This is a genomic window from Mesorhizobium sp. YC-39 (assembly GCF_025753795.1).
In the GTDB taxonomy this organism is placed as follows: domain Bacteria; phylum Pseudomonadota; class Alphaproteobacteria; order Rhizobiales; family Rhizobiaceae; genus Mesorhizobium.
On the sequence record NZ_JAOWPS010000003.1, the window covers coordinates 826995 to 883858 of the forward strand.

The following is a 56864-nucleotide window of genomic DNA, read 5'->3' on the forward strand; positions in this document are numbered from 1 at the left end:
CGAGGAAGCGGATCTGCGCCTCATTCGGATTTTCCTGACCCGTGGTCAGAAGGATCGGCTGCTCGGCGGGATAGGCTTCGCGGTCGGTTGCATGCGCCAGGAACGAATCGTCGCGGAACGTCCACAAATGCTGGTCCAGTACATCACGCCGCTCCTCGGTGCCGGTCTGCACCACGGCGCGCCAACCGCGATCGACGCTGCGCTCGAGCAGGCCGGGAAGCGCATCCTCCAGCGTCGATTCGGTCAGGTGATAGAACAGAACGTCAGACATGATCGCGCCCTGAAAGGCCTTGGAGACTGTTTGGAACCTCTACTCCGGCGGCCATCTGATGGCGTTTTCTGCGCTTCCGGTGCTCATGGACCCAAATGTCCGCTGCGTAGGCCGGTTCTCGTAACCACCACCATATGACTCGCTGGAGCGACTTTCCAAACAGTCTCTTACCCCTCGTAATTGTCGTGCACCAGCCGGTCGAGCAGCCTGACGCCAAAGCCGGAGCCCCATGACTGGTTGATTTCGCTGGAAGGCGCGCCCATCGCGGTGCCGGCGATGTCGAGATGTGCCCAGGGCGTGTCCTTGACGAAGCGCTGCAGGAACTGCGCCGCGATGATGGCGCCGCCGTAGCGGCCGCCGATATTCTTCATGTCGGCATTTTTCGAATCGATCAGCTTGTCGTATTCGGTGCCGAGCGGCATGCGCCACAGCCTTTCCTGCGTCGCCTGCCCGGCGCTGGTCAGCCTGTCGGCCAGTTCGTCATTGTTGGAGAACAGGCCGGCATAGTGCTGGCCGAGCGCGACCATGATGGCGCCGGTCAGCGTCGCCAGATTGACCATGAATTTCGGCTGGAAACGGTCGTTGCAGTACCAAAGCGCATCGGCCAGAACGAGCCGGCCCTCGGCGTCGGTGTTCAGCACCTCGATGGTCTGGCCGGACATCGAGGTGACGATGTCGCCGGGACGCTGGGCATGGCCGTCGACGGCATTTTCGACCAGTCCGATGACGCCGACGACATTGGCCTTGGCCTTGCGCGAAGCCAGCGCATGCATCAGCCCGGTCACGGCGGCAGCACCGCCCATGTCGCCCTTCATGTCCTCCATGCCGGAGGCCGGCTTCATCGAATTGCCGCCGGTGTCGAAGGTGACGCCCTTGCCGATAAAGGCGACCGGGCTGTCCTTGGCCTTGCCGCCGTTCCACTGCATGACGGCCATGCGGGCGCCGCGCGGCGAGCCTTGCGCAACACCGAGCAGCGAGCCCATGCCGAGCTTCTTCATCTCCTTCTCGGCCAGAATCTCGACTTTGACGCCGAGCGCTTCCAGTTCGCTGGCGCGGGCGGCGAATTCCACCGGGCCAAGCATATTGGCCGGTTCGTTGACCAGATCGCGAGCCAGGAGCACGCCGTCGATCACCGCTAGCTCATCGGCAAAGGCCTTTTTCGCCGCCGCCGGATCGGTGGTGTGGATGGTCACCTTGACCGGCTTTTTGGGCTCGACCTTCTTGCCGTCATGCTGGCCGTCGCCATTGTCCTTTTTCGTCTTGTATTTGTCGAAGGCATAGCTGCGCAGAAGAATACCAGCGGCAAGGTGCGCCGCCTGTCTGCCGCCGGCGGCTGCGCCCGGCAGATCGAGCACGACGGCCGCCTCCGTCGCCTTGCGCAGGGACGCGGCAATCGTGCCGCCAAGCTTCAGCCAACCATAATCGTCGAGCCCCGACACCTTGCCAACGCCGACCGCCACCAGCCGATCGAGCGATGTCCCCTCCGGCGCCAGCACTTCAACCAGGCTGGCGAATTTGCCGGAAAAATCGGCCACCGGAAACGCGCGCTCCAAGGTCTTTGCCGGATCGCACGCCTTTGCCGCCTCGCCGAGGCTGCTATCGTCGGCCACCAGCACGAAGACGCTGCCCTTTTTGGGCGCTGCGAATTTGGCGAAGGCGATCGAAGGTCTCGAAGTCATCATGTCCTGCTTTCGGCGAAAATGCGTTGGGTTTTTGGGAAATGTCCTGACGAAAACCGATATTTGGCCGTTTCCGGCCAGAAGCACCACTTATTTTTCAGATCGTGATCTTGCTGGGGCTATTTGCCGGTTTTTGTCGCGTCGCAGCTCATCTCGACAGGATAGTTCTGTCTTACAATCAGTGAGCGGCTGGTTGAAACAGTTCGATCACATTTCCGGATGGATCTTCGAGCAGGGTCTGAGAGCCGCCGACGCCGGTTATGATATCGTTGCGAAAGACCAGTCCCGCGCTCTTCAGCCGCGCTACCTCTTCCTGCAGATCCGGCACCAGCAACAGCAAGCGGTTCCACCCGCCCGGGACCGGCCGGCGGCCATCCGGCATCGCCCGCGCTCCGGAACTGGCGGGGCCGCTGAGGAGAAGGCGCAGCTGACCGCGCGTGACCGAGGCAAAGGCCGGCCGCGCATCCTGTTCGATGACGAAACCCAGATGTCCCGTGTAGAAGTCGACCGAGGCGGCGACATCATCGACAATATAGCGAATGCTGACTGGCGTCATGACCCAGACCTTTCAGTTCGAGGCGCGTTCTATCAAAGGGCATCCATTGTCGGCAACGCCTCGCACGCGAACCGGCGATCCCGCACGTCGCAAATCATCGTCCCTGGCCGACGATCTGCTGCGCGATCGCCTTGGCCTGGATGCTGGCATTGGCGAAACAACCGCGAATGCTTGGGCGCATGCCGGTGAACCACAGGCCAGGCAATTTCGGGTCAGCCTCGCCGCCATTGAAAAGCGGAACGCCCTTGCCATCGAGGACGCCGAGCCCGCCGACCATTTGTTCGAGCCCGGTGCGGTAGCCGGTCGCCGCGATGACAATATCGGGGGCGATCATCTTGCCATCGCCCAGGATCACGCCGTCGCGGATAAATTCCCGCACAGCCGGCACGACAGCGATCTTGCCGGCCTTGATGGCGCGGACCGCACCCTCGTCGGCGGCGATGGCCGTGTAGTCCGAGGTCAGACGGCTCGCGCCTCCCGAGGGCGCTTTCGGCATGCCGAATTTCGTCAGGTCACCGAAAACCAGGCGCTGCGTTGTGGCCATCACCGCATCGGCGAGCCACAACGGCAGGCGCGCCATGAACGGCGAAAGTCTATGGACGGCGATTTTACCGATGCGCTTGGGCAGGATCGAGGGACCGTTGCGGGCCGACAGCCACATATTCCTGGTCTCTATATTTGCCAGATGGTTGAGCACGTCGAAGCCCGAATTGCCAGCGCCGACCACCAGTACCTTTTTCCCGGCGTAATTTTTGGCTCTGCCAAAATCCGCCGAATGGATGATCCGGCCGGCAAAGTCGCCTGCCCCCTTCCACTCGGGAATGAATGGTTGCCGGTCACGCCCGGTGGCGACGACGACATGGCGCGCCAGCCGCGGCCCTGTATTGGTCTGAACAATCCAGTGGTCGCGCTTGAATGCGATCTCCTCGACAGCCACGCCGAATTCCACCGGCAGGCTGTGCGCCTGGCTGAAATCGTTCAGGTGCCGGATGACGGCGGTCCTGGCGGGGAAAGCAGGAGTGCCTGCGGGATAGCCGGCGCCAGGCAGCGCCGAGAGGTCGCGGTGCGTGTTAAGGTGCAACTGCTCGTGCCGCCGATGCCAGGGTTCGGCAAGCCGGCTTTCCTTTTCCAGGATAATCGTCGGCACACCGGCCTTGATCAGCGCATGGGCGGCTGCCAGGCCGGCAGCACCGGCGCCAATCACGATTGCACCATGCGAGGTCGATGCCTCTTCGGTTTGACCGCGCAATTCTCCAACGTCCATACTTGCACCTGTCGCAAACCACGGCGGCCGCAACCGTGGTCGGCGCGACATTTGGTCGTTTTCCTTTATTTGGCAAGACTTTGCCGGAATCACACCCCATATGGCACATGGAATCGATGGGCGATTCGTCGCGGCACGGCCCCGCTTTCCTGCCGCAACTTCTTGTTAACCATCGATGTTGGCCCTTTCTTATCCATTGCCGCCGACACTCCGCCCCGCTGAACGGGCGTGGGACAGAGCCGGATCGAACCGCTTGATGAAACCGTCCAATGGAGCCAGTTGTGCGGGCGTCGCCGGACGACTACCTTGTCTGGAGGCATGATGCCGTTCGGCAAAATCGAGAAAAGCGTGCATGAAGGTCGTTGAACGCTACATCATGCGTCGCGCGCTGGCGGTTTTCCTAGCAGCGCTCATCTGGACGCTGGCGATCGTGTGGACGACGCAGGTGCTCGCCCGCATCGATCTCGTCACCGACAGCGGCCAGTCGGCGCTGACCTTTTTCGAGGTCGCGGCGCTGATCATTCCATCGATCGTTCCGATCGTCGTGCCGTTCGCCCTGGTGGTGGCGGTCGCCCAGACGCTCAGCGTCATGAACACCGATTCTGAGCTAGTCGTCATCAACGCCGCCGGCGCCTCGCGCTGGACGATCGTCAGGCCGATCTTGCTTCTGGCGCTGGCAGCCAGCGTCTTTTCGTTCGCCGTCGACAACGGTGTCGACCCCTATGCCCGCCAGAAAAACCGCGAGCTGGTGGCGTCCTCGCGCGCCGACCTGTTGTCGCTGATCATCCAGGAAGGCACTTTCCGCAAGATCGACGATGGCCTGTTCCTGCAGATTGGCGAACGGCTTCCGGACAACCGGCTCGGCGGCATCTTCGTGGCGGATTCACGCGAGGAAGGCGTCAACCTCATCTACTACGCCAAGACCGGCAGCATCGTTGAGCGCGGCGACGAGAAGGTGCTGATGATGAATGACGGCGTCATCCATCGCGAAACGCTGACCGGCGATCTGTCGGTCATCCGCTTCACTTCCTATGCCTTCGATCTGTCCGCCTTCATGTCGGCTTCCTCGGACATACTGCTTCTGCCAAAGGACCGGACCACGCAGTACCTGCTCAATCCCAGTCCGAACGACAAGATGTACCAGCAAAGGCCGAACAGATATTGGGCCGAGCTCAATCAGCGCTTTTCCGAATGGTCCTATTCGCTCGTTTTCGCGCTGATCGCGCTTGCGGTCGCGGGAGACGCGCGCTCGCATCGCGAGGCGCGAGTCCATCCCCTGATCACGGCGATCGCGATTGCGCTTTTTGTGCGCTGGCTGGGTTTCTTTGCGGCGGGAAAGGCCGACAAAGTTCCGCAATACGCCTATATGGTCTACGGCGTTCCAATCGTCGCATCCGCCGTCGCAATATGGTTCATCGTCTCCAACCGGACCATGGAACTACCGGTCGCCTGGGCCGACTGGATGACGAATCTCGCCAGCCGCTTCACTGACGGCTGGAACTCTGTCAAGCTCCGCTTTGCCAGGCGCGGCACTTCCGGCCAGGAGGTTGGCTGATGGGCTGGACCCTGGGTCGGTACTTCTTCTTCCGCTACGTGACGATTACCGTATGGTTCTTCATCGGCTTGCTGGCGCTGGTGTTCCTGATCGATTTCACCGAGCTTTCTGGCCGCACGACCGGCCTGCCGGGCTTCACCTACGGGACTGCGCTCGCCATTTCAGGCCTGAGGATGCCGATGATCATGCTGCAGACGGTGCCATTCGTCGGCCTGTTCTCGGCGATGGCGACACTGGTTTCGCTCAATCGCAAATATGAGCTGGTCATCGCGCGTTCCGCTGGCGTTTCCGCATGGCAGTTCCTGCTGCCGTGCTGCATTGGGGCGCTGCTGTTCGGCGTGTTGTCGGTCGGCATCATCAATCCGATCGCCGCGCACGCCTTTTCCTGGTCCGAGCAGATCGAGACCCAGCTCCGTTCCGGCAAGTCAAACGCCGTGTCGGCCGACGCCGCACCGTGGATCCGGCAGAAAACCAGCGCGGGCGACACAATCATCGGTGCGCGCTCGATCCTCAACCAGGGCCTGGAGATGGCTGACGCCGTCTTCTTCATCCTCAGTCCGCAGGGCGACATCATTGAACGCAAGGACGCCGCGCACGCCTTTTTGCGGGATGGCTACTGGGAATTGCAGGACGTCAAGGTGTTTCGCGACGGCAACATTGAATCGCTGGCAAACGACCGGGTTGCGACCAACCTCAAGCCCGAATTCGTGCAAGAGCGGTTGGCGCGCCCGGAAACCATTCCTTTCTACGATCTGCCCGGCAAGATCGAGGTTGCCCGCTCCTTCGGCCTCAAGGCAAATGCCTTTGCCATGCAGTTCGATTCGCTGGTAGCACTGCCATTCCTGCTTGTCGCCATGACGCTGATTGCGGCAACAGTTTCAATGCGATTTGCGAGGATGGGGCAATCGGCGACGATGATTCTGGGTGGCGTCATGGCCGGGTTTCTGCTTTATGTCGTTTCGGTTCTGGTCAAGGCATTCGGCGTAGCGGGATTCGTACCCACAGCCGTGGCTGCATGGGTTCCGGTTGTCGTGGCTATGTTCTTCGGGGTGACGTTCCTGCTGTACAAGGAAGACGGCTAGTGAGGGAGTCGGTTTTGCGCAGCCATAGGCAGGCCGGTTTGGCACGTCTCTATGGGGCGAGCGCCTTGGCATGCCTGTTCGCCTGCGTCACCCTCATCCCGGCTTCCGCCCAGGATATCGGTGACATGTCGGCCAAGGTTCCCGCCGGCTCGCAAATGCTGCTGGCTGCGGATACGCTGGTCTATGACAACGACAACAACACTGTGACGGCCGTCGGCGGCGTCCAAATCGACTATGGCGGCAACCGCCTCGTCGCCCAGCGGGTCGAATACAACCGCAACACCAAGCGCCTGGTCGCCAGCGGCAATGTCGCGGTCGTCAACAGCGACGGCACCAAAATCTTTTCGCAGCATGTCGACATAACCGACGATTTCGCCGACGGTTTCGTCAATGCGCTGCGTGTCGAAACCATCGACAAGGCGTATTTCGCCGCCGAAAGCGCCGAACGCATGGGCGGCGTGCTGACGACGTTCCACAATGGCGTCTACACGGCCTGCGAGCCGTGCGAGGACAAGCCCGACAAGGCGCCGACCTGGCGCATCAAGGCCAGGAAGATCATCTGGAACGGCGAGAAGAAGACGGTTCGCTTCGAGAATTCGAATTTCGAGTTCTTCGGCTTTCCACTAGCCTATCTACCGGCTTTCGAGATCGCCGACCCGACCGTCAAGCGCAAGAGCGGCTTCCTGATCCCCGGCATCGCCTATAAGAGCGACCTCGGCGTCGGTGTCAAAGTCCCCTATTATTTCGCGCTCTCGCCGACCTACGACCTCACCGTCACCGGTACCGGCTACACCAAGCAGGGCTTCCTCGGCGAGGCCGAGTGGCGCCAGCGCTTCAACAATGGCCAGTACAGCCTGAAGATCGCCGGCATCCACCAGCAGGATCCCGACGAATTCATCGACAGCCACGGGCACAATGTCGATTCGGGCGCCGCCGGCGACCCCAACAAGTTCCGCGGCATGATGGGCACCAAGGGCCAATTCGCCATCAATCCGCGCTGGGACTTCGGCTGGGACGTGTTGTTGCAGACCGACAAGAACTTCTCGCGTACTTATGCCATCGAGGATTTCAACGACTACGTCCACCAGTCCTCGATCTACCTGACCGGCCTCGACGGCCGTAACTATTTCGACGTGCGCGCCATGCGCTTCGAGGTTCAGGAAACCACGCTCGCCAGCGATCCGACCGCACGCTCCGCCAAGCAACCCTGGGTGCTGCCCTCGCTCGACTATGCCTACATTCCCGACATGGCCGTGGCCGGCGGACAATTGTCGTTCAATGTCAATGCGCGGGCCCTCAGCCGCGACAGGCTGGATGTGGCTCTAGCCAACTCGGCGGACCCCAGTTCCATAAACAATGTCCGCGGCATCGAGGGGCAATCCGGCCGCCTCACCGCAGAGGCAGAATGGAAGCGCACCTTCACCACCGACGGCGGACTGCTTCTGACGCCGCTCCTGGCGCTGCGCGGCGACGCCGGCTATGTCAATGCCTCCTCGGCTTCGCTCACCGCCATCAATCAGATGGCGACGAATCTCGGCGTCAGCGACGACATGCGTTCCTCGCTCGCCCGATACATGGCGACCGCCGGACTTGAAATGCGCTGGCCGGTGCTGTTCTCGATGCCCAGTTCGAGCCACATCCTCGAGCCGATGGCGCAGGTCTTCGTGCGCCCGAACGAGCAATATGTCGGTGGCCTCGCGGTCCCCAACGAAGACGCCCAGAGTTTCGTCTTCGACGCCACGACATTGTTCGAACGCGACAAGTTCTCCGGTTACGACCGCATGGAAGGTGGCAGCCGCGCCAATGTCGGCCTGCGTTATTCCGGTGCCTATGACAATGGCTGGAGCACCAACGCGCTGTTCGGCCAATCCTACCAGCTTGGCGGGCAGAACTCCTTCGCCGCGCCGGACCTGGTCAATGTCGGCGCCTATTCCGGCCTCGAGACCTCGACCTCCGATTATGTCGGCCTCGTCGGATTCAATAGCCCCAGCGGCTTCTCCGGCTCGATCAGCGGCCGTTTGGACGAGCAGACCTTCGAGATCCGCCGCGCGGAGGTGAAGGCCGCCTATTCCGGCCTGCCGATTTCGCTCAGCGCCAAATATGCCTTCATCCAGGCGCAGCCGCTCTACGGTTTCGAAACCGATCGCCACGAAGTCACGCTCGGCGCGTCGACGCATCTTGCCGAGAACTGGCGCGTCTTCGGCACCGGCACCTACGATCTGGAGCAGAGCGTCCTGGTCAAGGACGGCGTCGGCTTTGCCTATAATGATTCTTGCTTCACCTATTTGATGACGTTCTCCGAATCGCGCGACACGGTCACCAAGGAGGTGTCGCAGAACATCGGCTTCAACCTGTCGTTCCGCACGCTCGGCGATTTCGGTTCGTCGCAAAGCTCCATCGACACCATCCAGTAGCAGCGACTGGCCAGTAGCAGCGACTGGCCAGCAGCAGCGACTGGACGGACAGCGCCCACGCGTCCTTTCGGACGCGCAAAGGAAGCTGTAGAACTTTGGTTTGGCGTATGATCCCCAGCGAAATCGATTCCGATTTCGGGGTCATGCGCTGACGACATCGTTTCGCCGCATAGAGTAGGCACGGCTTTCGGCTCCCTTGATTGGAATAGAATGAGCCAAACCGGGATAGAATTGGGATGCTTTCGATGAGGAATTACCTCTTTTCGGCAGGGTTGGCGCTGCTGGTGGCGGCGGCCTCTGTCTCGATTACCGCAACGGCGTCGCCAGCTTTCGCCAGCGAGATCAAGTATGTCGTCAACAACATACCGATCACCACCGGCGACATCGCGCACCGGGCCGCGTTCCTGAAACTGCAGCGCAAGAAGGGCAGCGCCGCCGACGAAATGATCAATCAGACGCTGCGCGTCGCCGAAGCCAAGCGTCTCGGCATCCGCATCAGCGACGCCCAGGTCAATGCCGCTTACCAGCGCTTTGCCACGACCAACAAGATGCAGCTCAAGCAGCTCGATGGCGTCATGGCGCAGTCCGGCGTCAGCAAGGAGCACTTCAAGGAATTCATCCGCGCCCAGATGGCCTGGAACCAGGCGCTGAGCGCGCGTTATCGCTCCGGCGAAGGCGGCTCCGTGAGTGAGCAGGACGCAGTCAGGCGTATGCTCGACAAGGGCGGGGCCAAGCCGTCCGCCATGGAATACATGCTGCAGCAGGTCATCTTCGTGGTGCCAGCGGCCGAGCGCAGCGCGACGCTGGCCAAGCGCAAGCGCGAGGCCGACGCCATGCGCGCCCGCTTCAATGGCTGCAATACCACGCGTGAATTCGCCAAGGGCCTGATCGACGTCACCGTTCGCGATCTCGGCCGGGTGTTGGCGCCGCAATTGCCGCCGGATTGGGCGGAGCAGATCAAGGCCACCAAGGTTGGCGGCGCTACCGCAACGCGCGAGACGGATCGCGGCGTCGAGTTCATCGGCATCTGCTCGTCGCGCGAAGTGTCGGACGACAAAGCCGCCCAGATGGTGTTCCAGAGCGAAGGCTCGAACGACAAGAACGCCGACGAGCTCTCCAACAAGTATGTCGAGGAGTTGCGGAAGAAAGCCCGCATCGTCGAGCGCTGAAGTCGACATAGCCGTGCCGGACGCAAAGCTTCCGCTGGCGTTGAGCGTCGGCGATCCGTCCGGCGTGGGGCCGGAGATCGCCATTGCCGCCTGGCAGGCGCGTGAGAGCGCCGGCGTGCCACCCTTCTATCTTCTCGCCGATCCGGTGCTCATCGCCGCACGGGCGCGCCGGCTCGGCGCCGATGTCCCGATCACTGAGACAAAGCCGGCTGAAGCGGAGCGCGTCTTTGCAAGCGCCCTGCCCGTCGTGCCGCTTGCCGCCCGCTCCATCGACAGTCCCGGCCGGCCGGATCCGGCCAACGCCGCCGGCATCATCGAGGCCATCGACCGCGCCGTTGCCGACTGCCTTGGCGGCCGCGCCGCCGCGGTCGTCACGTGCCCGATCGCCAAGAAGCCGCTCTACGATGCCGGCTTCCGCTTTCCCGGCCATACCGAATATCTGGCGCATCTGGCATCGTTCCATACCGGCGCGGACGCGATGCCGGTGATGCTGCTTGCCGGCCCCGAGCTGCGCACGGTCCCAGTCACCATCCACATAGCACTGTCCGAGGTGCCGAAGGTACTGACGAGCGACCTGATCGTTGCGACCGCCCGCATCACCGCCGCCGACCTAGAGCATCGCTTCGGCATCGCCAGGCCACGGCTTGCCATTGCCGGCCTCAATCCGCATGCCGGCGAAGGCGGCACGATGGGAGCAGAGGACGAGCACATCATCCGCCCGGCAATCGATAGGCTGAGGGCGGAGGGTATCGACACTTTCGGGCCGCTGCCGGCCGATACGATGTTTCATGCGCGTGCAAGGGCCGGCTACGACGTGGCAATCTGCATGTACCACGACCAGGCCTTGATCCCCGCCAAGGCGCTGGCTTTCGACGAGGCGGTCAACGTGACGCTCGGTCTGCCCTTCATCCGCACTTCGCCGGACCACGGCACCGCCTTCGACATCGCCGGCAAGGGCTTGGCCCGGGCCGACAGCCTGATTGCGGCGCTAAAGCTCGCCCGCCGGCTGGCCGATAGCGGAACGAAGGCCGCGGCCGCATGAGAGTGGACGCATGAGCGCCGACGGGCTGCCGCCGCTGCGCGCGGTGATCGAGCGCCATGGGCTGCAGGCGAAGAAAGCGCTCGGCCAGAACTTCCTGCTCGACCTCAACCTGACCGGCAAGGTCGCACGCGCCGCCGGCGATCTGACCGGGGCAACCGTGATTGAGGTAGGCCCCGGCCCCGGCGGGTTGACCAGGGCGCTGCTCTTCGGCGGCGCGCGACGCGTGATCGCCATCGAGCGCGACGAGCGTTGCCTGGAAGCACTGGTCGAGATCTCCAACCATTATCCCGGTCGGCTCGAGGTCATTGCCGGGGATGCGCTGAAAACGGATTTTGCCGCGCTTGCCGGCGCGGCACGCGGCGGTCCCGTGAAGATCGTCGCCAACCTGCCCTACAATATCGGCACCGAACTACTGATCCGCTGGCTGACGGTCACTGAGTGGCCGCCCTTCTATACCTCGATGACGCTGATGTTCCAGCGCGAGGTGGCCGAGCGCATCGTCGCCCACCCCGGCAGCGATGCCTATGGCCGGCTCGGCGTGCTGGCAGGCTGGCGGACGGAGGCAAAAATCGCCTTCGACGTGCCGCCACAAGCGTTCACGCCACCGCCCAAGGTGACGTCATCGGTGGTGCATCTGGTGCCGCGCGCCAGCCCCCTTTCCGCTGAAGTGAAAAAACTCGGCCGCGTTACCGAAGCAGCCTTCGGCCAGCGCAGGAAGATGCTGCGGCAGAGCGTGAAAAGCCTTGGCGGTGAAGCCCTGCTCACCCGCGCCGGTATCGATCCGACCAGGCGGGCGGAGACACTTAGTGTCGAGGAATTCGTGCGGTTGACGAATGCGGTATAGCTCTCTTCCGCCTGTTTACGGGGAGAAGATGCCGGCAGGCAGATGAGGGGCGGCGCGAACCAACCGAAGTATGGCTCTGCCCTCATCCTTCGGGCCACGTTCTCCCCGTGAACGGGGAGAAGGAAGGGAGATCACTCCGTCTTCTCGTCCAGTAGCCCCGAGACGAAATCGAACAGGCCCGGCCGGCGGTCGCGTCTCAGCCGCTCGGCGGTGACGATGCCGCGGACCTCGGCGAAGGCGCGGTCGAGATCGTCGTTGACGATGACGAAATCATATTCCTTCCAGTGCTCGATCTCGTTGCGGGCGTTCTTCAGCCGTGTCTCGATCACCTGCTCCTGGTCCTCGGCGCGGCGCTTCAGCCGCGCCTTCAACTCCTTCATCGACGGCGGCAGTATGAAGATCGAGACGATGTCGGCGCGCATCTTCTCCTTGAGCTGCTGGGCGCCTTGCCAGTCGATGTCGAACAGCATGTCGCGCCCTTGCGCCAGCGCCAGTTCCGCCGGCTCGCGCGGCGTCGCGTAGCAATTGCCATGCACTTCGGCCCATTCGAGCAGCGCGTCGGAATCGCGCAGCCGCTCGAATTCGCGCATGGTGCGGAAGTGATAGTGGACACCCTCAATCTCGCTGCCGCGGCGCGGCCGCGTGGTGACGGAGACCGACAGTTCGAGGCTGCCATCGCTTTCCAGCAGATTGCGCGCGATCGTCGACTTGCCGGCGCCGGATGGCGACGACAACACCAGCATCAGCCCCCGGCGGCGAATGCGGGAACCCAAATCCCTTGCAATCGTGGGGTCCTTGGCAATCAAGGGCTCCTTGGCAACCATGGGTTACTCCAGATTCTGAACCTGTTCGCGAAACTGGTCGACGACCGCCTTCAGTTCCAGCCCGATGGCGGTCACCGCGGCGGCATTCGACTTCGAACACAGCGTATTCGATTCGCGGTTGAATTCCTGCGCAAGAAAATCGAGCTTGCGGCCGATGGCGCCGCCGCCGGCCAGAAGCACCCGGCCCGACGCCACATGCGTCTTCAACCGGTCGATCTCCTCGCGGATGTCGGCCTTGGTGGCCAGGAACGCCGCTTCCATATGCAAGCGGCTGGCGTCGAGATTGGCGGAGGCGTCCAGCAACAGTCGCACCTGCTCGGCAATCCTTTCGCGGATCGCCGCCGGCTCGCGCGAGGGATCGGCCTCGGCTCTGAGCGTCAGCGCCTCGATCGCATCGATATGGCCGGACAGCAGCGAACGAAGTGCTGTGCCCTCGCCCTGGCGCGCCTGCTCCAGCCCGCTCAGCGCAACCTCCAGCGCCGATACTATCGCGGTATCGAGCGCGGCTCGCGCCTCTTCGGTCTCGGTGGTTTCCGGGATGTCGAGCACGCCGCGCAGCGAAAGCAGCCCGTCGGCTGTCGCTGGCGCCACGCCGAACTGCTCCTGCAGCCGCCTGGCCAGCCCCGCCAGGTCTTTCAGGAAGGCCTCGTTAACAATCGGCTGCACCTGCTGGCCGGCGGCGCGGCCGATGGTCAGCGTCGCCTGGAAATTGCCGCGCGCAAAGCGCTTCTGCACCGTCTGCCTGACGGCCGGCTCCAGCCGCTCGAAGCCCTGCGGCAGCCGCAGCCTGACCTCGACGCTCTTGCCGTTGACGGATTTGACCTCCCAGGCGATCGACGTGCCGTCATGCTCGGCGACGGCACGTGCAAAACCGGTCATGCTTTGCAAATTCATGATGCCGCGTGTCCCCCCTGGCGCATGATCCCGGACCCGGTCTTCGGACCGGACCATACGCGGCTTTACAATGCCAAAGCGTTTCCCGCACGTCTAAACCGACTTTAGGACGCTCCTGTCGAAAATATCGGTGTGTCCCTTGCAGCATCCGCAAGGGACGATTCAAATAGCTGACGCTACTGGGCAGCCCCCGCATCGCCATCGGCGTCGCCGCCTTCCACCGGAGCATCGGTTTGACCGTCCACCTTGGCGTCATCGCCCTCGGCCTGCTTCTTCTGCAGTGCTCGGTAGCGAGCGACGTTTTCATTGTGCTCGGCAAGCGTCGCGGCAAAAACGTGACCGCCGGTGCCGTCGGCAACGAAATAAAGGTCGTTGGTCTTAGACGGATTGGCCACGGCCTCCAATGAGGCGCGGCCGGGATTGGCGATCGGCGTCGGCGGCAGGCCATTGATCATATAGGTGTTGTAGGGCGTCGGCTTCTTGATGTCCGACTGGTAGATCGGGCGATCGGCGGGTTTGCCCTTGCCGCCAAATAGGCCATAGATGATGGTCGGATCCGACTGCAGCCGCATGCCCTTGGCCAGCCGGTTGAGGAAAACGGCAGCGACCCGCGAGCGTTCATCGCCCTTGCCCGTCTCCTTCTCGACGATCGAGGCCAGGATGACGAAATCTTCGGCGTTGGCCAGAGGCAGGTCGGGGGCACGCCGCTGCCAGACCTCGTCGACCAGCTTCTTCTGGTCAGCCAGCAATTTGTCGACCATCTGCTGGCGCGTTGCGCCACGGGTGAACCGCAGCGTGTCGGTGGCGAGGCTGCCTTCGGGCGGAACGGTTGCCGGCATATCGCCGGCAAGCCCGCCTTGGTCGGCTATGCGCTGCAGCGCCTGCTCGACCGTCAGCCCTTCCGGGATGGTCAGCGAATACATCACCGACTTGCCGCTCTTCAGCAACTCCATGATGTCGTGCATGGAAGCGCGCGGCTTGATCTCGTATTCGCCGGCCTTGAGCGCCGAATCATTGCCGTAGGCACGCACGCCAAGGCGGAAGATGCGGGCATCGCTGATCAACCCGCGCCGCTCGAGCTGGTCGGCGATATCCTGGACGCCGGAATTCGGCTTGACCGGGAACGTGTCGCCATTGGCCGACGGGCCGGGTTCGTTGAACTCCTGCTTGCCGAAATACAAGGCAACGCCGGCTGCCAGAACCACCAGCATTATCGAAGTGATGACGAAGTTCATGAATACGACGAACTGGCCGCGCGAGGCGCGTGAGCGCTTGGGCGGCGGCGTGCCGGCTTCAGGCCGCAATGCCTCGCTGGCCGTCTTCGGCACGATCGGGCTAGGCGTCGCTTGCTGTTGCGCCAATTCCCCATTATCCGCCGGATTTGTGTTCATAGCGCCCTACCGTTTGATCTCTCAGCGAATCCCCTTGGGCAGAGTAGGGGCGAATATGGCAAATTTGACGACAAGAACAACCCGTGCCGGTCGGCGGGCCGATCAACCATTGTAGCGTTGGAAGACGAGCGAAGCGTTGGTGCCGCCGAAGCCGAAGGAGTTGGACAGCGCCACGTCGACCTGGCGGGCGCGCGGCTTGTGCGGCACCAGGTCGATCGCCGTTTCGCGCTCCGGGTTGTCGAGATTGATGGTGGCCGGCGCGATGTTGTCGCGAATGGCGAGGATCGAAAAGATCGCCTCGGCGGCGCCCGCCGCCCCCAGAAGATGGCCGATCGACGACTTGGTCGACGACATCGATATTTTCGACGCGGCATTGCCGACCAACCGCTCGACGGCGCCGAGTTCGATCGTGTCGGCCATGGTCGAGGTGCCGTGGGCGTTGATGTAGTCGACATCGGCGGGCGTCAGCTTGGCCCGGTTCAGGGCTGCCGTCATGCAGCGGAAGGCACCGTCGCCGTCTTCGGCGGGTGCTGTGATGTGATAGGCATCGCCGGTCAGGCCGTAACCGGTGACCTCGGCATAGATCCTGGCGCCGCGCGCCTTGGCATGTTCGAGCGCTTCCAGCACGACGACGCCGGCGCCCTCGCCCATGACGAAGCCGTCACGGTCGCGGTCATAAGGACGCGAGGCCGTTTGCGGGGCATCGTTGCGCTCGGTGGACAGCGCCCGGCAAGCGGCGAAACCGGCGATCGACAGCCGCGTCACCGGCGCCTCAGCGCCGCCCGCGACCATGACGTCGGCATCGCCCCACATGATCAGCCGGGCGGCATCGCCGATGGCATGGGCGCCAGTGGAGCAAGCGGTGACGACGGCGTGGTTGGGGCCTTTCAGCCCATGCCGGATCGAGACCTGGCCGGAGACGAGATTGATGATCTGGCCGGGGATGAAGAACGGGCTGATGCGGCGCGGACCACGCTCCTTCAGGATCATCGCGTTCTCGGCGATGCCTTCGATGCCACCGATGCCAGAGCCGATCAGCACACCAGTGGCGCACTGATCCTCATGCGTCTTTGGCGTCCAGCCCGAGTCCTTCAGCGCTTCATCGGCGGCTGCGATCCCGTAAAGGATGAAGTCGCCGATCTTGCGCAGTTCCTTCGGCTCGAGAACGGCCTCGGGATTGAAGGTGGCGTTCTCGCCGTTGCCGCGCGGAACGACATGGGCGATCTTGCAGGCAAGATCCTCCACTTCGAACTCGGTGATGCGCTTGGCGGCGCTGCGGCCGGTCAGGAGTTCCTTCCAGCTATGCTCGAAGCCCATGCCGAACGGCGAAAGCAGCCCAAGGCCCGTGACGACGACACGCCTCATCGCAGGTCCTCCCAGGTGATGCCTGCGGAAAGCTTCAGGCCGAGGCCTTGTCGATGTACTTCACGGCATCGCCAACGGTCAGGATGGTCTCGGCCGCATCGTCCGGAATCTCGACGCCGAACTCTTCTTCGAACGCCATGACGAGTTCGACCGTGTCGAGGCTGTCCGCGCCCAGATCATCGATGAAGCTCGCCTGCTCCGTCACCTTGTCGGCATCGACGCCAAGGTGCTCGATGACGATCTTCTTGACGCGCTCTGCGGTGTCACTCATTTGGGGCATCCTCGTCTTTTGGTTGTCTGTCTTCGTTAGCGGGCAGAATGCCGCTAATCAAGCTGAAAGATGGTCCTGCCAGAAACGCAACGGCACCAGACCGGTTTTTGCCCGAACCGCCGGGTTGCGGGCCGCATTACACGAAAATCGGTCTGGGTCCAAGGCGAAATGGGTGTTTTCCGCAACTGTCAAATCATCGCCATGCCGCCATTCACATGAATGGTCTGGCCGGTGACATAGGCCGCTTCGTTGGAAGCGAGGTAGGCCACGGCGGAAGCGACTTCGGCGGTGGTGCCCATGCGCCTTGTCGGGATCGCCGCCATGATCGTCTCCTTCTGCTTGTCGTTGAGCTTGTCGGTCATCGCCGATTCGATGAAGCCCGGGGCGACGCAATTGACGGTGATGTTGCGGGTGGCGATCTCCTGCGCCAGCGACTTGGAAAAACCGATCATGCCGGCCTTGGAGGCGCAGTAATTGGTCTGGCCAGGATTGCCGGTGACGCCGACGACCGAGGTGATGTTGATGATGCGGCCGTGCCGGCGTCGCATCATCGGATGGGTAAGCTCGCGGGTCAGCCGGAACACGGCGGTCAGATTGACCTCGAGCACGCTGTCCCAGTCGGCGTCCGCCATGCGCACGAAAAGCCCGTCCTTGGTGATGCCGGCATTGTTGACGAGGATATCGACGCCTTCGAGATCGGCCTCTGCCTTCTGGCCGAGCGCCTTGACCTCGTCGCGATCGGCAAGATTGGCCGGAAACAGCTTGACCCGGTCGCCGAGTTCGGCGGCCAGCGCTTCAAGCTTCTCGACACGCGTGCCATGCAGGCCGACGACGGCGCCCTGCGCATGCAGCACCCTGGCGATCGCCTCGCCGATGCCTCCAGATGCGCCGGTGACGAGCGCCTTGCGGCCAGTCAGTTCGAACATTTTTGTCTCCCGATCTTAGAGAACACCCTTCACATGGGCGCGTTCAAATCGCCAGTGGATTATGCGAGTGCCGCCAGTGCCGCCTCGACATCTGCCGCTGTGCCGACGGCGCCGGTGGCGATGTCGCGGTTGATGCGGCGCGCCAGTCCCGACAGCACCTTGCCGGCGCCGACTTCGTAAAGCGTCGAAACGCCGTTGACGCCGAACCATTCCACCGTCTCGCGCCAACGCACGCGGGCGACAACCTGCTCGACCAGGCGGCGGGCGATCTCGTCCGGATCGCTTGTCGGGGTGACGGTGACATTGGAGACGATGGGAACGACCGGTGCGTTCTTCTTCACGCCGGCGAGCGCCTCGCGCATGATATCGGCCGCCGGCTTCATCAGCGCCGAGTGGAACGGCGCCGAGACCTGCAGCATCAGCGCCCGCTTGGCGCCTTTTTCCGTGCACAGTTTTGCCGCCAGTTCGACTGCGGCCCTGGCGCCGGAAATCACCAGTTGGCCGCCGCCATTGTCGTTGGCGATCTGGCAGATGGAACCTTTGGACGCCTCTGCGCAGGCGTCTTCGACTTCGGCCTGTTCCAGCCCGATGATCGCCGCCATGGCGCCCTCGCCGGCCGGCACCGCCGCCTGCATGGCGTTGCCGCGGATGCGCAGCAGCCGGGCGGCATCCGCGACCGAAACGAAACCGGCGGCGGCAAGTGCCGAATATTCACCGAGCGAATGTCCGGCAACATAGGCGACCTTGTCCTTCAGCGAGAAGCCGCGCGATTCCAGCGCCCGGATCGCGGCAAGCGAGACCGCCATCAGCGCCGGCTGGGCGTTGGCGGTCAGCATCAGCGTCTCTTCCGGTCCCTCCCAGATCAGCTTCGACAGGTTTTCGCCGAGCGCGTCGTCGACTTCTTCGAAGATTTTCCGCGATTCCACAAAGGCATCGGCGAGATCCTTGCCCATGCCGACAGCCTGGCTGCCCTGTCCCGGAAAGGTGAATGCGACGGCCATATGCGGCTCCCCAGAGGCTGGTTTTTCCCTGCCTGTGACCAAGGCGGCCGGCCAAGTCAAGTCCGCGATGGGCCGATCCGTGACGGTTCCGGCACTGCGATGGCGGCCGAGTGCCTGTTCCAAAAGGCTTTTTGGCGATCACTCATGATGAAAATCGCTCACGATTCGTTTGCTGGCTCTTCTTATTTTCGCCACAGGCGCTAGCTTTTCGTGACAGTACGATGACAATTCAGTGAAGCTAATGTTACGGGCCGGGGAAAGATCAAGGTGGCAAGAGTTAGGAAAGGTGCAGGTAAGGCTGCGCCACAGTTTCTGGAAGGCGATCCGTCCACCGGCTATTTGCCGGGGCGGAAAGGGCCTGTCATCCGCTATGGCCTCGCCAGCCTGCTCGCCGCCGCTATCCTGGTGTTTGCAATCGAATTGATCGTGCGTGGCGACTTTGCCGGCACCGTCTCCTTCTTCCTGCAGCCCTTCAAGCCGGGCTGGACCACCATCATCATCTTCGCGCTGGTGCTGGTCGGGCTCGACGCCGTGCTCGGCCGCAGCCACCAGAGCCTGATGATCGTCGCGCCGCTGACCCTGGCGCTGGCCTTTGTAGGCCATCAGAAGTCGCACTATCTCGGTGATCCGCTCTATCCGACCGATTTCCTCTATTCCCGCCAGATCGTGGCACTGATGCCGCTTCTGGTGCGTGACCGCCCGGGAACCGCCATCGCCATGGCGGTCGGCATCATCGGCGGCCTGTCGCTGCTCGTCTATGGCTGGCGGCTATGGCGCCGGCGGGTGCCGGCGCTCAGCCACAAGGGCCGCCTGGCCCGACTGGCGCTGACCGTGCCACTTCTCGCCTTCTTCGTATCGATCATGGATTACGCCACCTTCTCCTGGACCCGCGACCGGCTGCAGATCATCCCAATCATGTGGGACCAGAAGGAGAACTACGCCTCCAACGGCTTTGCGCTCGCCTTCGCGCTTAACGTGCCGATGGCGCACGTCTCGGCGCCGGCAGGCTATTCCGACAAGGCAATCGCGGCGATCGACAGGCCCGGTGTGACGGCCACGATGCCGGCCGAAAAGCCTGACATCATCGTCGTCATGAGCGAATCCTTCTGGGATCCGACCAAGCTGCCGGGCGTCACCATCACGCCCGACCCGATCCCCAATGTGCGCGCGTTGCGCTCGGGCTACATGTTCTCGCCCGAATTCGGCGGCATGACCGCCAATATCGAATTCGAGGCGCTGACCGGCTTTTCCAACGCCTTCCTGCCGGCGGGCAGCATTCCCTATCAGCAATATGTGCGCACGCCGACGCCCTCGCTGGCGACCTTCCTGAAAAGTCAGGGCTACCGGGCACGCGCCATTCATCCGGGCACCAACTGGTTCTGGAACCGGGGCGCGGTCTACGCCGATTTCGGCTTCAACGACTTCAAGTCCGAGGAGACGTTGCCACCGATGCAAAAGCGCGGACCGCTGGCATCGGATGCGGCGATGACCGACGAAATCATCCGCGAGGCCGACGCCAGCGCCGATCCTGTCTTCTTCTTCGCCGTCAGCCTGCAGAACCACGGGCCCTACGAACCCTACCGTTACTACAATCCGACCCACAAGGTGCAGGCGCCGATCAGCCAGTGGGCGCGTGAATCGCTGTTGAGTTACACGGAAGGCTCTTCCGATGCGGATCGCGGCCTTGAACGGCTGATCGAGTGGGCCAAGAAACGCGAGCGGCCGACGGTTATCGCCTTCTTCGGTGACCATCTGCCGCCGCTTGGCCCGGTCTATGTCGAGACGGGCTTCATGAAGGACAATGTCGCGCCGCGCAAGGAGCCGGCCGACCAGATGCTGCAGCATCACCAGACGCCGCTGATCATCTGGTCGAACCGCACCGGTCCGGCCGAGGACATGGGCGCGGTGAGCCCGGCCTTCCTGCCCTATCATATCCTGACCACGGCCGGGATCAGCCATCCCTACTACACCGGCTTCCTTGGCCAGATGCGAGAGCGCTACCGCGTCGTCGACCGCAATTTGCTGCTGACGCCGACGGGCGAGGCCATTCCCGACTGGGCACGGCAGAAGAACATCGACCCCGCCATCAACAACTTCCGCCTGCTGCAGTACGACATGATGTTCGGCAAGCGCCGTGCAGCGCCCGACTTCTTCCCCGAAACAGTGAACAAGCTCGGCCCGCATACAAGCTGAGCGACATATCGCCCTTGCAACAGCCGGATTTTCCGCTTGCCCTTGCCTTCCGGCCGGATTGCTGTATAGACGCCCGCAATCTGCCGGTCCTTGCTGGGGGCTGAACGGAGGGCCGGAGGTTTTTTCAAAAAACCTTCGTGTGAAGCCAGAAGCGCTTCCGCCTCCCGTGTCTCCGCTCTCGACCGTCTCGTTATGCTCCTTTCTTCCCCGCCCCTCCGGGACCAGCGGGTCAGAGAAGTTGCAGAGGCTTTTGCCGCCGGGAACCGGGAGAGAAACGAAGAAAGGCAAAGAACTATATGGCTCTCTACGAACATGTGTTTCTTGCCCGGCAGGACCTCTCGCAGCAGCAGGTCGATGCGCTTGTCGAACAGTACAAGGGCGTCATCTCAGCGAATGGCGGGTCCGTCGGCCGGGTCGAGAACTGGGGACTGAAGTCCCTCACCTACCGGGTCAACAAGAACCGGAAGGCCTATTACACTCTGATGGACATCACCTGCCCGCCGGCCGCGCTCAACGAGATGGAGCGCCAGATGGGCCTGTCCGAGGATGTGCTGCGTTTCCTCACCATCAAGGTCGATGCGCATGAGGAAGGCCCGTCGGCGATGATGCAGAAGCGCGAAGAGCGCTCGGAGCGCGGCGGCTTCGGCGACCGCGACCGCGGCCCGCGCTCGTTCGGCGACCGCGATCGCGGCGACCGTGGCGATCGTCCGCCGCGCAGCTTCGGCGATCGCGACCGTGGTGACCGTCCGCCGCGCAGCTTTGAAGGAGGTGCAGAATAATGGTCGACATCAACCAGATCCCGACCCGGCGCCCGTTCCACCGCCGCCGCAAGACCTGCCCGTTCTCCGGCGCCAACGCACCCAAGATCGACTACAAGGACGTGCGCCTGCTGCAGCGCTACATTTCCGAGCGCGGCAAGATCGTGCCGTCGCGCATCACCGCCGTCAGCCAGAAGAAGCAGCGCGAACTCGCCAAGGCGATCAAGCGCGCCCGCTTCCTCGGCCTGCTGCCCTACGTGGTTCGCTAAGGCCTTTTAGTTGACCATGATCTTGTCCGAAAACCGGTTTCCACTTTTCGGGATCATGGTCTGACTTTCGAAGCGGGCGGTTCGCTGCCCGCTTCTTTCCCCACGGCGACGGGCGCCGCGGGGTTCTCGTCAATCCCGGGTTGAGGCAGATATGCCTCTAACTGCCGACAGGCAGGACAGCGACACCAGCGCCAAGGCGCTCAAGCTTCCTGACCTGTTCCAAATGAATTCGGCGTCCGCGCCCAACCTGAAGGAACAAAACCATGGAAGTCATTCTTCTCGAACGCGTTTCCCGCCTCGGCCAGATGGGCGACACCGTCAAGGTCAAGGACGGGTTTGCCCGTAATTTCCTGTTGCCGCAGGGCAAGGCGCTGCGCGCCAACGAAGCCAACAAGAAGAAATTCGAGGGCCAGCGTGCCCAGCTCGAGGCCCGCAACCTCGAGCGCAAGTCGGAAGCCACGCAGATTGCCGAAAAGCTCGACGGCAAGAGCTTCATCGCCGTGCGTTCGGCCGGTGAAACGGGCCAGCTCTACGGTTCGGTTTCGACCCGCGACATCGCCGAGCTTTTGACGGCGGAAGGCTTTTCGGTCAACCGCAACCAGATCCTGCTCAACCAGCCGATCAAGACCATCGGCCTCACCAATGTGGCGATCGCGCTGCATCCGGAAGTCGAGGTCACTGTCACGCTCAACATCGCCCGCACCGCCGACGAAGCCGAGCGCCAGGCCAAGGGCGAGACGCTGACCACCGCCGAAGCCATCTATGGCGAAGACATCAACGACAATGCGCGGCCGGAAAATTTCTTCGACCCCAATGTCGAGTTCGAAGGCGACGAAGACAACGCGTAACCGCGCATTGCAGGGCCTCGGAATGGCGCCCTGACCAAAATTCGTCGGCTTCCAGTTATTCTGGACTAATGCCCGGGTCTCTCGCCCGGGCATTTTTGTGCCAAAAGGAACTTTTCCAACCCCTATATATTGGTGCAGACTACAGCGTCGCGCGTCGTTTGGACGCGCAACGGACGTGTGGCACGTTGACTAGGGCGCATGATCCTTTCCGAAATCGGTAGCGATTTCATGCGCGGACAGCCTGTCTGACCGAGAGGGGACGTTTGGTCATGAATATTCTGTTGAAGCGCGTACTTGACCGCCTGGTGCGCACCGGCAATCTCAAGGTAACCGGGCCGAAGGGTTTGACCGTCGTTTTTGGCGACGGCTCCGGCGAGCCGGTACACATGCACATCAAGACCAGGCACGCCGAGCGTGCCATCACATTCGATCCGATGCTGGCGGTGCCGGAAGCCTACATGGACGGCGAACTCGACATCCTCGAGGGCGGCGTGCTGGGGGTGATGCGCGTCGCCTTCCAGAACATGGGCAGCGGCGGCATCGACGCTACCTGGTCGAAGGCGATCGAGGGCCTGCGCCACGCCTTCCGCCGCCTGCAGCAGATCAATACGGCTGCGCGAGCACGCCGCAACGTGCAGCGCCACTACGACCTGTCGGGCGACCTGTACCGGCTCTTCCTCGACGAGGACATGCAGTATTCCTGCGCCTATTTCGAGCAGCCGGACATGACACTGGACGAGGCGCAGGCCGCCAAGAAGCGCCACATCGCCGCCAAGCTCAGGCTGAAGGCCGGCCAGACGGTGCTAGACATCGGCTCAGGCTGGGGCGGGCTCGGCCTCTACCTGGCAAAATCCTTCGACGTCGATGTCCAGGGCGTCACCCTGTCGACCGAGCAGCATGGCGTCGCCACCGACCGCGCCCATGCGCAGGGCCTGGAAAACCGCGTGCACTTCGAACTGAAGGACTATCGCGAACTCAACGAGCGCTTCGACCGTATCGTCTCGGTCGGCATGTTCGAGCATGTCGGCGTCAACCATTTCCGCACCTTCTTCGACAAGTCGGCGACGCTGCTCAAGCCGGACGGCGTCATGCTGCTGCACACGATCGGCCGCTCCGGCGTGCCGTGGGCAACCAGCGCCTTCATCCGCAAATATATTTTCCCGGGCGGATACATCCCGTCACTGTCCGAAGTCATGCCGGCAATCGAGAAGTCGGGGCTTGTCGTCACCGACATCGAAATCCTGCGGCTGCACTATGCCGATACGCTGAAGCACTGGGGTCAGCGTTTCGCCGCCAACCGCGACAAGGCCAAGGCGATCTATGACGAGCGTTTCTGCCGTATGTGGGAGTTCTACCTGGCAGCCTCGGAAGCCGCTTTCCGCTGGCAGGATCTGGTGATCTTCCAGATCCAGATCGCCAAGAAGAACGACACGCTGCCGATGTCGCGCGACTACATGGCCAAATGCGAAAAGGCGCTGGAGATGCGCGACATGGGGCATCGCGAAAAGGCCCCTGCCGCCAAGCCCGCCCGCCGCCGCAAGGTGGCGGATCCGGAATAGAGCCCGGCGATTGCGCCATTGCCGCTTGCTATCGCAGGCCTGCACACTGAAAAAGGTCTCGTCACCGCGAGACCTTTTTTCATGACCTATCTCCTCTATGTCGCCGCAGCACTTGCCGAGATCGCCGGCTGCTTTTCTTTCTGGGCGTGGTGGCACCTGGAAAAGTCGCCGCTGTGGCTGGCGCCGGGTCTCGTCTCCCTCGCTCTGTTCGGCTTCCTGCTGGCGCTAGTCGACACGTCAGCCGCTGGCCGCGCCTATGCCGCCTATGGTGGCATCTACATCGCGGCATCGCTTGGCTGGCTGTGGCTGATGGAAGGCGTGCGTCCCGACCGCTGGGACCTTGCCGGCGCCGCGCTCTGCATCATCGGCGCCTCGGTCATCCTGCTCGCGCCTCGGGCGGCGTGATGGAGCTGCCTGGTCCACTTCGGCAAGGCGTCGAGCGCCTCCTCGAAAAGGTGCCACTGCCGGTGCTCAAGCAAGCCGCAAGGACGCTGTCGGACCGCTACCGCGCCGAACTGCGCGACGGCCGCCTGCACATGGCCGAGGAGATGGCGGTGAAGGCCTATCTGGCGACGCGGCTGCCGGCGACCTATGCCGCCGTCCGCGCCAGCCTGGATGCGGTTAGCGAGGCGCGTCCCGGCTATGCGCCGAAAACCCTGCTGGATGTTGGCGCCGGTCCTGGTACGGTGCTTTGGGCCACTGCCGATCTCTGGCCCGATCTCGAAGAGGCAATACTGATCGAGGCGAGCGCGGCGGTGCGCCGGGTCGGCGAGGCTCTTGCCGCCGACGCGATGACGGCCAGGATCACCTGGCTGGCCGGCGATGCCACCATCGACCTTGGCGACCTCGGCCCGGCCGATCTGGTCACTTGTGCCTACGTGCTGGACGAGATCACGCCGGCGTCGCTGCCCAAGCTCGTCGACAGGCTCTGGCAGCTCACCGCCGGCACGCTTCTGGTGGTCGAGCCGGGCACGCCGGCCGGCTGGCAGCGCATCCTTGCCGTGCGCCGGCAATTGATCGAGGCCGGCGCGCATATCCTGGCGCCGTGCCCGCATGAGCTGCCCTGCCCGCTTACCGCACCCGACTGGTGCCATTTCTCGCGCCGCGTCGCCCGCTCGCGTCTGCACCGGCTGGCCAAGGATGCCGACGTGCCGTGGGAGGATGAGAAATTCATCTACGTCGCCGCCTCGCGGCAGCCCGCCCCTTCCCGCTCGGCGCGCGTGATCGCGCCGCCGAAATCGGGTTCCGGCAAGGTATTGCTGAAACTCTGCGAAAAGGACGGCGGCGCCGGCGAAAAACTGTTCACCAAGCGCGATGGCGATGAATTCAGGCTGGCGCGGCGGCTCGACTGGGGCGACACAATCTAATCTCGCATCGATTCCGTGTGCAGCGTCCTGCTCTTCTTGATTTGTTCAACGTGTCGCGTAGAATCGCAACCTTGCCGTGTCAAATGGAATCAGAGCCCGGGAATTCTGTCCTGTGGACTGTCTGCCGTTCCTGTGAACAGCGGGCATCAACGCTGTTTGAGTGCGAGTGATGCATATAAGTCAGCATCGGTTTTTCCTCGTTCTGATATCGAGAAGCCGGGATCGAAATCGGGGACATCATGGCTGAGGCAGCGCGAAAATTCGGCGTGGCGGAACAACCGCTTTATCGCGAGGCACCGAATAACATCGAGGCCGAGCAGGCGCTGCTCGGCGCCATCCTCGTCAACAACGATGCCTTCTACCGCGTCTCGGACTTCCTCAAGTCAGGCCATTTCTACGAACCGCTGCACAGAAAGATCTTCGAGGTCGCGGCCGAACTCATCCGCATGGGCAAGATCGCGACGCCGATCACGCTGAAGACCTTCCTGCCGGCCGACGAGAAGGTCGGCGACATGACGGTGGCGCAATATGTCGTGCGGCTGGCAGTCGAGGCTGTCACCGTGGTGAACGCCGCCGACTACGGCCGCGCCATCTACGATCTCGCCACGCGGCGCGCGCTGATCACCGTCGGCGAGGACATGGTCAACATCGCTTATGACGCGCCGGTCGACATGTCGCCGTCCGAGCAGATCGAGGACGCCGAGCGGCGCCTGTTCGAGCTGGCCGAGACCGGCCGCTACGATGGCGGCTTCGAGAGCTTCACCGACGCGGTAAAGACCGCCGTCGACATGGCCAACGCCGCCTATATGCGCGACGGGCATTTGTCGGGCGTCGCCACGGGCCTGCGCGATCTCGACCGCCGCATGGGCGGCCTGCAGCCGTCCGACCTGATCATCATCGCCGGCCGTCCCGGCATGGGCAAGACCTCGCTCGCCACCAACATGGCTTTCAACATCGCCGAGGCCTACGTGCCGGCGCAGCAGGCCGACGGTTCGTTCAAGGCGGCCAATGGCGGCGTGGTCGGCTTCTTCTCGCTCGAAATGTCGTCGGAGCAGCTCGCCACCCGTATCATTTCCGAGCAGACCGAAATCCCGTCGTCGAAGATCCGCCGTGGCGAAATTTCCGAAATGGATTTCGAGAAGCTGGTCGCCTGCTCGCAGACCATGCAGAAGATCCCGCTGTTCATCGACCAGACCGGCGGTATCTCGATCGCACAGCTCTCCGCACGCGCGCGGCGGCTGAAGCGTCAGCGCGGCCTCGACGTCATCGTCATCGACTATATCCAGCTGATGCAGGGATCGAGCGCGAAGTCCTCGCAGAACCGCGTGCAGGAAATCACCGAGATCACCACCGGCCTGAAGGCACTGGCCAAGGAGCTTGCCGTGCCGATCATCGCGCTCTCGCAGCTGTCGCGCCAGGTCGAAAGCCGCGATGACAAGCGCCCGCAGCTCTCGGATCTGCGCGAATCGGGGTCGATCGAGCAGGACGCCGACGTGGTGCTGTTCGTCTACCGCGAGGAATATTACCTGAAGAACCGCGAGCCGAAGCCCGGCACCGACGAATACATCAAGTGGGAAAACGAGATGAACGAGATGCGCGGCAAGGCCGAGGTCATCGTCGCCAAGCAGCGCCATGGGCCGACCGGCTCCGTCAGCCTCGCCTTCCAGGGCGAGTTCACCCGCTTCTCCGACCTCGCCGAGGAGCATCATCTGCCGGACAGGTTTGAGTAGGCGCTTGCCCGACGTCGTAGCAAAGATTCTGGACAGCAGCGCTCTACGGCGCCCCCCTCTGTCCTGCCGGACATCTCCCCCACACGGGGGGAGATTGGCTGCCGCCCGCGCCGGCACTTTTTTCTGCAACGCTGAAAATTGGCGAAATCCGAAGCGCAGCCCGATCTCCCCCCTCGTGGGGGAGATGTCCGGCAGGACAGAGGGGGGCGCGAAGGATCACGGTGCTCGCCAATTGGCGGGAAGGTAGCAGTTTGGCCAAATCCCGCGTCCAGTTCATCTGCCAGAATTGCGGATCGGTGCATCAGCGCTGGGCCGGCAAATGCGATGCCTGCGGCGAGTGGAACACGCTGGTCGAGGAAGGCACGTCCGGCGGCATCGGTTCAGGCCCGGCCAACACCCGCAACGCGCGCAAGGGCCGCGCCGTGGTGCTGACCACGCTCTCCGGCGACATCGAGGATGCGCCGCGCATCGTCTCCGGCATCGGCGAGCTCGACCGCGCCACTGGCGGCGGTTTTGTCCGCGGCTCGGCGCTGCTGGTCGGCGGCGATCCGGGTATCGGCAAGTCGACGCTTTTGACCCAGGCGGCCGCGGCGCTGGCGGCAAAGGGCCATCGCATCGTCTATGTCTCGGGGGAAGAGGCCGTCGCGCAGATCAGGCTACGCGCGCAACGGCTCGGCGTCGCTGACACGCCGGTGGAGCTCGCAGCCGAGACCAATGTCGAGGACATTCTGGCCACAATCGCCGACGGCAAGCGGCCGGACCTGGTGATCCTCGATTCGATCCAGACCTTGTGGACCGACATGGCCGATTCGGCGCCCGGCACCGTCACCCAGGTGCGCGCAGCCGCCCAGGCGATGATCCGCTATGCGAAATCCACAGGGGCGGCGATCGTGCTGGTCGGCCATGTCACTAAGGAAGGCCAGATCGCCGGCCCCCGCGTCGTCGAGCATATGGTCGATGCCGTGCTCTATTTCGAAGGCGAAGGCGGCCACCACTACCGCATCCTGCGCACGGTCAAGAACCGCTTCGGTCCGACCGACGAGATCGGCGTCTTCGAAATGTCGGACAAGGGCCTGCGCGAGGTTGCCAATCCGTCCGAGCTTTTCCTCGGCGAGCGCCATGCGAAATCGCCGGGCGCCGCGGTTTTCGCCGGTATGGAGGGCACGCGTCCGGTGCTGGTCGAGATCCAGGCGCTGGTGGCGCCATCGTCGCTGGGCACGCCGCGCCGCGCCGTCGTCGGCTGGGACGGCGCCCGGCTGTCGATGATCCTCGCCGTTCTCGAAGCCCATTGCGGGGTCCGCTTCGGCACCCATGACGTCTATCTCAACGTCGCCGGCGGCTACCGGATTTCGGAGCCGGCCGCCGATCTTGCAGTGGCGGCGGCGCTGGTTTCCTCACTCACCGGTCTTGCCCTTCCGGCCGATTGCGTCTATTTCGGCGAAATCAGCCTTTCGGGCGCCGTGAGGCCGGTTGCGCACGCGCAGCAGCGCCTCAAGGAAGCCGAAAAGCTGGGTTTCGGAAGCGCGGTCCTGCCCTTGGGCAGCGAGGAACTTGCCGGGGGGATAGGGGCCGGCGCTTTCCAACCCACCGAGCTTGCCGACCTCGTGGCGCGCATAGCCGGCTCACGGCGCAGCCGCGCCGACGAGCAAGAGTGACGCGGCTCGCCCGAGTCGTGGAAACGAGATCGGAGTGGGGCAAAGAACATGCCGATTACGCTGCTTGACGGAATTCTCGTCGGCTTCACCCTGGTCTCGGCGATGCTCGCCATGGTCCGCGGCTTTTCACGCGAGATCCTGTCCATCATCGCCTGGATAGCCGCGGCGGCCGCGGCGTACTTCTTTTACCAGCCGGTCCTGCCTTATGTTCAGCCCTATATCGACAATGAGAAGATCGCCATGGCGGCGGCGGCCGGCATTGTCTTCGTCGTCGCGCTGATCGTGGTTTCGGTCATCACTATGAAGCTCGCGGACTGGATCATCGATTCCAGGATCGGCGCGCTCGACCGCACGCTGGGCTTCCTCTACGGCGCGGCGCGCGGCATCCTGGTCATCGCGGTGGCCTTGCTGTTCTTCAACTGGCTAGCTGGCGCCAAGGCTCCAGGCTGGGTCGCCAACGCCAAATCGCGGCCGCTGCTCGAATCGATCGGCGCCAAGCTCGAAAGCATGCTGCCCGAGGATCCGGAAAACACCATCCTGAAGAAGCTCAATCCGAATCAGCCGGCCGCACCCGAGGCCGGCGCCGAGGCGCCGGCTGCGCCCGACGCACCGGCGGCTGACGCGCCGGCAACCGGCGACGAAGCCCCGGCGCCCGACGACAGCGAAACCGACGCGCCGCCGGCCGACAATGCGCCAGCCAACCCGCCAGCCACTCCGGCACCGGCAAACTAGGGCCGGACAGATCGGGGTCTGCGGCGCGACGGACCCGACGATGATGTGAATGCCGCACGGCGTGCGTTGCTTTCGACGCGCGATCGCCCTATATGGCGATTTTAGCGGAGCTTGACCCCCATGGCAGTTTCGAAGGCAGACGCAGACGACGTGCTTTCCGCCGAAGCCGACGACCATTTCCATGACGAATGCGGTGTGTTCGGCATTTTCGGCCGGCAGGACGCCGCGGCCATCGTCACACTCGGTCTGCATGCGCTGCAGCACCGCGGCCAGGAAGCGGCCGGCATCGTCTCCTATGACGGCACCCAGTTCCATGTCGAACGCCATGTCGGCCTGATCGGCGACACCTTCACCAAGCAGCATGTCATCGACAGCCTGCAAGGCAACCGCGCCATCGGCCACACGCGTTACGCCACCACCGGCGGCGCCGGCCTGCGCAACATCCAGCCATTTTTCGCAGAACTCGCCGATGGCGGTTTCGCCGTCGCCCACAATGGCAATCTCACCAACGCCATGACCGTGCAGCGCGCGCTACAGAAACAGGGCGCGATCTTCTCGTCGACCTCCGACACCGAAACAATCTTGCATCTGGTCGCCACCAGCAAGGAGCGTGACCTGAATTCGCGCTTCATCGACGCGGTGCGCCAGGTTGAAGGCGCCTTCTCGCTGGTGGCGATGACGGCCAAGAAGATGATCGGCTGCCGAGATCCGCTCGGCATCCGCCCGCTGGTGCTGGGCGATCTCGACGGCGCCTGGATCCTGGCTTCCGAAACCTGCGCGCTCGACATCATCGGCGCGCGTTTCGTACGCGACCTGAAGCCCGGCGAGATGGTCGTCGTCACCGCCAAGGGTATCGAGAGCCTGTTCCCCTTCGAGCCGCAGAAGACGCGCTTCTGCATCTTCGAATATGTCTATTTCGCGCGGCCGGATTCCTCAGTCGAGGGCCGCAACGTCTACGAGGTGCGCAAGCGCATCGGCGCCGAGCTGGCGTTCGAAAGCCCGGTGGAGGCCGACATCGTCGTGCCGGTGCCCGATTCGGGCACGCCGGCGGCAATCGGCTTTTCCCAGGCCGCGGGCATCCCATTCGAACTCGGCATCATCCGCAACCACTATGTCGGCCGCACTTTCATCCAGCCCGGCGATTCAATCCGCCACATGGGCGTCAAGCTCAAGCACAATGCCAACCGCCGCATGATCGAGGGCAAGCGCGTCGTGCTGGTCGACGACTCGATCGTGCGCGGCACTACCAGCCAGAAGATCGTGCAGATGGTGCGCGACGCCGGCGCCAAGGAAGTGCATATGCGCATCGCCTCGCCGCCGACACGCGCCTCCTGCTTCTATGGCGTCGACACGCCGGAGAAATCGAAGCTGCTCGCATCGCGCATGTCGGTGGAAGAGATGGCCGATTTCATCCGCGTCGATTCGCTCGGCTTCCTCAGTATCAACGGGCTCTACCGCGCCGTCGGCGAAGCCGGCCGCGACAACGAGCAGCCGCAATTCTGCGACGCCTGTTTTACTGGGCAATACCCGACCCGGCTTGCCGACTTCGAAGGCTCCGACAATGTCCGCACGCTGTCGCTGCTGGCGGCGAGCGGGGCTTAGGGTCACGCTGCAATCGTGAATGCCGCCGGTGTGAAAACTTCTTCGGGATCGTTTTGTCGCGCCCCCCTCTGTCCTGCCGGACATCTCCCCCACAAGGGGGGAGATCGGCTTTCATCTCCGCTTTCGCAACTCTCCAACCTTGCAGGTCGAGCGCCGTCGGCGCGGCAGGCCAATCTCCCCCCTCGTGGGGGAGATGTCCGGCAGGACAGAGGGGGGCGACATAGAGCGCTAACCTTTGGAGTTGCCTGGTGACCCCTGCCCTCGACCTCTCCGGCCGCGTCGCGGTCGTCACCGGTGCCTCGCGCGGCATCGGCTATTTCATCGCCAGGGAGCTGGCTGCCGCCGGCGCTCATGTCATTGCGGTCGCGCGCACCGTCGGCGGGCTGGAGGAACTCGACGACCAGATCAAGGCGGCCGGCGGACAAGCGACGCTGGTGCCGCTCGACCTTGCCGACATGGCAGGCATCGACCGGCTGGGCGGCGCCATCCATGAGCGCTGGGGCAAGCTCGATATCCTCGTCGCCAATGCCGCCGTGCTCGGCGTCATCTCGCCGATCGGCCATGTCGAAGCAAAAACCTTCGAGAAGGTGATGACTCTCAACGTCACTTCGACCTGGCGGCTGATCCGCTCGGTCGATCCGCTCCTGAGGCTCTCCGACGCGGGCCGCGCCATCATCCTGTCGTCCAGCGCCGCCCATTCGGCGCGCGCCTTCTGGGCGCCCTACGCGGCCTCGAAGGCGGCGGTCGAAACCATGATGCGCTCCTGGGCGCATGAGACGCAGAGCCTGCCGCTCAGGGTCAACGCCGCGGACCCTGGCGCCACCCGCACCGCCATGCGAGCGCAGGCCGTGCCCGGCGAGGATCCGGAAACGCTGCCGCATCCTGAGGAGATCGCCAAGCGCATCGTGCCGCTGGCCAGCCCGGACCTGAAGGAAACCGGGCTGATCTTCCAGGTCAAGCACAACCGCTTTGTCGCTTACCGGCAGCCGGAGTAGCCATATCCGCTTTTTGCTGGAAGAATTCCGGCAGTGCCAACGTTGTTCGAATGCCACGATTCGCAAACGGAGGACCATCATGCGCAGACTGCTTCTCGTTACCGCCGCCACCTTGCTTGCAGTCGCCGCCGGCTCCGCCTTGGCACAGGATGAGACGATGAGTTTCTTCGTTACCAGCGTGGGATCCGGCAAGGGTGCCGATCTCGGTGGCCTCAAAGGTGCGGACGCGCATTGCGCCTCGCTGGCTGAAGCCGCCGGTGTTACCGGCAAGACCTGGGCTGCCTATCTCTCGACCAGCGACACCGATGCGCGCGACCGCATCGGCAAGGGGCCGTGGTTCGACGCCAAGGGTGTCAAGATCGCCGACGACGTCGCTTCGCTGCACAGCGATGCCAATGCCATCACCAAGCAAACAGCGCTCGACGAAAAGGGCGAGGTCATCAACGGCCGCGGCGACAAGCCGAACCGGCACGACATTCTGACCGGCTCGAAGCCCGATGGCACCAAGATCGCCGACCAGACCTGCGGCGACTGGACAATGAGCGGTGCCGAAGGTGTGGCGATGGTGGGCCATCATGATCGTATGGGCCTCGACGATTCGGCCGCCGCCAAATCGTGGAACTCCTCGCATGCCTCACGTGGCGGCTGCAGCCAGGAAGCGCTGCAGGGCACCGGTGGCGACGGCCTGTTCTACTGTTTTGCAACGAACTGAACCGTCCTCGACAAAAGCCAAAATCACGCGGCTGTGATGCCGTGGCTGATCGCCGCGCCCCTGCCGCGCTTTCGTCGCTCGTGCGGAGTTGATAGGATCGTCGCGACTCCCACAACAATCACAGCGAGGAAATTCCCATGGCGGCTTCGAGCGTAGCGTTGGTCTGGTATCTGGTGATTGCCGGCCCGCAAGGCGGCATGGTCGTGCTGCCAAGCACCTTCGACACCCGCGAACAGTGCACCAACGCAGTCACCGAATACCAGAAGCAGCCGACGCCGACCGGCTGGGCGGTGCAGTGCGTGCCGAGCGCCTCGCCCTTCACCGATGAAGGCGACGCCGAGGAGCCTTCGGCGCAGTAGAGCTTGATCTCCCCCTCGAGGGGGAGATTTGCAGCGTCAGCGCCGTGCGCTTACTGTTAGTTCCGGCTTGCTGTTGATGGTCTGGAACACCACGCAGTAGCGTTCGGTCAGCTTCAGCAGCGAATCGATACGCTCCTGCGGCTCGTCGGTGTCGAGGCCGAAATTCAGCCGGATGGCGCGGAAGCCGACCGGCGCATCCCTGGCGACGCCGAGCGTGCCGCGAAAATCGAGATCGCCTTCGGCTTCCACCGTGGCGGCGCCAAGCCTGAACTCCAGCGCCGTCGCCACTGCCTTCAACGTCACGCCAGCGCAGGCGACCAGCGCCTCCAGCAGCATGTCCCCGGAGCATAGCTCCAGCCCGGAACCGCCGGTTGCAGGATGCAGACCGGCGACGGCAAGCGCCCTGCCCGTATCGACCTTGCAGGCGATCGACTGATCGTCGATCGAGCCCCTGGCCTTCAGCGTGATCAGCGCGCGCGACGCATCGTCTCGATAGGCCGCCTTCAGCGGCGCCTGCATGGCCTTGAGTGCGGTCGCGTCCATTTCTATCCTCTCGACAGTCTTTGCGGGTTGATAGCATTGTTTGCGAAGCTTGTGAGCGAAACCGACTTGGCCTTGGATAGGCTGGCGCCAAGGAATGCGGCGGTTCAGGTGTTCAACCACGCGCCATTTTCCTTTGACTTCGATCGCCTCAGCCATACCTATGCGGGAGTTGTTCTCGCGGAGGCGTCATGCCGTTCAAGCTGAAACTGATCCCACTCATCCTGCTGATGCTTGCTGCCTTCGTACAGCCTGGCCTGGCTGAAACGACGGAGCGGCCAGCGCCCACGGGCGGCGTGCTGTCGCTGCTGCCACCACCGCAGACCACGGACCATTCGATCACGCTCGCCGGGCGCAAGCTGGACTACCAGGCGAAGGCCGGCACGCTGTCGCTGCTTTCCGGCAAGGGCGAAGTCACAGCGGAGATCTTCTATGTCGCCTATATCAGGCGGTCGCCGGACGACGCGGCGAAGGCGCCGCAGCGGCCGATCACCTTCGTGTTCAACGGCGGTCCCGGAGCGGCGTCCGCCTATCTCCATCTCGGCGCGCTCGGCCCGCGCATAATCGCCACCGGAGCCAATGGCGAATTCCTGCCCTCGCCGCAAAAACTCATCGACAATCCGGACAGTTGGCTCGACATGACCGACCTCGTCTTCGTCGATCCCGTCGGAACCGGCTACAGCCGCGAGGCACCGGGCCAGAACACGCACGACTTCTGGGGAGTCAACCAGGATGCCAGTTCGATAGGCGCCTTCATCCGGCTCTATCTGGCGCAGAACGGCCTTACCGGCTCGCCGCTCTTCCTCGCCGGGGAAAGCTATGGCGGATTCCGGGCGGCGCTTCTCGCCAGGACCTTGCAGGAAGATATCGGCATCAGCCCGAACGGCATCGTGCTGATCTCGCCGGCGCTGGAGTTCATGCTGGTGCAGCCCGACGAGTTCGAACCGCTGCACTGGGCGCTCGAACTGCCGTCGCTCGCGGCGGTGCGCCTGCGCAGCGAAGGCATTAGCGGCCGTGCGCTTCAGGAGAAGCTGGCGGAGGTCGAGCGCTATGCGCTGGGCGACTATCTTACGGCTTTGGCCAGCGGGCTGGAGCAAGGCGGGCGGCTGGCCAGCCAGCGCGTGGCCGACATCACCGGCCTGCCGCTCGAACTCGTCCAGCGGAATTTCGCCCGTATCCCGACCGGCCTGTTCGCAAGGGAGTTTGCCCGCGCCAGCGGCAAGGTGCTCAGCCCCTACGACGGCACGATCACCACGGCAGACATCGCGCCCGAGAGCGCCCGCATTGCCGGCCCGGATCCGGTGCTCGATCGCAGCGTGCCGGTGCTGACCTCGACCTTTGTCGGCTATATCAGCGACGAACTGAATTTCCACACCGATGTCAGCTACCGGCTGCTCAACGGCGAGATCAGCCGCAATTGGGATTATGGCACCTCGCGGCAAGGCTATGCCGGGGTGATGGACGATCTGCAGCGGGCGCGCGCCTTGAACCCTGCGCTCGGCGTCGTGATCGTCAACGGCTACACCGACCTCGTCACGCCCTATCTGGCCTCGCGCTATCTGGTGAATCAGATCCCGTCGCTCGCCGACGCAAAACCCATCCGTCTCGATGTCGTGGAGGGCGGGCACATGATGTATTTCAGGCCCGACGGCCGGCGCGCGCTGAAAGAGGCCGCTTCGGAGCTCTACCAGGCGACGCAGTGAGCGCAAAAATGCTCTGAGGGATTCAGGCGACCTCAGGCCGCCACGCAATGACACCCTCGGTCCGCGCCCGTACCTCAGGTGAGGCCAGGCAGGTGGCGACGGCCTCGTAACCGGGGGTGCCGGGGTATGGGGCGACATAGGTTGGCGGACTGTGATTGGCGGGGCAGAGAATGATCACCTCGTCGGCCCCAACAGCCGCCAGGTCCAGTATCGCGCTGGAACGCGTGAGCAGGAAAAGCGGCCGCCCACCGGGGCCACGGCGGCGCAGATGGGCAATCAGCGCCTCCTGGGAGGCCTGGCCCAGCCCCTGCTCGATCATGTCGACGACCAGAATGGCCGGACCTTCGGCCTCCAGTCCGGCAAGCAGCGCAAGCAGTGCGTCCGATACAGCGGCGCCATCCTCCACAAGCCAGGCCAGCGTCCGGTCGACCCGCGCCCTCAGAGCCGGATCGGCGTCCATGCGGGCCAGAACTGCCGCGCCGTCCGCCAAACGGTCCAAGCCAAGGAAGCTGGCGTTGGGCAGGCTCTCGGCCAGCCGCCGTGCCAGCCGGGTCTTGCCGCTGCCCAGCGGACCGATGATGTAGTTCAGCGCCCGGACAGGGCCTAATTCGAAGCACTCACCACCCCAAGGCCAGGGAAGTTCAACGGCAATGCCGGGCTCGGCGGTCAGGCGCGCCAGATCGCCGGCGGTCGGGGCATCGCCCCGGGCGAGCCTCTCACGCAAGCTGCCAACCTTCTCAATCGTGCCGGCAAGCTGACGCAAGCGACCCTCCAGCGTCGCCTGATGCGCGGCCAGGGCCGGCTCCAGCCCGTGCGCGTCGCCTTTCAAGACTCGCGCCACCTCGGCCAGGCTGAAGCCGAGGGCGCGCAAGGCGACGATCTCGGCAGCCCGGCGCATATCCTCGGGCCCATACGCCCGCCAGCCGGCAGGGGTGCGGTCCGGCGCGATCAGGCCGTGCTCTTCATAAAGCCTGAGCGCCTTGGCCGATACGCCGAGACGGCTGCTGGCTGACGCGGCGTTGAGGAAGCGGGAGCCCATGGAATCACCTCGCGGTTGCTGGACCGCATCCTTATCGGCGCGGCCCCAGGGGCCGAGTCAACAACGATGTTTGGGGCGCCTAGATCGGGATAACGTTTGGTTGAATCGTCATCCCGATCTAGATCTTGGTTAGGCATGATCCTCTCCGAAAAACCGGTTCCCACTTTTCGGGATCATGCTCCAGCCGGATGCCGCCATCGCCCTGCCCCAATGCAAGCCTGCCGCTGGCGCAGCGCCGCGCAAGGTTTCGCCCGTATAGCCTGATGATGCGGTCCTGATGATCTGGCCCGCGCACTGTCCCTCGCAGCTTCAGGCCGACGCCGTATGGCCGATATCGCCATCCTGGAAACCCGCGAAAGGGTTCTTGCCGGCATCCTTTTCACAGGGGCCGCCTATCTTTTGTTTTCGATGCAGGATGCTTCGATCAAGCTTTTGGTCGCCGCAATCACCGTCTGGCAGATCATGTTCTTCCGCTCAATCAGCATCCTGGCCGCCTGCACGGCAATCGGCGGGCGCCGCCTGATTGCCGATACAGTCCGCTCGTCCATTGTCAGGCCGATGTTCGTGCGCAGCGCCTTCACGCTGGCGGCGTGGCTTTGCTACTACAACGCCGCCCGATACCTCCAACTGGCGGAACTCACCACCATCTATTACGCGGCGCCGATCATCGTCACCGTGCTTTCGGTCGTCATGCTCGGCGAGAAAGTGCCGACGCTGCGCTGGCTGGCAGTGCTTATCGGTTTCGCCGGCGTCTTCGTCGCTTGCGACCCCGCCCGTCTCGGCCTGTCGATGCCGATGCTTCTGGTGCTGGCCGCCGCCCTGCTGTGGGGCATCGCCATTGTGCTTTTGCGCAAGACGGCGATGGCGGAACGCACGATGGTCCAGCTCGTGCTCAACAACCTCTATTTTCTGATCTTTTCGGCGGTGCCGGCGCTGCTTTTGTGGCAGACGCCCGACTGGGGTCAGGTGCTGTTGCTGCTCAGCGTCGGCGCACTCGGTGGCGTCGCACAGTATCTTTTGTTCGAAGGCATGAAGCGGGCGCCGGTCTCGATCGTAGCGCCGTTCGAATACACGTCGCTAGTTTGGGCTTTCGTGCTCGGTTTTGCGATCTGGGGCGACGTGCCGCGCCGCGAGGTGTTTTTCGGTGCTGCCCTGATCTTCACGGCCGGCCTGCTGATCGTCGGCAACGAACATTTCCGCAAGCGGCTTTAGGATCGAACGATCCCTGCTGACAGTATGGTGTCAGGACGAGGCGGCGTAGTCTGGCGAAATGACAGAGGCTTTGAGCATGCCGGGCACCACCGACACCGCCGCCGAGCGAACCCTTGGCATCATCCTGGTTTCGGCTTCGGCGGCTGTCTTCGGCCTCACCGGCGTACTGACCAAGTCGATCCATGCCGATCCGCTGACCATCACCTGCTGGCGCGGCTTTGTCGGCTCGATCTTGATTACGCTCTATGTGTTGTGGCGCCGCCGCCGCTCCGGCGGGCGCGAGAGCCTGCGCCTCGGCTGGCGAGGTTGGCTGCTGGCTGTCGAGGGGGCGCTGGCTAGCATCGCCTTCATCGCGGCGTTCAAGTTCACCTACGTCGCCAATGTCGCGGTCATCTATGCGACGTCGCCCTTCATTGCCGCCCTGCTGGCCTGGGCTCTGGTACGCGAAAAATTCCGGCTGCAGACGATGTTGGCCGCCGCCGTGTCGCTCTGCGGCGTGGGCATCATGGTATGGTCCGGTTTCGGCACCGGGCATCTGTTGGGCGATGGGCTGGCGCTGCTGATGACGGTCGGCGCCGCGCTCTATATGATCATGGTACGCGCCTTCCGCGACACACCGGTGGTGTGGGCCGGTGCGGTGGCGGCATTTCTTCTGTTCGTACTCGGCTGGCTCGTTACCGATCCCCTGGCGGTGTCGCCCAGGGATGCCGTGCTGCTCGCCACCTTCGGCGCCTCCTTCGCGCTCGCCTCGATCCTGTGGACGGAGGGCTCGCGCCTCATTCCGGCGCCGGAATCCGGCCTGCTCGGTTCGGCCGAAGTGCCGTTTGCGATCCTGTTCGCCTTCCTGTTCCTGGCAGAGATCCCGCCGGCCGCCAGCATGATCGGCGGCGCCATTGTGCTCTGCGCCATATTCGCCCATGCCGGGCGCGACTGGCTCGTGGCCAGGCAGCGTGCACTCTGATCGTGTACTAAAATCTTATCTGAAATAAATTTGCAAAGTCATGGAACCATCATCGGGTTCAGACATTATGGCTGCGACGGGTCAACCCCAAGTCCCCCCAAACCCCTCGACCCGTCTAACCTCCAGCCGATCGTAAGGTCGGCTTTTTCTTTGCAGCGCTTATTCTTGCGGGCGCTCAGGCGGACGTTGAAAGACTGCCGCTCAGCAGCGCGGCGAGATCCTGCGCCGGCCGGTCGGCACCCTTGCGCAGCCGAATGGCGAATTCGGCAATCGGAACCGCTGGCATGGCAAGATCGCGCGGCGCTTCCACGATGCCGGAGTGGGCGAAACGCTCCGTCCTCAACGTCAGCGCGATGCCGGCATTCACGGCTGTGCGCAGGCCGGCCAGGCTGGCGCTGCCAGCCGCGATGCGATAGCGGCGGCCAACAGCATCAAGTGCGGCGATCGCTGCTTCGCGAAAGCCGCAATGCGGATCGAGCAGCGCCAGCGGTATCTCGTCCTGACGCACCGCCAATCCCTTTTGCGAACAGAGCCACACCATCGGCTCCCTGAACAAGCCAACTTCGTCCGGCGCGGGCACCTGGCGCATGGCGATCGCCAGATCGAGACCGCCGGCCTGCAGCGCCTGGGTCAGTTCGGCGGAGCGGCCGACGCGCAATTCGATCCTGACGCGCGGATGACTGACGGCGAATGCACGCAGCAGGTCCGGTAAACCGCTATCGGCGAAATCCTGCGTCGTGCCGATGGCGACGCGTCCGGCAGCCCGCGCGCCCTTCAGCGCCAGCCACGCCTCACGATGAGCCGCCAGAATGCGCCTGGCATGGCCGACGAGGTCCTCCCCCGCCGGCGTCAGGCCGCGACCCCTGCCCTGCGGCGCCAGAAGCCGCTCGCCGACGATTTCCTCCAGCCGCTGCATCTGTGTGGTGACGGCCGAGGGCGAGCGGCCGACGATGGTCGCCGCCTGTGCCAGCGAGCCGCCATCGACGAAAGCGAGGAAGGTTTTCAGGAGGTCAGGATCGAGCGTCTGCATAGTTTGGTATTATCGAATCTTTGCTTGAAAACAATTTGATTTTTTTGATGTGACGATCATGGCATGGTTTTGTTCAACGGTTGACAGCCGTCCGTCCCAACCCAAGGAGAGAAAAATGCCAATCATCAATGTCAGCGTCACCGGCAAGCCGAACGCCGCCTTGTCCGCGACAATCGCGAGGGAAGTCACGAAGCTGACCGCCACGCATCTGCGCAAAGACCCGACGATTACCGCGGTCGCGATCACCTATCTCGACCCGCAACACTGGTTCGCCGGTGGCAAGTCACTGGCCGAGCACGGCGCCAACACTTTCTGGCTCGACACCAAGGTCGTCGATGGCACCAACACTAAGCTCGAGCTGGAGGCTTATCTCCGAGCGATCTTTGCCGCCTTCGGCCAAATCCTGGGAAATGTTCATGAGGAAAGCTATGCCCTGGTGCACGAGGTCCCGGCCGCCGCCTATGGTTTCGGTGGCAAGTCGCAGGAGTTCCGCTTCATCAGTGGCCGATTGAAGGCAGCGTAGCATCTCCTTCCCACATTGACGTCGCCCCCACTTTCGCTAGGTTCTCCCCCGAAGCGGCCGTGAAAGAGCCGTGGTGCGAAAATCCGTTGGGAGAGATGCGGCAATGATCCTGACACTGGCGTTGCTTGCGGGCCTCGTTGCGGCCTGGCTGCTGATCGGCGTGGTAGAAAAGTTCCGCCTCGGCGTGCGCTTTACCCAGGCGCTGCTCTATGTGCCGTTCAAACTTGCCTACCGGATCAGTGACGACCGCATCAAGATCGCGCGCAAAGCGACAGCCCCTGTCATCTATGTCATCTCGCATCAGTCGCGCATCGAGCCGGCGCTGATGCTGTCACTCCTGCCTGATGACACGTTGCACATCCTCGATGATGTCTCGGCACGGTCTCCCTGGCTGGAGCCGTGGCGCGAGCTTGGCCGCACCATCGCATTCAACGCCGAGCATGTCTTCGTCAGCCGCCGGCTGGTACGGGTGCTGAAGGGCAAGGGCCGCCTCGCCGTCTACCTGCCCGACGCGGTCGAGCCCGACGTCAAGACGTTTCGCCTGTTTCGCGCCGTCACCCGCATCGCCATGCAGGCCGACGCCAGCATCGTGCCGATCTTCGTCGCCGGTACGCGCACCCTGCCGGTGTCGCTGACGCCGGCGGACAAGGCGCCGCGCCGCTGGTTTGCGCGCCTGTCGCTCAGCGTGTTGGAGCCAATGACCATCGCCGAGCTCGTGGCGCGAAATCCCGACCAGGCCTCGAACACCAATGCGCTGTTCGACCGCTTTGCCGAGGCCCGCCTGTTCGGCAACGATCTCGACCGCGGTCTGTTCCTGGCCATGCGTGACGCCGCCGACCGCGTCGGCGCCTCGCACCCGATCGTCGAGGACGTCATCTCAGGCGCGTTGAGCTACCGAAAACTGTTCATCGGCGCGCGGGTGCTGGGGCGTCGCTTCGAGGCAGCAACCGCGCCGGGCGAAGCGGTTGGGCTGCTTCTGCCCAATGCCAATGGCGTCGTGTTGTCCTTCGTCGGCCTGCTGTCGGCCAGCCGGGTGGCGGCGATGATCAACTACACGGCAGGGCCAGCCAGTGTCACCGCGGCCGTGCGCACGGCGATGATCCGCACAGTGGTTTCGTCCCGCGCCTTCGTCGAAAAGGCCGACCTTGCCGACATCATCTCGGCGGTCGAGAAGGGTGGCGCGAAGCTGTTGTGGCTGGAGGATATCCGCGAAAGCGTGACCGCGCTGGAGAAGTTCGCGGCAGCCTTGCGCTGGCGCTGGCCGCTGCAGCGGCAGGACGCGGCCAAGCCGGCGGTGATCCTGTTCACGTCAGGCTCGGAAGGCACACCAAAGGCGGTGCTGCTGTCGCACCGGAACCTTTATGCCAACGCCATGCAGGCCGAGGCCCGCATCACCATCTCGCCGGCCGATATCCTGCTCAACGTGCTGCCGGTGTTCCACTCGTTCGGCCTGACAGGCGGCACCATCCTGCCGTTGGTCACCGGGGTAAGGCTGTTCCTCTACCCCTCGCCGCTCCACTACAAGATCATCCCCGAGATCGCCCGCAAGGTGAGGCCGACCGTCATGTTCGGTACCGACACTTTCCTCGCCAATTATGCGCGCACCGCCAAGGACGGCGATTTCTCCAGTCTGCGCTTCGTCGTCGCCGGCGCCGAGGCGGTGAAGCCGGAGACGCGCCGCGTCTACCGCGAGCGCTTTCAGGCCGAGATCATCGAAGGCTTCGGGCTGACCGAGGCAGCCCCCGTCGTTGCCGTCAACACCGCCATCCACGGCCGCGATGGCACGGTCGGCCGCCTGCTGCCGGCGATACGCATGAAGCTGCAACCGGTCGAGGGCATCAGCGATGCCGGGCAATTGTGGCTCAATGGACCCAATTTGATGATGGGCTACATGACCGCAGACCGGCCCGGCGAATTGCAGCCGCTCGACGGTTGGCACGACACTGGCGACATCGTTTCGGTCGATCGCGAAGGTTTCATCACCATTCGCGGCCGCGCCAAGCGTTTCGCCAAGATCGCCGGCGAGATGGTATCGCTGGGCGCGGTCGAGATGCTGGTGCAGTCGCTGTGGCCGGAAGAACGCCATGCCGCGGTCGCGGTGCCGGACAAAAGGCGCGGCGAGCGCATCGTGCTGGTCACCACCGCCGACGACGCCGATCCCGAGGAGTTGCGCAAGTTCGGCAAGAAGGCAGGTGCTGCCGAATTGATGGTGCCCAACGATATCGTCAAGGTCGAAGAGATCCCGGTGCTGGGTTCGGGCAAGACCGACTATGTCTCGACCCGCAAGCTGGCGATCGACCGGCTGGGGCTAAGTGCAGCCGCTTGAGCGCCCACAGACCTCATCGTGAGTCCCTCTAGAGAACCATCACCGACAACAGCAAGATGAGTCCGGCCGCCATCATCAGCAGGCCCGGCCAGTTCTGCGACAAGCCGAGGAAACCAAGCCCGCGCCGCCTAGGCTCAAGTGTCGGCCCTGGTGTTGCGAGATTTGGCATCGAGCGATCCGAGGCCGAAACGGGCGCCGGATCGCTGAGCCGCCCACGTCTGAGTGCGGCGCTGGCCATGTAGACAATGCCAGCGACAGTGAGCAATGCACCGATGAGAATAACAGCCATTTCTCCTCGCTCCTTTCAGGCCATGCCCTGAGAAGCTTGCGGGAGCGCTAACGAAAACCTTTCGCGATGCTGCCTACCCGCACCCGTGCAGCGTCCGCCAGCGCCACCTGAATAGAACGGTCAACATGCCCGGCAGGTTCCGGCAAGAGGCTATCGAACAGCCCAGAGCAAATTGGTGGCAGGTTTGCTAACCGATGTCCGAAGGCGGAACCTTCTCGCCTTCGCGCTTGGCGCGCCTGGAGTAGGCGCGCACGCTGAACGGCAGGAAGATCAGGTAGCCTGCGACCGACGCGGTCAGCGTGTACCAGGGATAGGTCATCAGCAGCAGCACGTAGAGGACGACGGCGAGGATGACCGGCAGCACCCGGTCGCCCGGTATCCGTACGCTTTTGCCGGAATAGACCGGCAGCCGGCTGACCAGCAGGAAGGCGACCAGTATGGTGAAGCCGGTAGCGACGAAGGCTGCCGGGCGGGATGGCTCCAGGCCAAGCCGCAGGAAATAGAGATAGAGCGGCAGCATGACCAGAACGGCGCCGGCCGGCGCCGGCACGCCGACGAAATATTCGGTTTGCCAAAGCGGACGCTCGGCCTTCTCCTCGTCAAGCACGTTGAAACGGGCAAGCCGCAGCCCGCAGGCAATGGTGAACAACAGCGCCGCAATCCAACCCGGCGAGCCGGCGCGGTCGAGCAGGAAGGCATAGAGAACCAAAGCGGGGGCGACGCCGAAATTGACGATGTCGGCCAGCGAATCCATCTGCGCGCCGAATTTGGAGGTCGCCTTCAGCATCCGCGCGAGGCGGCCGTCGATGCCGTCGAGGAAGGCGGCAAGCAGCACCATCACCACCGCCGGCTCGAAGCGACCTTCGAAGCCGAAGCGGATGCCCGACAAGCCGGCGCAGATGGCAAGCACGGTGACAAGGTTAGGCAGCACCATGCGCATGGGGATTTCGCGAATGCGCGGGCCGCCGCTGGCATGCGCCTCAAATTTCTTGAATGGCGCGCTCACCGGTCAGGAAATCCGTACGAGCGGCGTCGCGGCAACGCCGCCGAATTCGGCCAACACGGTCTCGCCGCCCACCGCGGTCTGGCCGACGGCAACGCGCGGCGTCACTGTGGACGGCAGGAACACGTCGACGCGCGAGCCGAAGCGGATCAGCCCGAAACGTTCGCCGATGGCGAGCGCATTACCGGCCTCGGCCCAGCAGACGATGCGCCGTGCCACCAGCCCGGCGATCTGCACCGCCGCCACCGTGCCGTTCGGGCTGTCGATGACCAGCCCGTTGCGTTCGTTCTCGGTGCTTGCCTTGTCCAGCTCGGCATTGAGGAATTTTCCCGGCCGGTGCTCGATCCTGGAAATGCGGCCGCGCACCGGGGCGCGGTTCACATGGCAGGAAAAGACGTTCATGAACACCGAGATACGGGTCATCTCGCCGCTGCCGAGGCCAAGCTCGCGCGGCGGCACGGCCGGGCCGACCGCCGAGATGATGCCGTCGGCGGGGCTCACCACCAGCCGGTCATCGACGGGCGTGACGCGCTCGGGATCGCGGAAGAAATAGGCGCACCATGCTGTCAGGATGAGGCCTATCCAGAACAGGATCGAGGAGAAATAGCCAAGTACCAGGGTCGCCGCGCCGAAGGCGGCGATGAAGGGATAGCCCTCGCGATGGATCGGAACGAGCGCATTCTTGATCGTGTCGACGAGGCTCATGGGATTGGGGGCGGTCCCTGTTTCAGGTCCGGCCTCAATAGCGGAAAGCCCCCCTTCCCGCAACGCAACAATGGCAGCGGCTGGCTCACCCGGCGCCAGGCGCGGCTAACCTTCCTACAGCTCGGGCAAACGCTGATAGTTGGCGATGTCGGCCCGCACACCGAGCCGCGCGGTCGTCTCCTGCGGGCTGAAGCCCGCTCGCTCATGTGCCGCCTTGACGATCGGCACGACGTTGTCAATGGCCGCCTGGTTCTCCCATTCGACGATGGTGACGAGGTTGAATTCGCCCGGCCCCGAGAATTGCTCGAGCAGGAAATCCTGCACGAAGCCTTGCTGGAGGCGCAGCAGTTCATGCGTCGCCCTGACCTTGCGGAGCATCTCCTCGCGAGCCTCGGCCGGGACGACGAACTTGTCGACCCTGAACACGCTGTCATTGCCAAGCTTTTGATTCAGTTGATCCATTTCGTCTGTCTCCGATCTCTTGTTTGACCATGATCTTCTCCGACCACGGTCGCCAGCAGGCGCACCAGGCGCCTTCGATCGGCGGTCTACGATCTCAACTTAAGTTGAGGTCAATCGGAAAAATCAGCTGTAATCAAACGCTCAACTGACCTCCGAAGTGCGACGGCGCACGATGACGCCGAGCTCGTCGCTTTCTCGGGCGATGCGCAACCGCTCCTCGGCCTCGGTCGCCTCGCGCTGACGGTCCCACATCGAGGCGTAGAGGCCGTGCTTGCGCAGCAGATCGGCATGGGTGCCACGCTCGGCGATCTGGCCGTCCTTGAGCACGATGATCTCGTCGGCCGTGATCACCGTCGACAGCCGGTGGGCAATGACGATGGTGGTGCGGCCCTTGCTGACCAGATCGAGTGCGGCCTGGATTTCCTGTTCGGTGTGGCTGTCCAGCGCCGAGGTCGCTTCGTCGAGCATCAGGATTGGCGGCGCCTTCAAGATAGTGCGGGCGATCGCCACGCGCTGCTTCTCGCCGCCGGAGAGTTTTAGCCCGCGCTCGCCGACCATCGAACGGTAACCTTCCGGCAGCCGCTCGATGAAAGGCCCGATCTGGGCAAGCTCGGCCGCCTTGCGCACGTCTTCCTCGCTGGCGTCGATGCGGCCGTAGCGGATGTTGTAGGCGATGGTGTCGTTGAACAGCACGGTGTCCTGCGGCACCATGCCGATCGCCGCGCGCAGGCTCTCCTGCGTCACGTCCCTGACATCCTGGCCATCGATCAGCACCTGGCCATCCTGGATGTCGTAGAAGCGGAACAGCAGCCGCGAAATGGTCGACTTGCCGGCACCCGACGGCCCGACGATGGCGACCGTCTTGCCGGCTGGCACTTCGAAACTGACGCCTTTCAGGATCTTGCGGTTGGGATCGTAGGAGAAATGCACGTCGCGGAATTCGATCTTGCCGGCAGAGACGGCGAGCGGTTTGGCGTCAGGTTTATCGACAATCTCCTGGCGGACATCGAGGAGGTCGAACATCTGCTCGATGTCGGTCAGCCCTTGCCGGATTTCGCGATAGATGAAGCCGATGAAGTTGAGCGGCACCGAAAGCTGCATCAGCATGGCGTTGATGAAGACGAAGTCGCCGACCGTCTGCGTGCCGGCCTGCACCTCCAGCGCCGACATGCACATGACGACGACCGTGCCGAGGCCAAAGATGATGCCCTGGCCGAAATTCAGCCAGCCAAGGGAGGTCCAGATCCTGGTCGCGGCGATCTCGTAGCGCGCCATCGAGCGGTCGAAGCGCTCGGCCTCCATCGCCTCGTTGCCGAAATATTTGACCGTTTCGAAATTGAGCAGTGAATCGATCGCCTTGGTGTTGGCGTCGGTATCGCTGTCGTTCATGTCGCGGCGGATGGCGATGCGCCAATCGCTCGCCTTCACCGTGAACCAGACATAGACCCATACTGTTACCGCAACGACGGCGACGTATTTCCAGCCATAGGTGAAGGCGAAGATCCCGGCTGTCAGCGCGAATTCGAGAATGGTCGGCGCGGTGTTGAGCATGATGAAGCGAACGATCGTCTCGATGCCCTTGGTGCCGCGCTCGATGATGCGCGACAGGCCGCCGGTGCGGCGCTCCAGGTGAAAGCGCAGCGACAGTTCATGCATGTGGACGAAGGCGCGGAAAGCGAGTTGGCGCACCGCATATTGCCCAACGCGGGCGAACAACGCGTCGCGCAACTGGTTGAAGCCGAGCTGGACGAGGCGCAGAAAATTGTAGGCGATAACGAGAGCAACCGGCGCCAAAAGGAAAGCCGGCAGCAAAGGCGGCAGGGCCGCACCCTGCCCCGCCAGCGCATTGGTTGCCCATTTGAAAAAATACGGCCCGGCGACGAGCACGAGTTTGGCGACGACAAGCAGCAAGGTCGCCCAGGTCACGCGCCAGCGCAGGTCCGGGCGATCTGCCGGATACATATACGGCCACAGATTGCGCAATGTGTCGAAGGTCGAGCCGGATTCGGCGGAGACGGTTTTTTCGGCCATTTTGATTGCCTTCTTCTTATGTTCTAGCGGCCGGAGCAGCAGAAATCGACAAGCGCGGTCAGCGATACGGAAAGACTAGCGAGCGCATCACGGTCGACCTGGTAGCGCGAGCGCTGGCGGTCCGGCTCGTAGCGGACCAGACCGGCATCGACCAATATCTTCAGGTGCTGTGAAACGGTGGACTGCGCCAGATCGAGATGGTCGACCACCTCCCGGCAGCAGCAGGAGCGGCTTGCGGAAAGATGCTTGAGGATTTCAATGCGCGCCGGATGCGAAAGCGCCGCTAGCTTCGTGGCAACGGCCTGGCTGTCGGCGAAGCCGCAGGTGTTCCGGGTCTCAATCTGGGGGGCGTTCATCGTCTATCGGCGATAGACGATGAACGAACTTTCTTCAAGACCTAGGAAAGAAGAAAAAGATTTCTATTCGGTCTTGATGGGGGCCTTTGTCATCTGGTCGCCCAGCGCCTTGAGGTTGGCCGGTTCGCCTTCCTTCGACTTTTCCGGAACCTTGAACACCTGCCCCGGCCAGATGCGGTCGGGATCGGCGATCTGATCCTGGTTGGCGAGGTAGATGGTCGAATAGCGCATGCCCTGGCCATAGACCCGCCGCGAAATCCGCCACAACGTGTCGTGGCGGCGAATGATGACGGCGCTGTCGGCATGCTCGAGCTTGGGCGCCACCGCCTCGGGAACTTCAGTTGGCGGCGTCGCGGCGGCGACATCGGCCGGCGCCTTGGCGGCAGGTGCAGCCGGCGGCTTCGTGGCAGCGGCGGCAGGCGGCGTGGAAGGCTCTGCTGCGGGCGCCGCAGGCGCTTCGCTAGCAGCGACTGCCGGCTTCGGCTCGGCTGGTTTGACCTCAGCCGGCTTCGGCGCGGCGGGCGCCACGGCGGCAACCGCCTCACCCGGCTCGCGCTCGAACGGCACGGCGGCGCGGGCCACCACCTTGACCCCGTCGGCATCAAGCCCATCGACATGGATGGTGTAGGTGCCAACCGGAATGTCGCGCGTCGCCTCGACCAGGAAATGGCCATCGGGCGAGGTCTTCGCGTCGCCAAGCAGAATGTCGTTGGCGTAGGCGCGGACCTTGCGGCCGGGATCGGCTGTACCAGCGACGAAGATCTTCTTGCCGTCGATCTCGACTGCCTCGACGACGATCTTGGGTTCGGCCGCCGGTGTGGCGGGTGCCGGAGTTGTTGCCGGAGCCGGCGCAGGTGCGGCTTCCACAGCCGGGGCGGCGGGGGCCGGTTGGGCCGGCGCAGGTGCGGTGGCGGCGGGCGCTTCCGCTGCCGGAGCAGCCGCCTGCTCGCCAGCAGGCGGTGTTTCAGGCTTTGTCTCGGGCGCCGGAACCGTCAACAGTTCGGACGGCTTGCCCGGCTCCTCGACCATGGCCAGCACTTGACCCGCTGGATTCTGGGGAATCGAGACGACAGCGGTCTGTGCCGAGTTGATCACCACATTGCCGGTTGAGCGCAGCGTGATCGTGTAATCACCGGGCTTCAGCGGATCGTCGAGCACGATGGCAAAGCCGCCATCCGGACCGGCGATCGTTGAGCCAAGGACCGTCGAACCATTGAGTACCTCGACCTTGGCGCTAGGCGCCGCATTGCCGGCGATGACGATCGAGCCGTTGCTTTCGACCCGCACAATATCGAAGGTCGGAGCGATCGGGCCGGTCGCGGCAGGCGCGGCAGGTGCCGCCGGAGCAGCCGCATCCAGCGCCGGTGCAGCCGGCGCCATCGTATCTGTGCCGGGAGCGGAGGGCGGCGTCAGCGTCGCCACTTCCGCCGGCGGCGTACGATTGAGATACGGGTCGAGCGCGCCCGACACATAGGCGGTTCCCGCCGCGGCTACCGAGCCGCCTGCCGCGAACAAAAGCGCCTTTAATGGGTTAATTGCCATAGTTCCCTGCCCCTTAGCCACCTAACGCCGGTCTAGCGTGTTTTAGCAAACCCTACAAGAAAAAGGGCCCTGCAAGAAAAAGGTCCGCCCCGGGCTTGACCATACCCGCCGTCCCTATCACCAATCATCAGTATGAACACGATTCGATCCGTCTGCGTCTATTGCGGTTCGTCTCCGGGCCGCGATGAAACCTACGCCAAGGCCGGGCACCTGCTCGGCCGCTCGATTGCCAGGTCCGGGCTGCGTCTGATTTATGGCGGCGGCACCAAAGGCATTATGGGCGCCGTCGCCGAAGGCGCGCTCAAGGCCGGTGGCAAGGTGACCGGCATCATTCCGCGCTTCCTGATCAACAGGGAAGCGACCGAGAGCGCGCTCGATAAGCTCGATGAGTTGGTGATCACCGACAACATGCACGAGCGCAAGCACAGGATGTTCGAAAAATCCGACGCCTTTGTGGCGCTGCCGGGCGGTATCGGCACAGTCGAGGAGATCGTCGAGATCATGACCTGGGGCCAGCTCGGCCACCACCGCAAGCCGATCGTCTTCGCCAACATCAAGGGGTTCTGGGATCCGATGCTTTCGCTGCTCGACCATATGTCGGCCGAAGGCTTCATCCATACCGCCCAGCGGGTCAAGCCGCTGGTGGTCGAGGACCCGGAAGCCATCGTTGCCGCCATCATGGTGGCGGGATCCTCGGTCGATGCGCCAACGGAGGGCGTGCAGTCGGTGATCGACAAGATGTAGGGGAGTAAGGGAGTAGGGCAGTAAGGCAGTATGTGAACTGCAAAGAAAGCCTCCCCCTACTGCCCTACTGCCCTACTGCCCTACTGCCCTACTGCCCTACTGCCCTACTGCCCTACTGCCCTACTGCCCTACTGCCCTACTGCCCTACTGCCCTACTGCCCTACTGCCCTACTGCCCTGCTGCCCTCCACGTGATGCCGGTGATCGACAGACTGTGAAGGCGCTGTCAAGAAACTGTCACACGAGACCGGGGTCGCCCGTGCTAGGACTCACAGCTCGGCCACTGCACGGCGCTGTGTTCAAAAAAACTGGCGAAGCGACCATGAACATCGCTCTCAATCCGGACGGCACCGACCTGTCCCCTTATCTGCCCGACGAGCACGGGCTGTTCTTCCTCTATCACTTCACCGCCGAGGGCGTGCGCACCAAGGACGCTGCGCAAGCGCGCTGGACCTGGCGCAGCTACCAGCTCTCCGACATGCGCGCTCGCCACGAGATCGCCGCCGATCAGGCTTTGCCGTCGCCGGTACGCGAAGCCTTCCTGTCAGCCAGCCATGGCTGCCACATCGACCTCGAGGATGATTGGCTCTATGGCGACCTGCCGGATCTGCGCCACGACTATTCGGCGGAAGCGGGCGGACTTGGTCATTTCCGCTTCGCCCTCAACGACACGATGCTGGTCGGCGCGCGCAAGCAACCGCTACAGTCCGTCGACAATATCCGCAAGGCGATCGAAAACGGATCGCGCAAGTTCCGCTCGCCGGCCGAACTGATCGAAGCCGTCGTTGGCCAGTCGTTCGATGGCATGGTGGCGGAACTCAGCGGCCTCGGCGACACGCTCGATGGCATCGAGGACCGTATCGTCTGCGACGCATGGCACAATGAGCGGCAGGCACTTGTCGACGCGCGCCGGCATCTGGTGGTGATCCACCGGCAGATGGCGACACTGAGCAACCTGTTCCGCCATCTCGACCATTCGCATCGCAACGACCTGCCTGACACAATCAACGACATGGCGGCGCGGCTGTCGCACCGGGCGCACACGCTCTATCACGACGGCGAACAATTGCAGGCGCGCGCCCGGCTGTTGCAGGACGAATTGATGGCCAAGCTGACAACAGAGTCGAACCGCTTGCTTTACGTGCTCTCGGTGATGACCGCGGTGCTGCTGCCGATGACCATCATCTCCGGCCTGTTCGGCATGAATGTCGGCGGCCTGCCGTTCCTGGAAACGCCTTCCGGCTTCTGGATCGTCACCCTGTTTTCCTTCGCGGTGGCGGCCATAGTTTTCTTCGTCGTCACGCGGCTAGGCCGCAACGTTTAAAGCGTGTCGCGTTCAAGCTTTTCTCGCTGACGTGAACATCGACCAGGAATAGATCGCCAGCGCCGTCCAGATCAGGCCGAAGGCGATCGCCTGGGTGCTGCCGAAGGGTTCGCCGAAAATCGACACCGCGATCAGGAACACAATGGTCGGCGCAATATATTGCATGATGCCGATGGTGGAGAGGCGCAGCAGCCTCGCCCCGAACGCAAACAACAGCAGTGGCACCGCGGTGACCGGACCGCAGCCAACCAGCAAGGCCGTATCGCTCACCGAGCCAGAGACGAAATGGTCCTGCCCGCTGGCAATCAGGAAGACGATGTAGGCCAGCGCCGGCACCGACAGCAGAAGCACTTCGAGCAGAAAACCCTGGCTCGGGCCGATCGGCAGCGTCTTGCGGAAGAAGCCGTAGGCAGCGAAGGAAAAGGCCAGCGCCAGCGACACCCAGGGCAGCTTGCCGGCATCGACGGTCAGCACCGCGACGGCGACGGCCGCCAGCACCACTGCCGCTATCTGCAGCCTGTTCAGCCGCTCGCCAAGCAGCAGTGCGCCGACGACGACCACGACCAGCGGATTGATGTAGTAGCCGAGCGCGGTCTCGACGGTACGGTCGACGGCGATCGCCCAAACATAGATGCCCCAGTTGACCGAGATCAGCGCCGCCGTCAGCACGGCCATCGAAATGGTGCGTGGCGAGCGGATTGCGGCCTTGAAGTCCGCGGTGCGGCCGGCCCAGACAAGGACGGCCGCGGCAATCGGCACCGACCAGACAATGCGATGCGCGATCACTTCGGCCAGCGGCAGATGCGCGACCGCCTTCATATAGAAGGGCAGCAGCCCCCACAGGAGATAGGCGCCCAACGCCAGGAGAAAGCCGCGACGGGCGTTGGAGGCTGCGTCCAGTTGAAGTGCTTGCGTGGCCATGGCCCAACGCTATGCGCCAGCCGCCTTGCCAAGACCATCGCAAATTGCTGATGGATCAACGGACTTTCGCTGATGGTTCAACCCTACTCCGCCGCCACCAGTCCGGCCATCTCGCGATTCTTCATCAGCTTGTAGACGATCGAATCCATCAAGGCCTGGAAGGACGCGTCGATGATGTTTTCGGAAACGCCGACCGTCCACCAGCGGGCGCCGGTCCCGTCGTGCGATTCTATCAGCACGCGGGTGATCGCCTCGGTGCCGCCATTCAGGATACGCACCTTGAAGTCGGCGAGTTCGAGGTCGGCGATCTCGTTCTGGTACTTGCCGAGATCCTTGCGCAGCGCGATGTCGAGCGCGTTGACCGGGCCATGCCCTTCGGCCACCGACATCTTCTCCTCGCCTTCCACCAACACCTTGACGATCGCTTCGGAGACCGTCTTCAGATTGCCATTGGCGTCAAAGCGGCGTTCGACCATGCAGCGAAACGAGGTGACATGGAAGAATTCCGGCAAGCCGTGCAGCATCTTGCGCGCCAAAAGCTCGAAAGACGCGTCGGCGCCTTCATAGGCGTAGCCCTCGGCCTCACGTTCCTTGACCACTGATATCAGCGCGTCGAGGCGGTGATCGTCCTTCGGCACGTCGATGCCACGCCGTTTCAGCTCGGCGAGGAAATTGGCCTTGCCGCCCTGATCGGAGACCATGACGCGGCGCCGGTTGCCGACGGCTTCCGGGGGTACATGCTCATAGGTCGCCGGCTCCTTGGCCAGAGCCGAGGCATGGATGCCGGCCTTGGTGGCGAAGGCGGAGGCGCCGACATAGGGCGCCTGCGCTTCCGGCGCGCGGTTCAGCAATTCGTCGAACGCGCGCGACAGGCGCGATATGCCGGTCAGCGTCTCGGCCGAAATGCCCGTTTCGAAGCGGTCGGCGAAAGCCGGCTTCAACGCCAACGTCGGCACGATCGAGATCAGGTTGGCGTTGCCGCAGCGCTCGCCAATGCCGTTCAGCGTGCCCTGGATCTGACGCACGCCGGCTTCGACGGCGGCGAGCGAATTCGCCACCGCCTGGCCGGTGTCGTCATGGGCATGGATGCCGAGATGGTCGCCCGGAATGCCCGAAGCGACGACCTTCTCGACGATGGCGCGGACTTCAGAGGGCTGCGTGCCGCCATTGGTGTCGCACAGCACCACCCAGCGCGCACCGGCCTCGTAGGCGGTCTTTGCGCAGGCCAGCGCATAGGCGGGGTTGGCCTTGAAGCCGTCGAAGAAATGCTCGCAGTCGACCATCGCCTCCTTACCAGCGGCAACCGCCGCTTCTACCGAGGCCTTGATGGAGTCGAGGTTTTCCTCGTTGGTGCAGCCGAGCGCGACACGGACATGGTAGTCCCAGCTCTTGGCCACGAAGCAGATGGCGTCCGACTGCGACTGGACGAGTGCGGCAAGGCCCGGATCGTTGGAAGCCGACACCCCTGCCCGCTTGGTCATGCCGAAAGCGACGAATTTGGCGCTGGCCGTGCGCCTCTTCTGGAAGAAGGCGGTGTCGGTCGGGTTGGCGCCGGGATAGCCACCCTCGACATAGTCGATGCCGAACTCATCGAGCAATTTGGCGATGGCGATCTTGTCCTCGACCGAAAAGTCGATGCCCGGCGTCTGCTGCCCATCGCGGAGCGTAGTGTCGAAGAGATAGAGGTGTTGTTTTTTCATTGTAGTGGTCCGAAAGGCCGCGATCCTTCGCGCCCCCCTCTGTCCTGCCGGACATCTCCCCCACAAGGGGTGAGATCGGCAGCTTCAGCCCTGCTGCTCTTCCTGCGACGCTGGAGATTGGCGAAAGCAAGAATGACGGCCGATCTCCCCCCTTGTGGGGGAGATGTCCGGCAGGACAGAGGGGGGCGCCGTAGAGCGCAAACAACCATCATCATTTCCCCGCAAACTGATCCGTCGCCCGGATCAGCCGGTCCAAAATCCCGGGCTCCGAATAAGCATGGCCGGCGCCTTCTATCAGATGGAAATCCGCCTTTGGCCACGCCTTATGCAGCGCCCAGGCGTAGCGCGCCGGGCACGGCATGTCGTAGCGGCCGTGGACGATGGTGCCGGGAATGTCCTTGAGCTTCCAGGCATCGCGCAACAGCTGCCCTTCCTCCAGCCAGCCGGCATGGACAAAATAATGGTTCTCGATGCGGGCAAAGGCGACGGCGTAGTCGTCCTCACCGAACGGGCCACTGGTTTCGGGGTCAGGCAACAGCGTGATCGTCTCGCCTTCCCACAGGCTCCAGGCGCGGGCAGCCTCGATCTGCGCCTTGCGGTCGCTGCCGACCAGCCGCTTGCGGTACGCGGCCATCATGTCGCCGCGCTCGGCCTCGGGGATCGGCGCCAGGAAGCGCTCCCATTTGTCAGGAAACATCTCCGAGACGCCGAACTGGTAGTACCATTCGAGTTCCGCACGCGTCAGCGTGTAGATGCCGCGCACGACCAGTTCGCTGACCCGGTCCGGATGGGACTGGGCATAGGTAAGCGCCAGCGTCGAGCCCCACGAGCCACCGAACACCAGCCATTTGTCGAAGCCGCACATCTGACGCAGGCGCTCGATGTCGGCGACCAGATGCCAAGTGGTGTTGGCCTCGAGCGAGGCGTTGGGCGTCGATTTTCCACAGCCGCGCTGGTCGAACAGGATGACGTCGTAAAGCTTCGGATCGAACAGCCGCCGGTGCTTTGGCGAGATGGTGCCGCCCGGCCCGCCATGCAGGAAGACCGCCGGCTTGGCGCCTTTGGTGCCGGAGCGCTCCCAATAGACCTGATGACCATCGCCGACATCGAGCATGCCGGACTCAAAGGCCTCGATCTCGGGATAAAGGCTGCGAAATTCGCTGTTCATAGATTCTGGGGTCACAGCTTCTGGTCTCGCGGCTTCCGGGCTCATAATTTCAGGCCCTGCTGCGGCCAGTTGGCCGTCTCGTGATCGGGATGCTGGAAGGAGATGATCTGCTCCTGCCTTGCGTAGTAATCCGGATCATCATGGACCGGCGCGTCGAAGATGGTCTCCACCCAGGGCAGCCTGGCGGCGTAATTGACCTGGATCCGCGGCGCGAGGTCGGAGCGGTCGTCAAAGGCGCCGATGGCGATCTCAAGTCCGCCCGGCTGCCGATAGGTCAGCGGCGTGCCGCAACGGGCGCAGAAGCCACGGTCGATATTGACCGACGACTGGAAATAGCTCGGCTCCTCATGGGTCCATTCGACGCCGTCCTTGGGCACGGTTACCAGAGCGCCAAAGAACGAGCCGAATTGTTTCTGGCACATGCGGCAATGGCAGATGGACGGGCGGCCGAGCGCCCCCTTGATGCGGAAGCGCACGGCGCCGCACTGGCAGCCACCGGTTCGAATTTTCTCGGTCATGATCTTTCCTTTGGCGGCCATTGTTCGGTGTCGTGGTCGGGATGCTGGTAGGAGACGAGTTCGGCGAGATAGGGCGCCGACGAGATGTCGGCCATGGTGTCCTCGCCCGGCAATTCATGGATGTGATCGACATAGGCGAGTTTCGCTTCGGTGCCCCACTGGATGGTCGGCACAATGCCCGCCGGGTCGTCGAAGGCAGCGATGGCAAGCGCGATGCCGTCGGGCGCCTCGAAGGTCAGCGGCGTGCCGCACTCCGCGCAAAAACCACGCCAGGCGGCGCTGGATGAGCGGAAACGCTTCGGCTCGCCGCGCGTCCAGTCGAGCTTGGCACCGCGTACGGACACCAGCGGCAGGTAGAAATTGCCGCTCGCTTTCTGGCACATGCGGCAATGGCAGACAGAGGCGTCACCCAGCATGCCCTCGACGCGGAAGCGCACGGCGCCACACTGGCAGCCGCCCGTATAGACCGGCCGGTTGTCGAGGCTCATCGCAGGTCACTCCGGAGCATGGCAGACCGCCTCCACATTGTTGCCGTCGGGATCGAAGACGAAAGCGCCATAGTAGTTCGCGTGGTAGTGCGGGCGCAGACCCGGCCCGCCATTGTCCTTGCCGCCGGCAGCGATTGCGGCGGCATGGAAGGCGTCGACCTCGGCGCGGCTGCGCGCGGTGAAGGCGACGTGCTGGCGGTCCCTCGGTCTGTCCTTGCCGGTACTCAGCCAGAACACCGGCCGGTCGCGCCCATAGCCGCCGACCTTGGCGCCGCCGGTATATTCCGTGGGCACCATGTAGAGCAGCGAGGCGCCAAGCGGCGCCATCGCCTTGTCGTAGAACGCCTTCGAAGCGTCGAAATCGGAAACGGTGATGCCGAGATGGTCGATCATCTTTTTACCTCCCAGGTGGTGATGCGTTCGCCAGTGATCGGGTCCTTGCCGTCCTTCAATTGCACGCCTTGCGCCAAAAGCTCGTCGCGGATGCGGTCGGCCTCGGCCCAGTTTTTCGCGGCGATCAGTTCCAGGCGCCTGGCGATAGCCTTGGCGATCTCGCCTTCGTCGACCTTGGCAGTGCCGACATCGAAGCCGAGGAACGATAGCGACGCCTTCAGCGAAGCGGCGGCATCATTGCCCTCAGCCGCCTCGCCGGCAAGCTGCGTCAGCACCTGGAACGCGGCATAGGTGGCAAGATCATCCGACAGAGCGTCCACCACGGCCACCGGCAATTGCTGTGCTGCCGCCGGCGCCAGATCCGCCGCGCGTTTCCATTTGCGCAAGGTGTTTTCCGCCTCTTCCAGCTTGCGCACGGAAAAGTCGATCGGCTCGCGATAATGCGTCATCAGCATCGCCAGCCTGAGCACCTCGCCCGGCCATTTGCGGCCGCCGAACGTCTCGGTCTCAAGGAGTTCGTTGATCGAATAGAAATTGCCCAGGCTCTTGGACATCTTCTG

At 63.6% G+C, this 56864-nt stretch carries 55 protein-coding genes (2 of these 55 cut by a window edge); 27 read left to right on the forward strand and 28 right to left on the reverse strand.

Going from position 1 to position 56864, the window contains the following annotated elements:
• From OHD62_RS20880 to OHD62_RS20895, 4 genes are all read right to left on the reverse strand, one after another.
• Nucleotides 1-271, reverse strand: the 5' portion of a protein-coding gene (locus OHD62_RS20880) for a DNA polymerase III subunit chi (RefSeq protein ID WP_263785973.1). Its footprint begins 179 nt before the window's first position; the window shows 271 of its 450 coding nt (coding positions 1-271); its start codon is at nt 269-271; its stop codon lies off the left edge, out of view.
• A gap of 167 nt (nt 272-438) precedes the next feature.
• A complete protein-coding gene (locus OHD62_RS20885; RefSeq protein ID WP_263785975.1) occupies nt 439-1950 on the reverse strand; it encodes a leucyl aminopeptidase in 1512 nt (503 codons plus the stop codon).
• 178 nt (nt 1951-2128) lie between these two features.
• Nucleotides 2129-2506: a VOC family protein gene (locus tag OHD62_RS20890; RefSeq protein ID WP_263785977.1), complete on the reverse strand. Its 378-nt coding sequence runs from the start codon at nt 2504-2506 to the stop codon at nt 2129-2131.
• Between the two features lie 94 nt (nt 2507-2600).
• Entirely contained in the window at nt 2601-3770 is a 1170-nt protein-coding gene (locus OHD62_RS20895) for a flavin-containing monooxygenase (protein ID WP_263785979.1), read from the reverse strand.
• A 352-nt stretch (nt 3771-4122) separates the two neighbouring features.
• On the opposite strand from OHD62_RS20895, the gene lptF reads away from it, so the two are divergent.
• The 6 genes from lptF (at nt 4123) to rsmA (ending at nt 11876) form a co-directional block, all read left to right on the forward strand.
• On the forward strand, nt 4123-5325 hold the full coding sequence (gene lptF, locus OHD62_RS20900; RefSeq protein WP_263785981.1) for an LPS export ABC transporter permease LptF: 1203 nt from the start codon (nt 4123-4125) through the stop codon (nt 5323-5325).
• A complete protein-coding gene (gene lptG / locus OHD62_RS20905) occupies nt 5322-6407 on the forward strand; it encodes an LPS export ABC transporter permease LptG (RefSeq protein ID WP_263786834.1) in 1086 nt (361 codons plus the stop codon). Before lptF ends, lptG begins: the two co-directional genes overlap by 4 nt.
• A complete protein-coding gene (locus tag OHD62_RS20910; protein ID WP_263785983.1) occupies nt 6407-8821 on the forward strand; it encodes an LPS-assembly protein LptD in 2415 nt (804 codons plus the stop codon). The genes lptG and OHD62_RS20910 overlap by 1 nt, the downstream gene beginning before the upstream one ends.
• A gap of 236 nt (nt 8822-9057) precedes the next feature.
• Nucleotides 9058-9990: a peptidylprolyl isomerase gene (locus OHD62_RS20915; protein ID WP_263785985.1), complete on the forward strand. Its 933-nt coding sequence runs from the start codon at nt 9058-9060 to the stop codon at nt 9988-9990.
• 13 nt (nt 9991-10003) lie between these two features.
• Entirely contained in the window at nt 10004-11032 is a 1029-nt protein-coding gene (gene pdxA, locus OHD62_RS20920; RefSeq protein ID WP_263785986.1) for a 4-hydroxythreonine-4-phosphate dehydrogenase PdxA, read from the forward strand.
• Nucleotides 11033-11042: 10 nt separating this feature from the next.
• Nucleotides 11043-11876 carry a 16S rRNA (adenine(1518)-N(6)/adenine(1519)-N(6))-dimethyltransferase RsmA gene (gene rsmA / locus OHD62_RS20925; protein ID WP_263785988.1) on the forward strand — a complete coding sequence of 278 codons (834 nt, stop codon included), beginning with the start codon at nt 11043-11045 and terminating at the stop codon, nt 11874-11876.
• Nucleotides 11877-12007: 131 nt separating this feature from the next.
• Here rsmA and gmk read toward each other — a convergent pair whose 3' ends face one another.
• The 7 genes from gmk to fabD form a co-directional block, all read right to left on the reverse strand.
• Complete coding sequence (gene gmk, locus OHD62_RS20930; protein WP_263785990.1) at nt 12008-12700, reverse strand: guanylate kinase; 693 nt, start codon at nt 12698-12700, stop codon at nt 12008-12010.
• 3 nt (nt 12701-12703) lie between these two features.
• Nucleotides 12704-13594, reverse strand: coding sequence for a YicC/YloC family endoribonuclease (locus OHD62_RS20935; RefSeq protein WP_263785992.1), 891 nt, complete (start codon nt 13592-13594; stop codon nt 12704-12706).
• A 176-nt stretch (nt 13595-13770) separates the two neighbouring features.
• Nucleotides 13771-14985 carry an endolytic transglycosylase MltG gene (gene mltG / locus OHD62_RS20940; protein WP_263785994.1) on the reverse strand — a complete coding sequence of 405 codons (1215 nt, stop codon included), beginning with the start codon at nt 14983-14985 and terminating at the stop codon, nt 13771-13773.
• 102 nt (nt 14986-15087) lie between these two features.
• Nucleotides 15088-16350, reverse strand: coding sequence for a beta-ketoacyl-ACP synthase II (fabF, locus tag OHD62_RS20945; RefSeq protein WP_263785996.1), 1263 nt, complete (start codon nt 16348-16350; stop codon nt 15088-15090).
• A gap of 34 nt (nt 16351-16384) precedes the next feature.
• Complete coding sequence (locus OHD62_RS20950) at nt 16385-16621, reverse strand: acyl carrier protein (protein ID WP_006203723.1); 237 nt, start codon at nt 16619-16621, stop codon at nt 16385-16387.
• Nucleotides 16622-16809: 188 nt separating this feature from the next.
• Nucleotides 16810-17547, reverse strand: coding sequence for a 3-oxoacyl-[acyl-carrier-protein] reductase (gene fabG / locus OHD62_RS20955; protein ID WP_263786416.1), 738 nt, complete (start codon nt 17545-17547; stop codon nt 16810-16812).
• A gap of 59 nt (nt 17548-17606) precedes the next feature.
• Nucleotides 17607-18548 (reverse strand): ACP S-malonyltransferase, encoded by a 942-nt coding sequence (gene fabD / locus OHD62_RS20960; RefSeq protein WP_263786417.1) that lies wholly within the window; start codon nt 18546-18548, stop codon nt 17607-17609.
• Nucleotides 18549-18815: 267 nt separating this feature from the next.
• On the opposite strand from fabD, the gene OHD62_RS20965 reads away from it, so the two are divergent.
• From OHD62_RS20965 to OHD62_RS21030, 14 genes are all read left to right on the forward strand, one after another.
• Nucleotides 18816-20741: an LTA synthase family protein gene (locus OHD62_RS20965; RefSeq protein ID WP_263786418.1), complete on the forward strand. Its 1926-nt coding sequence runs from the start codon at nt 18816-18818 to the stop codon at nt 20739-20741.
• Between the two features lie 296 nt (nt 20742-21037).
• On the forward strand, nt 21038-21520 hold the full coding sequence (rpsF, locus tag OHD62_RS20970; RefSeq protein WP_008874973.1) for a 30S ribosomal protein S6: 483 nt from the start codon (nt 21038-21040) through the stop codon (nt 21518-21520).
• Nucleotides 21520-21768: a 30S ribosomal protein S18 gene (rpsR, locus tag OHD62_RS20975; RefSeq protein ID WP_006203718.1), complete on the forward strand. Its 249-nt coding sequence runs from the start codon at nt 21520-21522 to the stop codon at nt 21766-21768. The genes rpsF and rpsR overlap by 1 nt, the downstream gene beginning before the upstream one ends.
• 263 nt (nt 21769-22031) lie before the next feature.
• Nucleotides 22032-22616, forward strand: a complete 585-nt coding sequence (rplI, locus tag OHD62_RS20980) for a 50S ribosomal protein L9 (RefSeq protein WP_263786513.1) — start codon at nt 22032-22034, stop codon at nt 22614-22616.
• A 269-nt stretch (nt 22617-22885) separates the two neighbouring features.
• A complete protein-coding gene (locus tag OHD62_RS20985; RefSeq protein ID WP_263786515.1) occupies nt 22886-24175 on the forward strand; it encodes an SAM-dependent methyltransferase in 1290 nt (429 codons plus the stop codon).
• Nucleotides 24176-24256: 81 nt separating this feature from the next.
• Nucleotides 24257-24580, forward strand: a complete 324-nt coding sequence (locus OHD62_RS20990) for a YnfA family protein (protein ID WP_263786517.1) — start codon at nt 24257-24259, stop codon at nt 24578-24580.
• A complete protein-coding gene (locus OHD62_RS20995; RefSeq protein ID WP_263786519.1) occupies nt 24580-25542 on the forward strand; it encodes a small ribosomal subunit Rsm22 family protein in 963 nt (320 codons plus the stop codon). The genes OHD62_RS20990 and OHD62_RS20995 overlap by 1 nt, the downstream gene beginning before the upstream one ends.
• Nucleotides 25543-25781: 239 nt before the next feature.
• On the forward strand, nt 25782-27272 hold the full coding sequence (locus tag OHD62_RS21000) for a replicative DNA helicase (RefSeq protein ID WP_263786521.1): 1491 nt from the start codon (nt 25782-25784) through the stop codon (nt 27270-27272).
• A gap of 251 nt (nt 27273-27523) precedes the next feature.
• Nucleotides 27524-28927: a DNA repair protein RadA gene (gene radA, locus OHD62_RS21005; protein WP_263786523.1), complete on the forward strand. Its 1404-nt coding sequence runs from the start codon at nt 27524-27526 to the stop codon at nt 28925-28927.
• Nucleotides 28928-28975: 48 nt separating this feature from the next.
• On the forward strand, nt 28976-29659 hold the full coding sequence (locus tag OHD62_RS21010) for a CvpA family protein (protein ID WP_263786524.1): 684 nt from the start codon (nt 28976-28978) through the stop codon (nt 29657-29659).
• A gap of 120 nt (nt 29660-29779) precedes the next feature.
• Nucleotides 29780-31261, forward strand: a complete 1482-nt coding sequence (gene purF, locus OHD62_RS21015) for an amidophosphoribosyltransferase (protein ID WP_263786526.1) — start codon at nt 29780-29782, stop codon at nt 31259-31261.
• Nucleotides 31262-31509: 248 nt separating this feature from the next.
• The gene (locus OHD62_RS21020; RefSeq protein WP_263786528.1) at nt 31510-32256 is read left to right on the forward strand and encodes an SDR family NAD(P)-dependent oxidoreductase; all 747 of its coding nucleotides are present in this window, start codon (nt 31510-31512) and stop codon (nt 32254-32256) included.
• A gap of 79 nt (nt 32257-32335) precedes the next feature.
• Nucleotides 32336-32968, forward strand: coding sequence for a hypothetical protein (locus tag OHD62_RS21025; RefSeq protein WP_263786530.1), 633 nt, complete (start codon nt 32336-32338; stop codon nt 32966-32968).
• 137 nt (nt 32969-33105) lie between these two features.
• Nucleotides 33106-33327: a hypothetical protein gene (locus OHD62_RS21030; protein ID WP_107652063.1), complete on the forward strand. Its 222-nt coding sequence runs from the start codon at nt 33106-33108 to the stop codon at nt 33325-33327.
• A gap of 36 nt (nt 33328-33363) precedes the next feature.
• On the opposite strand, the gene OHD62_RS21035 is transcribed toward OHD62_RS21030, so the two are convergent.
• Nucleotides 33364-33870: an OsmC family protein gene (locus OHD62_RS21035; RefSeq protein ID WP_263786535.1), complete on the reverse strand. Its 507-nt coding sequence runs from the start codon at nt 33868-33870 to the stop codon at nt 33364-33366.
• 188 nt (nt 33871-34058) lie between these two features.
• Between OHD62_RS21035 and OHD62_RS21040 the strand changes: the two genes are divergently transcribed.
• The gene (locus OHD62_RS21040) at nt 34059-35570 is read left to right on the forward strand and encodes a S10 family peptidase (RefSeq protein ID WP_263786536.1); all 1512 of its coding nucleotides are present in this window, start codon (nt 34059-34061) and stop codon (nt 35568-35570) included.
• Nucleotides 35571-35592: 22 nt separating this feature from the next.
• Here OHD62_RS21040 and OHD62_RS21045 read toward each other — a convergent pair whose 3' ends face one another.
• Complete coding sequence (locus OHD62_RS21045) at nt 35593-36609, reverse strand: MerR family transcriptional regulator (protein WP_263786538.1); 1017 nt, start codon at nt 36607-36609, stop codon at nt 35593-35595.
• 324 nt (nt 36610-36933) lie between these two features.
• On the opposite strand from OHD62_RS21045, the gene OHD62_RS21050 reads away from it, so the two are divergent.
• Together OHD62_RS21050 and OHD62_RS21055 are read left to right on the forward strand one after the other, a co-directional pair.
• Nucleotides 36934-37821, forward strand: coding sequence for a DMT family transporter (locus tag OHD62_RS21050; RefSeq protein WP_263786540.1), 888 nt, complete (start codon nt 36934-36936; stop codon nt 37819-37821).
• Nucleotides 37822-37897: 76 nt separating this feature from the next.
• Complete coding sequence (locus OHD62_RS21055) at nt 37898-38782, forward strand: DMT family transporter (RefSeq protein WP_263786541.1); 885 nt, start codon at nt 37898-37900, stop codon at nt 38780-38782.
• A 175-nt stretch (nt 38783-38957) separates the two neighbouring features.
• On the opposite strand, the gene OHD62_RS21060 is transcribed toward OHD62_RS21055, so the two are convergent.
• Complete coding sequence (locus OHD62_RS21060) at nt 38958-39812, reverse strand: LysR substrate-binding domain-containing protein (protein WP_263786543.1); 855 nt, start codon at nt 39810-39812, stop codon at nt 38958-38960.
• 115 nt (nt 39813-39927) lie between these two features.
• Here OHD62_RS21060 and OHD62_RS21065 point away from each other — a divergent pair, with 115 nt between their 5' ends.
• Both OHD62_RS21065 and OHD62_RS21070 read left to right on the forward strand, forming a co-directional pair.
• Nucleotides 39928-40335, forward strand: coding sequence for a tautomerase family protein (locus tag OHD62_RS21065; protein WP_263786545.1), 408 nt, complete (start codon nt 39928-39930; stop codon nt 40333-40335).
• A gap of 103 nt (nt 40336-40438) precedes the next feature.
• Nucleotides 40439-42661, forward strand: coding sequence for an AMP-binding protein (locus tag OHD62_RS21070; RefSeq protein WP_263786547.1), 2223 nt, complete (start codon nt 40439-40441; stop codon nt 42659-42661).
• A gap of 28 nt (nt 42662-42689) precedes the next feature.
• On the opposite strand, the gene OHD62_RS21075 is transcribed toward OHD62_RS21070, so the two are convergent.
• From OHD62_RS21075 to OHD62_RS21105, 7 genes are all read right to left on the reverse strand, one after another.
• Nucleotides 42690-42950, reverse strand: coding sequence for a hypothetical protein (locus OHD62_RS21075; RefSeq protein WP_263786549.1), 261 nt, complete (start codon nt 42948-42950; stop codon nt 42690-42692).
• A 187-nt stretch (nt 42951-43137) separates the two neighbouring features.
• The gene (locus OHD62_RS21080; RefSeq protein WP_263786551.1) at nt 43138-43956 is read right to left on the reverse strand and encodes a CDP-alcohol phosphatidyltransferase family protein; all 819 of its coding nucleotides are present in this window, start codon (nt 43954-43956) and stop codon (nt 43138-43140) included.
• 3 nt (nt 43957-43959) lie between these two features.
• Nucleotides 43960-44697: a phosphatidylserine decarboxylase gene (locus OHD62_RS21085; RefSeq protein ID WP_263786836.1), complete on the reverse strand. Its 738-nt coding sequence runs from the start codon at nt 44695-44697 to the stop codon at nt 43960-43962.
• Between the two features lie 75 nt (nt 44698-44772).
• Nucleotides 44773-45120, reverse strand: a complete 348-nt coding sequence (locus OHD62_RS21090; protein WP_263786553.1) for an antibiotic biosynthesis monooxygenase — start codon at nt 45118-45120, stop codon at nt 44773-44775.
• Between the two features lie 141 nt (nt 45121-45261).
• The gene (locus tag OHD62_RS21095; RefSeq protein WP_263786555.1) at nt 45262-47151 is read right to left on the reverse strand and encodes an ABCB family ABC transporter ATP-binding protein/permease; all 1890 of its coding nucleotides are present in this window, start codon (nt 47149-47151) and stop codon (nt 45262-45264) included.
• A 23-nt stretch (nt 47152-47174) separates the two neighbouring features.
• Entirely contained in the window at nt 47175-47507 is a 333-nt protein-coding gene (locus OHD62_RS21100; RefSeq protein ID WP_263786557.1) for an ArsR/SmtB family transcription factor, read from the reverse strand.
• A gap of 63 nt (nt 47508-47570) precedes the next feature.
• Entirely contained in the window at nt 47571-49049 is a 1479-nt protein-coding gene (locus OHD62_RS21105) for a LysM peptidoglycan-binding domain-containing protein (RefSeq protein WP_263786559.1), read from the reverse strand.
• A gap of 132 nt (nt 49050-49181) precedes the next feature.
• Here OHD62_RS21105 and OHD62_RS21110 point away from each other — a divergent pair, with 132 nt between their 5' ends.
• Together OHD62_RS21110 and OHD62_RS21115 are read left to right on the forward strand one after the other, a co-directional pair.
• Nucleotides 49182-49793, forward strand: coding sequence for a TIGR00730 family Rossman fold protein (locus OHD62_RS21110; RefSeq protein ID WP_263786561.1), 612 nt, complete (start codon nt 49182-49184; stop codon nt 49791-49793).
• A gap of 321 nt (nt 49794-50114) precedes the next feature.
• A complete protein-coding gene (locus tag OHD62_RS21115) occupies nt 50115-51116 on the forward strand; it encodes a transporter (RefSeq protein ID WP_263786564.1) in 1002 nt (333 codons plus the stop codon).
• A 12-nt stretch (nt 51117-51128) separates the two neighbouring features.
• Here the strand turns inward: OHD62_RS21115 and rarD are convergent, their stop codons facing one another.
• From rarD to cysS, 7 genes are all read right to left on the reverse strand, one after another.
• Nucleotides 51129-52037, reverse strand: a complete 909-nt coding sequence (rarD, locus tag OHD62_RS21120) for an EamA family transporter RarD (RefSeq protein ID WP_263786566.1) — start codon at nt 52035-52037, stop codon at nt 51129-51131.
• A gap of 83 nt (nt 52038-52120) precedes the next feature.
• On the reverse strand, nt 52121-53737 hold the full coding sequence (gene cimA, locus OHD62_RS21125) for a citramalate synthase (RefSeq protein ID WP_263786568.1): 1617 nt from the start codon (nt 53735-53737) through the stop codon (nt 52121-52123).
• A gap of 211 nt (nt 53738-53948) precedes the next feature.
• Nucleotides 53949-54905 (reverse strand): prolyl aminopeptidase, encoded by a 957-nt coding sequence (gene pip, locus OHD62_RS21130; RefSeq protein WP_263786570.1) that lies wholly within the window; start codon nt 54903-54905, stop codon nt 53949-53951.
• Between the two features lie 41 nt (nt 54906-54946).
• Nucleotides 54947-55423, reverse strand: a complete 477-nt coding sequence (locus tag OHD62_RS21135; RefSeq protein ID WP_263786572.1) for a GFA family protein — start codon at nt 55421-55423, stop codon at nt 54947-54949.
• On the reverse strand, nt 55420-55911 hold the full coding sequence (locus OHD62_RS21140) for a GFA family protein (protein ID WP_263786574.1): 492 nt from the start codon (nt 55909-55911) through the stop codon (nt 55420-55422). Before OHD62_RS21140 ends, OHD62_RS21135 begins: the two co-directional genes overlap by 4 nt.
• Nucleotides 55912-55917: 6 nt before the next feature.
• Nucleotides 55918-56304 carry a VOC family protein gene (locus tag OHD62_RS21145; RefSeq protein WP_263786576.1) on the reverse strand — a complete coding sequence of 129 codons (387 nt, stop codon included), beginning with the start codon at nt 56302-56304 and terminating at the stop codon, nt 55918-55920.
• Nucleotides 56301-56864: the 3' portion of a cysteine--tRNA ligase gene (cysS, locus tag OHD62_RS21150; protein WP_263786578.1), read on the reverse strand. The gene runs 873 nt beyond the window's last position; only the last 564 of its 1437 coding nucleotides appear in the window; the start codon falls outside the window, past its right edge; it ends in the stop codon at nt 56301-56303. The genes OHD62_RS21145 and cysS overlap by 4 nt, the downstream gene beginning before the upstream one ends.

Coding starts and splice junctions, on each gene's coding strand:
- OHD62_RS20885 (WP_263785975.1), bottom strand. CDS start 1,950: ATGACTTCGAGACCTTCGATCGCCTTCGCCAAATTCGCAGCGCCCAAA.
- OHD62_RS20890 (WP_263785977.1), bottom strand. CDS start 2,506: ATGACGCCAGTCAGCATTCGCTATATTGTCGATGATGTCGCCGCCTCG.
- OHD62_RS20895 (WP_263785979.1), bottom strand. CDS start 3,770: ATGGACGTTGGAGAATTGCGCGGTCAAACCGAAGAGGCATCGACCTCG.
- lptF (WP_263785981.1), top strand. CDS start 4,123: ATGAAGGTCGTTGAACGCTACATCATGCGTCGCGCGCTGGCGGTTTTC.
- OHD62_RS20915 (WP_263785985.1), top strand. CDS start 9,058: ATGCTTTCGATGAGGAATTACCTCTTTTCGGCAGGGTTGGCGCTGCTG.
- rsmA (WP_263785988.1), top strand. CDS start 11,043: ATGAGCGCCGACGGGCTGCCGCCGCTGCGCGCGGTGATCGAGCGCCAT.
- gmk (WP_263785990.1), bottom strand. CDS start 12,700: ATGGTTGCCAAGGAGCCCTTGATTGCCAAGGACCCCACGATTGCAAGG.
- OHD62_RS20935 (WP_263785992.1), bottom strand. CDS start 13,594: ATGAATTTGCAAAGCATGACCGGTTTTGCACGTGCCGTCGCCGAGCAT.
- mltG (WP_263785994.1), bottom strand. CDS start 14,985: ATGAACACAAATCCGGCGGATAATGGGGAATTGGCGCAACAGCAAGCG.
- fabF (WP_263785996.1), bottom strand. CDS start 16,350: ATGAGGCGTGTCGTCGTCACGGGCCTTGGGCTGCTTTCGCCGTTCGGC.
- OHD62_RS20950 (WP_006203723.1), bottom strand. CDS start 16,621: ATGAGTGACACCGCAGAGCGCGTCAAGAAGATCGTCATCGAGCACCTT.
- fabG (WP_263786416.1), bottom strand. CDS start 17,547: ATGTTCGAACTGACTGGCCGCAAGGCGCTCGTCACCGGCGCATCTGGA.
- fabD (WP_263786417.1), bottom strand. CDS start 18,548: ATGGCCGTCGCATTCACCTTTCCGGGACAGGGCAGCCAGGCTGTCGGC.
- rpsF (WP_008874973.1), top strand. CDS start 21,038: ATGGCTCTCTACGAACATGTGTTTCTTGCCCGGCAGGACCTCTCGCAG.
- rpsR (WP_006203718.1), top strand. CDS start 21,520: ATGGTCGACATCAACCAGATCCCGACCCGGCGCCCGTTCCACCGCCGC.
- rplI (WP_263786513.1), top strand. CDS start 22,032: ATGGAAGTCATTCTTCTCGAACGCGTTTCCCGCCTCGGCCAGATGGGC.
- OHD62_RS20985 (WP_263786515.1), top strand. CDS start 22,886: ATGAATATTCTGTTGAAGCGCGTACTTGACCGCCTGGTGCGCACCGGC.
- OHD62_RS20990 (WP_263786517.1), top strand. CDS start 24,257: ATGACCTATCTCCTCTATGTCGCCGCAGCACTTGCCGAGATCGCCGGC.
- OHD62_RS20995 (WP_263786519.1), top strand. CDS start 24,580: ATGGAGCTGCCTGGTCCACTTCGGCAAGGCGTCGAGCGCCTCCTCGAA.
- OHD62_RS21000 (WP_263786521.1), top strand. CDS start 25,782: ATGGCTGAGGCAGCGCGAAAATTCGGCGTGGCGGAACAACCGCTTTAT.
- OHD62_RS21010 (WP_263786524.1), top strand. CDS start 28,976: ATGCCGATTACGCTGCTTGACGGAATTCTCGTCGGCTTCACCCTGGTC.
- purF (WP_263786526.1), top strand. CDS start 29,780: ATGGCAGTTTCGAAGGCAGACGCAGACGACGTGCTTTCCGCCGAAGCC.
- OHD62_RS21025 (WP_263786530.1), top strand. CDS start 32,336: ATGCGCAGACTGCTTCTCGTTACCGCCGCCACCTTGCTTGCAGTCGCC.
- OHD62_RS21030 (WP_107652063.1), top strand. CDS start 33,106: ATGGCGGCTTCGAGCGTAGCGTTGGTCTGGTATCTGGTGATTGCCGGC.
- OHD62_RS21035 (WP_263786535.1), bottom strand. CDS start 33,870: ATGGACGCGACCGCACTCAAGGCCATGCAGGCGCCGCTGAAGGCGGCC.
- OHD62_RS21040 (WP_263786536.1), top strand. CDS start 34,059: ATGCCGTTCAAGCTGAAACTGATCCCACTCATCCTGCTGATGCTTGCT.
- OHD62_RS21045 (WP_263786538.1), bottom strand. CDS start 36,609: ATGGGCTCCCGCTTCCTCAACGCCGCGTCAGCCAGCAGCCGTCTCGGC.
- OHD62_RS21050 (WP_263786540.1), top strand. CDS start 36,934: ATGGCCGATATCGCCATCCTGGAAACCCGCGAAAGGGTTCTTGCCGGC.
- OHD62_RS21055 (WP_263786541.1), top strand. CDS start 37,898: ATGCCGGGCACCACCGACACCGCCGCCGAGCGAACCCTTGGCATCATC.
- OHD62_RS21060 (WP_263786543.1), bottom strand. CDS start 39,812: ATGCAGACGCTCGATCCTGACCTCCTGAAAACCTTCCTCGCTTTCGTC.
- OHD62_RS21065 (WP_263786545.1), top strand. CDS start 39,928: ATGCCAATCATCAATGTCAGCGTCACCGGCAAGCCGAACGCCGCCTTG.
- OHD62_RS21070 (WP_263786547.1), top strand. CDS start 40,439: ATGATCCTGACACTGGCGTTGCTTGCGGGCCTCGTTGCGGCCTGGCTG.
- OHD62_RS21075 (WP_263786549.1), bottom strand. CDS start 42,950: ATGGCTGTTATTCTCATCGGTGCATTGCTCACTGTCGCTGGCATTGTC.
- OHD62_RS21090 (WP_263786553.1), bottom strand. CDS start 45,120: ATGGATCAACTGAATCAAAAGCTTGGCAATGACAGCGTGTTCAGGGTC.
- OHD62_RS21095 (WP_263786555.1), bottom strand. CDS start 47,151: ATGGCCGAAAAAACCGTCTCCGCCGAATCCGGCTCGACCTTCGACACA.
- OHD62_RS21100 (WP_263786557.1), bottom strand. CDS start 47,507: ATGAACGCCCCCCAGATTGAGACCCGGAACACCTGCGGCTTCGCCGAC.
- OHD62_RS21105 (WP_263786559.1), bottom strand. CDS start 49,049: ATGGCAATTAACCCATTAAAGGCGCTTTTGTTCGCGGCAGGCGGCTCG.
- OHD62_RS21110 (WP_263786561.1), top strand. CDS start 49,182: ATGAACACGATTCGATCCGTCTGCGTCTATTGCGGTTCGTCTCCGGGC.
- OHD62_RS21115 (WP_263786564.1), top strand. CDS start 50,115: ATGAACATCGCTCTCAATCCGGACGGCACCGACCTGTCCCCTTATCTG.
- rarD (WP_263786566.1), bottom strand. CDS start 52,037: ATGGCCACGCAAGCACTTCAACTGGACGCAGCCTCCAACGCCCGTCGC.
- cimA (WP_263786568.1), bottom strand. CDS start 53,737: ATGAAAAAACAACACCTCTATCTCTTCGACACTACGCTCCGCGATGGG.
- pip (WP_263786570.1), bottom strand. CDS start 54,905: ATGAACAGCGAATTTCGCAGCCTTTATCCCGAGATCGAGGCCTTTGAG.
- OHD62_RS21135 (WP_263786572.1), bottom strand. CDS start 55,423: ATGACCGAGAAAATTCGAACCGGTGGCTGCCAGTGCGGCGCCGTGCGC.
- OHD62_RS21140 (WP_263786574.1), bottom strand. CDS start 55,911: ATGAGCCTCGACAACCGGCCGGTCTATACGGGCGGCTGCCAGTGTGGC.
- OHD62_RS21145 (WP_263786576.1), bottom strand. CDS start 56,304: ATGATCGACCATCTCGGCATCACCGTTTCCGATTTCGACGCTTCGAAG.